Origin of the sequence: Acidovorax sp. NB1, assembly GCF_005405905.1 — a bacterium.
Classification (GTDB): domain Bacteria; phylum Pseudomonadota; class Gammaproteobacteria; order Burkholderiales; family Burkholderiaceae_C; genus Acidovorax.
Map to the genome: position 1 here is coordinate 1 of NZ_BJHU01000021.1, position 57,671 is coordinate 57,671.

49 protein-coding genes and 2 pseudogenes (1 of these 51 running past the window's edge) are annotated in these 57,671 nt (G+C 66.4%); 38 read left to right on the top strand and 13 right to left on the bottom strand.

The window, feature by feature from the left end:
- Positions 1-160: pseudogene (locus tag AvAM_RS08300) on the top strand (IS5/IS1182 family transposase); the annotation flags it as partial.
- A 245-nt stretch (positions 161-405) separates the two neighbouring features.
- On the opposite strand, the gene AvAM_RS08305 reads toward AvAM_RS08300, so the two are convergent.
- Positions 406-2,529: a diguanylate cyclase gene (locus AvAM_RS08305; RefSeq protein WP_137746625.1), complete on the bottom strand. Its 2,124-nt coding sequence runs from the start codon at positions 2,527-2,529 to the stop codon at positions 406-408.
- A gap of 183 nt (positions 2,530-2,712) precedes the next feature.
- Complete coding sequence (locus AvAM_RS08310) at positions 2,713-3,336, bottom strand: Crp/Fnr family transcriptional regulator (RefSeq protein WP_137746626.1); 624 nt, start codon at positions 3,334-3,336, stop codon at positions 2,713-2,715.
- Between the two features lie 310 nt (positions 3,337-3,646).
- Here AvAM_RS08310 and AvAM_RS08315 point away from each other — a divergent pair, with 310 nt between their 5' ends.
- From AvAM_RS08315 to AvAM_RS08325, 3 genes are all read left to right on the top strand, one after another.
- On the top strand, positions 3,647-4,696 hold the full coding sequence (locus AvAM_RS08315; RefSeq protein WP_137746627.1) for a porin: 1,050 nt from the start codon (positions 3,647-3,649) through the stop codon (positions 4,694-4,696).
- 154 nt (positions 4,697-4,850) lie between these two features.
- The gene (locus AvAM_RS08320; RefSeq protein ID WP_249368017.1) at positions 4,851-6,728 is read left to right on the top strand and encodes a phosphodiesterase; all 1,878 of its coding nucleotides are present in this window, start codon (positions 4,851-4,853) and stop codon (positions 6,726-6,728) included.
- An 886-nt stretch (positions 6,729-7,614) separates the two neighbouring features.
- Positions 7,615-7,998: a RidA family protein gene (locus tag AvAM_RS08325; protein ID WP_137746628.1), complete on the top strand. Its 384-nt coding sequence runs from the start codon at positions 7,615-7,617 to the stop codon at positions 7,996-7,998.
- 14 nt (positions 7,999-8,012) lie between these two features.
- Here the strand turns inward: AvAM_RS08325 and AvAM_RS08330 are convergent, their stop codons facing one another.
- Both AvAM_RS08330 and xdhC read right to left on the bottom strand, forming a co-directional pair.
- Positions 8,013-9,275 carry a urate hydroxylase PuuD gene (locus tag AvAM_RS08330; RefSeq protein WP_137746629.1) on the bottom strand — a complete coding sequence of 421 codons (1,263 nt, stop codon included), beginning with the start codon at positions 9,273-9,275 and terminating at the stop codon, positions 8,013-8,015.
- A 253-nt stretch (positions 9,276-9,528) separates the two neighbouring features.
- Complete coding sequence (gene xdhC / locus AvAM_RS08335) at positions 9,529-10,347, bottom strand: xanthine dehydrogenase accessory protein XdhC (RefSeq protein ID WP_171012172.1); 819 nt, start codon at positions 10,345-10,347, stop codon at positions 9,529-9,531.
- 124 nt (positions 10,348-10,471) lie between these two features.
- Here xdhC and AvAM_RS08340 point away from each other — a divergent pair, with 124 nt between their 5' ends.
- Positions 10,472-10,951: a hypothetical protein gene (locus AvAM_RS08340; protein WP_375708148.1), complete on the top strand. Its 480-nt coding sequence runs from the start codon at positions 10,472-10,474 to the stop codon at positions 10,949-10,951.
- Between the two features lie 58 nt (positions 10,952-11,009).
- Here the strand turns inward: AvAM_RS08340 and uraH are convergent, their stop codons facing one another.
- Entirely contained in the window at positions 11,010-11,360 is a 351-nt protein-coding gene (gene uraH, locus AvAM_RS08345) for a hydroxyisourate hydrolase (RefSeq protein WP_015012870.1), read from the bottom strand.
- Positions 11,361-11,468: 108 nt separating this feature from the next.
- On the opposite strand from uraH, the gene AvAM_RS08350 reads away from it, so the two are divergent.
- Genes AvAM_RS08350 through AvAM_RS08365 form a run of 4 tightly spaced genes read left to right on the top strand, consistent with a single transcriptional unit; the run spans position 11,469 to position 16,131 of the window.
- Complete coding sequence (locus AvAM_RS08350; RefSeq protein WP_124509982.1) at positions 11,469-12,137, top strand: GntR family transcriptional regulator; 669 nt, start codon at positions 11,469-11,471, stop codon at positions 12,135-12,137.
- Positions 12,138-12,158: 21 nt separating this feature from the next.
- Positions 12,159-13,118: an allantoinase PuuE gene (gene puuE / locus AvAM_RS08355; protein WP_137746632.1), complete on the top strand. Its 960-nt coding sequence runs from the start codon at positions 12,159-12,161 to the stop codon at positions 13,116-13,118.
- A 2-nt stretch (positions 13,119-13,120) separates the two neighbouring features.
- A complete protein-coding gene (gene uraD, locus AvAM_RS08360; RefSeq protein WP_137746633.1) occupies positions 13,121-14,899 on the top strand; it encodes a 2-oxo-4-hydroxy-4-carboxy-5-ureidoimidazoline decarboxylase in 1,779 nt (592 codons plus the stop codon).
- Complete coding sequence (locus tag AvAM_RS08365) at positions 14,896-16,131, top strand: ArgE/DapE family deacylase (RefSeq protein ID WP_137746634.1); 1,236 nt, start codon at positions 14,896-14,898, stop codon at positions 16,129-16,131. Before uraD ends, AvAM_RS08365 begins: the two co-directional genes overlap by 4 nt.
- Here the strand turns inward: AvAM_RS08365 and AvAM_RS08370 are convergent.
- Complete coding sequence (locus AvAM_RS08370) at positions 16,128-17,627, bottom strand: PLP-dependent aminotransferase family protein (RefSeq protein WP_171012173.1); 1,500 nt, start codon at positions 17,625-17,627, stop codon at positions 16,128-16,130. The two genes, AvAM_RS08365 and AvAM_RS08370, sit on opposite strands and share 4 nt — an antisense overlap.
- Before the next feature lie 141 nt (positions 17,628-17,768).
- Here AvAM_RS08370 and AvAM_RS08375 point away from each other — a divergent pair.
- Together AvAM_RS08375 and ggt are read left to right on the top strand one after the other, a co-directional pair.
- Positions 17,769-18,476, top strand: a pseudogene (locus AvAM_RS08375) (GNAT family N-acetyltransferase); the annotation flags it as partial.
- 230 nt (positions 18,477-18,706) lie between these two features.
- A complete protein-coding gene (gene ggt, locus AvAM_RS08380; protein ID WP_137746637.1) occupies positions 18,707-20,497 on the top strand; it encodes a gamma-glutamyltransferase in 1,791 nt (596 codons plus the stop codon).
- 153 nt (positions 20,498-20,650) lie between these two features.
- Here ggt and AvAM_RS08385 read toward each other — a convergent pair whose 3' ends face one another.
- From AvAM_RS08385 to gcl, 4 genes are all read right to left on the bottom strand, one after another.
- Positions 20,651-20,998 (bottom strand): hypothetical protein, encoded by a 348-nt coding sequence (locus AvAM_RS08385; protein WP_137746638.1) that lies wholly within the window; start codon positions 20,996-20,998, stop codon positions 20,651-20,653.
- Positions 20,999-21,070: 72 nt separating this feature from the next.
- A complete protein-coding gene (glxR, locus tag AvAM_RS08390) occupies positions 21,071-21,985 on the bottom strand; it encodes a 2-hydroxy-3-oxopropionate reductase (protein ID WP_137746639.1) in 915 nt (304 codons plus the stop codon).
- Between the two features lie 40 nt (positions 21,986-22,025).
- Positions 22,026-22,805 carry a hydroxypyruvate isomerase gene (gene hyi, locus AvAM_RS08395; protein WP_137746640.1) on the bottom strand — a complete coding sequence of 260 codons (780 nt, stop codon included), beginning with the start codon at positions 22,803-22,805 and terminating at the stop codon, positions 22,026-22,028.
- Positions 22,806-22,973: 168 nt separating this feature from the next.
- Positions 22,974-24,764 (bottom strand): glyoxylate carboligase, encoded by a 1,791-nt coding sequence (gene gcl / locus AvAM_RS08400; RefSeq protein WP_137746641.1) that lies wholly within the window; start codon positions 24,762-24,764, stop codon positions 22,974-22,976.
- Between the two features lie 160 nt (positions 24,765-24,924).
- Between gcl and AvAM_RS08405 the strand changes: the two genes are divergently transcribed.
- Positions 24,925-25,842: a LysR family transcriptional regulator gene (locus tag AvAM_RS08405; protein ID WP_137746642.1), complete on the top strand. Its 918-nt coding sequence runs from the start codon at positions 24,925-24,927 to the stop codon at positions 25,840-25,842.
- Positions 25,843-25,946: 104 nt separating this feature from the next.
- On the opposite strand, the gene AvAM_RS08410 is transcribed toward AvAM_RS08405, so the two are convergent.
- Positions 25,947-27,287: a glycerate kinase gene (locus AvAM_RS08410; RefSeq protein WP_137746643.1), complete on the bottom strand. Its 1,341-nt coding sequence runs from the start codon at positions 27,285-27,287 to the stop codon at positions 25,947-25,949.
- Positions 27,288-27,503: 216 nt separating this feature from the next.
- Here AvAM_RS08410 and AvAM_RS08415 point away from each other — a divergent pair, with 216 nt between their 5' ends.
- From AvAM_RS08415 to AvAM_RS08440, 6 genes are all read left to right on the top strand, one after another.
- The gene (locus AvAM_RS08415; RefSeq protein WP_137746644.1) at positions 27,504-28,784 is read left to right on the top strand and encodes a C4-dicarboxylate transporter DctA; all 1,281 of its coding nucleotides are present in this window, start codon (positions 27,504-27,506) and stop codon (positions 28,782-28,784) included.
- A 28-nt stretch (positions 28,785-28,812) separates the two neighbouring features.
- Positions 28,813-29,652 carry a transporter substrate-binding domain-containing protein gene (locus AvAM_RS08420; RefSeq protein WP_171012174.1) on the top strand — a complete coding sequence of 280 codons (840 nt, stop codon included), beginning with the start codon at positions 28,813-28,815 and terminating at the stop codon, positions 29,650-29,652.
- Between the two features lie 135 nt (positions 29,653-29,787).
- Positions 29,788-31,632 carry a methyl-accepting chemotaxis protein gene (locus AvAM_RS08425; protein WP_137746646.1) on the top strand — a complete coding sequence of 615 codons (1,845 nt, stop codon included), beginning with the start codon at positions 29,788-29,790 and terminating at the stop codon, positions 31,630-31,632.
- A gap of 28 nt (positions 31,633-31,660) precedes the next feature.
- On the top strand, positions 31,661-32,347 hold the full coding sequence (locus tag AvAM_RS08430) for a GntR family transcriptional regulator (RefSeq protein WP_137746647.1): 687 nt from the start codon (positions 31,661-31,663) through the stop codon (positions 32,345-32,347).
- Between the two features lie 204 nt (positions 32,348-32,551).
- Positions 32,552-34,039 carry a nucleobase:cation symporter-2 family protein gene (locus AvAM_RS08435; protein WP_063462474.1) on the top strand — a complete coding sequence of 496 codons (1,488 nt, stop codon included), beginning with the start codon at positions 32,552-32,554 and terminating at the stop codon, positions 34,037-34,039.
- Positions 34,040-34,218: 179 nt separating this feature from the next.
- A complete protein-coding gene (locus AvAM_RS08440; protein WP_137746648.1) occupies positions 34,219-36,525 on the top strand; it encodes an NADP-dependent malic enzyme in 2,307 nt (768 codons plus the stop codon).
- A gap of 79 nt (positions 36,526-36,604) precedes the next feature.
- On the opposite strand, the gene AvAM_RS08445 is transcribed toward AvAM_RS08440, so the two are convergent.
- Positions 36,605-37,423 (bottom strand): HDOD domain-containing protein, encoded by an 819-nt coding sequence (locus tag AvAM_RS08445; RefSeq protein ID WP_137746649.1) that lies wholly within the window; start codon positions 37,421-37,423, stop codon positions 36,605-36,607.
- 404 nt (positions 37,424-37,827) lie between these two features.
- On the opposite strand from AvAM_RS08445, the gene AvAM_RS08450 reads away from it, so the two are divergent.
- From AvAM_RS08450 to AvAM_RS08520, 15 genes are all read left to right on the top strand, one after another.
- Positions 37,828-38,859, top strand: a complete 1,032-nt coding sequence (locus AvAM_RS08450) for an ABC transporter substrate-binding protein (RefSeq protein ID WP_137747070.1) — start codon at positions 37,828-37,830, stop codon at positions 38,857-38,859.
- Between the two features lie 218 nt (positions 38,860-39,077).
- Positions 39,078-39,902 (top strand): ABC transporter ATP-binding protein, encoded by an 825-nt coding sequence (locus tag AvAM_RS08455; RefSeq protein ID WP_137746650.1) that lies wholly within the window; start codon positions 39,078-39,080, stop codon positions 39,900-39,902.
- A 20-nt stretch (positions 39,903-39,922) separates the two neighbouring features.
- Complete coding sequence (locus AvAM_RS08460; protein ID WP_137746651.1) at positions 39,923-40,690, top strand: ABC transporter permease; 768 nt, start codon at positions 39,923-39,925, stop codon at positions 40,688-40,690.
- Positions 40,683-41,168 carry a nucleoside deaminase gene (locus AvAM_RS08465; RefSeq protein ID WP_283202037.1) on the top strand — a complete coding sequence of 162 codons (486 nt, stop codon included), beginning with the start codon at positions 40,683-40,685 and terminating at the stop codon, positions 41,166-41,168. The genes AvAM_RS08460 and AvAM_RS08465 overlap by 8 nt, the downstream gene beginning before the upstream one ends.
- Positions 41,169-41,301: 133 nt before the next feature.
- The gene (locus AvAM_RS08470; protein WP_137746652.1) at positions 41,302-42,351 is read left to right on the top strand and encodes a patatin-like phospholipase family protein; all 1,050 of its coding nucleotides are present in this window, start codon (positions 41,302-41,304) and stop codon (positions 42,349-42,351) included.
- Between the two features lie 117 nt (positions 42,352-42,468).
- On the top strand, positions 42,469-43,248 hold the full coding sequence (locus AvAM_RS08475) for a FadR/GntR family transcriptional regulator (RefSeq protein ID WP_137746653.1): 780 nt from the start codon (positions 42,469-42,471) through the stop codon (positions 43,246-43,248).
- Between the two features lie 326 nt (positions 43,249-43,574).
- Positions 43,575-44,942 (top strand): GntP family transporter, encoded by a 1,368-nt coding sequence (locus AvAM_RS08480; protein ID WP_137746654.1) that lies wholly within the window; start codon positions 43,575-43,577, stop codon positions 44,940-44,942.
- Positions 44,943-44,978: 36 nt separating this feature from the next.
- Positions 44,979-45,890 (top strand): L-threonate dehydrogenase, encoded by a 912-nt coding sequence (ltnD, locus tag AvAM_RS08485; RefSeq protein WP_137746655.1) that lies wholly within the window; start codon positions 44,979-44,981, stop codon positions 45,888-45,890.
- On the top strand, positions 45,887-47,164 hold the full coding sequence (otnK, locus tag AvAM_RS08490; protein ID WP_137746656.1) for a 3-oxo-tetronate kinase: 1,278 nt from the start codon (positions 45,887-45,889) through the stop codon (positions 47,162-47,164). Before ltnD ends, otnK begins: the two co-directional genes overlap by 4 nt.
- 17 nt (positions 47,165-47,181) lie before the next feature.
- Entirely contained in the window at positions 47,182-47,871 is a 690-nt protein-coding gene (locus AvAM_RS08495) for an aldolase (RefSeq protein WP_137747072.1), read from the top strand.
- Between the two features lie 70 nt (positions 47,872-47,941).
- Positions 47,942-49,009, top strand: coding sequence for an alpha/beta fold hydrolase (locus tag AvAM_RS08500; protein ID WP_137746657.1), 1,068 nt, complete (start codon positions 47,942-47,944; stop codon positions 49,007-49,009).
- 23 nt (positions 49,010-49,032) lie between these two features.
- A complete protein-coding gene (gene otnI / locus AvAM_RS08505; protein WP_137746658.1) occupies positions 49,033-49,830 on the top strand; it encodes a 2-oxo-tetronate isomerase in 798 nt (265 codons plus the stop codon).
- A 363-nt stretch (positions 49,831-50,193) separates the two neighbouring features.
- Positions 50,194-51,222, top strand: coding sequence for an ABC transporter substrate-binding protein (locus AvAM_RS08510; RefSeq protein ID WP_137746659.1), 1,029 nt, complete (start codon positions 50,194-50,196; stop codon positions 51,220-51,222).
- 13 nt (positions 51,223-51,235) lie between these two features.
- A complete protein-coding gene (locus tag AvAM_RS08515; RefSeq protein WP_137746660.1) occupies positions 51,236-52,243 on the top strand; it encodes an isopenicillin N synthase family oxygenase in 1,008 nt (335 codons plus the stop codon).
- The gene (locus AvAM_RS08520; protein WP_137746661.1) at positions 52,240-52,656 is read left to right on the top strand and encodes a VOC family protein; all 417 of its coding nucleotides are present in this window, start codon (positions 52,240-52,242) and stop codon (positions 52,654-52,656) included. The genes AvAM_RS08515 and AvAM_RS08520 overlap by 4 nt, the downstream gene beginning before the upstream one ends.
- Before the next feature lie 94 nt (positions 52,657-52,750).
- Here the strand turns inward: AvAM_RS08520 and AvAM_RS08525 are convergent, their stop codons facing one another.
- Positions 52,751-53,746 (bottom strand): isopenicillin N synthase family oxygenase, encoded by a 996-nt coding sequence (locus AvAM_RS08525; RefSeq protein WP_137746662.1) that lies wholly within the window; start codon positions 53,744-53,746, stop codon positions 52,751-52,753.
- A gap of 445 nt (positions 53,747-54,191) precedes the next feature.
- On the opposite strand from AvAM_RS08525, the gene AvAM_RS08530 reads away from it, so the two are divergent.
- From AvAM_RS08530 to AvAM_RS08550, 5 genes are all read left to right on the top strand, one after another.
- Positions 54,192-54,707, top strand: coding sequence for a nucleoside deaminase (locus AvAM_RS08530; protein WP_369804331.1), 516 nt, complete (start codon positions 54,192-54,194; stop codon positions 54,705-54,707).
- Positions 54,708-54,780: 73 nt separating this feature from the next.
- Positions 54,781-55,437 (top strand): TetR/AcrR family transcriptional regulator, encoded by a 657-nt coding sequence (locus AvAM_RS08535; RefSeq protein WP_137747073.1) that lies wholly within the window; start codon positions 54,781-54,783, stop codon positions 55,435-55,437.
- Positions 55,438-55,627: 190 nt separating this feature from the next.
- Positions 55,628-55,930, top strand: a complete 303-nt coding sequence (locus tag AvAM_RS08540; RefSeq protein WP_137746663.1) for a 2Fe-2S iron-sulfur cluster binding domain-containing protein — start codon at positions 55,628-55,630, stop codon at positions 55,928-55,930.
- 31 nt (positions 55,931-55,961) lie between these two features.
- Positions 55,962-56,549: an NAD(P)H-dependent oxidoreductase gene (locus tag AvAM_RS08545; protein ID WP_056641493.1), complete on the top strand. Its 588-nt coding sequence runs from the start codon at positions 55,962-55,964 to the stop codon at positions 56,547-56,549.
- A gap of 23 nt (positions 56,550-56,572) precedes the next feature.
- A protein-coding gene (locus AvAM_RS08550; protein ID WP_137746664.1) for an amidohydrolase family protein crosses the window boundary here: on the top strand, positions 56,573-57,671 show its 5' portion. 221 nt of this gene lie beyond the right edge of the window; only the first 1,099 of its 1,320 coding nucleotides appear in the window; it begins with the start codon at positions 56,573-56,575; its stop codon lies off the right edge, out of view.

Genomic DNA, 57,671 nt, shown 5'->3' on the forward strand with positions numbered 1-57,671 from the left:
GCCGATGGTCATGCCCAAGAAGCGCTGGGTGGTGGAGCGCACCCATGCCTGGCTGGAGCGCAACCGCAGGCTGGTGATGCACCACGATCGCAAGCCGTTCTATGCACAGGCATGGGTTTGGCTGGCGCAGGCGCGGATGCTACTGGGGCGGTTGAAATAGATTTCTTCTACACCCTCTTGGCGAAGCAAAAGAAAGTGAGTCGCCCGCCGGGGCGACAACCCGGCTCCCGCCCCAAACACAAGCATGGAGCCCAAACCAGCACACCAAGGCTTCGACAAGCTCAGCCCGAACGGTTAGCGAGCCACATGAACTTCGACAGCCCCGCCCCACACCGACAGACGGCAATCACTACAAAAACAATAGCTACCAAGGCATAACCAGCAGGCGCCAGCAGCCAAAATAAATCAAACCGGCCCCAACGCCATCCGCCCCGACGCCGTCACCGTCGCCTGGCTCGCGTGCCGCGTCTCCACCCGGTTGCGCCCCGCCCGCTTGGCGTCATAACAAGCCATGTCCGCCGCATACAGCACCGACGGCACGTCCTGCAAACTCGCGTCCAGCACCACCAGCCCGATGCTCACCCCCAGCGTGAAACTGCGCCCCTGGTACGAAGGCTCCCAGGCGTGCACCGCCACACGCAGCTGCTCGGCCACCGCCTGGCCCCGTGCCAGCGCACAGCCGGGCAACACCACCGCAAATTCATCCCCCCCCAGGCGCGCCGCCCAGCCGATCTGGCGCACCTGCGATGCCAGCAGACGGGCCACGTGGCGCAACACATCGTCGCCCGCGTCATGCCCGGCAATGTCATTGACCACGGTGAAATGGTCCAGATCGAGGAACAGCACCACCCCATCGCCCTGCGGCTCGCTGCCTTCCTCATCCTCCGTGGCACTGCGCTGGCGTGTGGAGCGCTCGGCCATCAGCAGGCCCAGGCGCTCGTCGAAAGCGGCGCGGTTGTAGAGCTGGGTCAGGGCATCGTGCGAGCGCTCCCAGGCGTGCTGCACCTGGGCCTCGCGGGCAGCGGTAATGTCTTCCAGGATCCACACCGTGCCGCCATGCATTTCGTCGGGCCGCACGCTGCGCCCCTGCACACGGGCCCACACGGGCGTGCCGTCCTTGCGCATGAAGCAGATGTCGCCGTCGAACGCGCCATGCGCAGCCATCTCGGAGCGCACGCGCTCGCCCACCTGGGCATAGTCCGCGTCGCTGGCATACACAGTGCGTGCGGGGCGGCCCTGCAGCTCCTGCGCGGTGTAGCCCAGCATCACGCAGGCCTGTCGGCCCACCACATCCAGCATGCCGTGGCGCGAGATGATGATGCCCACCGAGGCGTTGTCCAGCACGGCCTGGAACTGGCCGTCGAGCGTGTCCTTGCGCTGTTGTTGCTGCTGGCCCTGCTGCACCAGGCCCTGGAACACACGCACCAGCTCGCCCACCTCGCCCCCCGCGCGGGGCCAGGCCTGGTCGGCCGGGGGCTGCTGGTGCCGGGTGCTGGTCTTGAGCAGCTGGCGCGCCTTGTAGGTGAGTTGCGCCAGGGGCTGAGCCATCCAGCCCATCAGGGCCACGGCCAGCAGCATGCACAGCAGCATGCTGGCCACGGCCAGCCACCAGGCCTCGCGCTGGGCGCCGCGCAGGGGTGCCAGCAGTGCCTGCGAGGTGCTGACCCGCGCCACGATCCACTGCGGCAGCGGCATGCCCGCCATGCTCACGATGTGGTCAGGCTGCACATGGCTCATGCCCCGCCCCACCACGGGCTGGGCCTGGGTCAGCCAGCGGGTGTAGACAGGCGCCAGCCCGGCTTCGTCGCGCACCTGGCCCAGGATGCGGGAAGAATCGGGGTGCGAAAGGATGGTGCCGTCGCGCGTGAAGACGATGAGCTGCGAGTCTTCGCGCGCGGGCAGCGTCATGGATGGGGGCAGCAGGCTTTGCGATTGCAGGCGCAAGGCCCCGGCCACCACGCCCAGCACGGTGCCGTCTTCGCGGTGCAGCGGCATGGTGAACATCACGCGCGGCTCGCCACTGCGACCGGCGATCAGCTCGGACACCAGCGGCTTGCCATCCACCAGGGTGCGGCGCAGTGCGTCGCGCTCGGCCGAATCCAGGTCGGCGGCTTTTTGCTGCTGCCCGGCGCGCAGGTTCAGGCGCAGCTCGCCGTTGTCGCGGGCCACCTGCATGGTGTCGAAGAACTGCACGGCGGGCAGGCCCTGCTGCAGCAGCCATTCGAGCGACGAGGGGGATTCGAGCATGCCGGGTGTGATGCCTGCGGCCACGGTGCGCAGCACCTTCTGGCTCTGTTCGATCTTGCTGGCCAGCAGGCGGGCCACGACCTCGACCTCATCGGTCTGCTGGCTCACCACCCGGCGCACGGCCTCTTGCCCCGAGGCGCGGGTGACCAGCCACGCGGCCACCGCCCCCGACAGGGCCACAGCCAATGCCGCCACCAGCATGAGCCGCAGCACCAGCGCCCCAGGCACCAGCCAGCCTGGTGCGTCGTCGTCGGGCGCAGCCGAGGGTGCGGGGGCCGTCATGGACACCCCGGCACAGGAGCGTCGCAGGCACGCGGGAGGTTAGGCATGGGGACGGGTCACAGCAGACATGTCCCAACAAATATACGCAGCCCCCGGGGCCGGGGGCTTGGGTGGAACCCTTGGAAAAACGCAAGGAAAAACCCTGAGTCCGAAGCCGCCCCGCCGCGCGAGACCGGCGCACCCTCAGCAACCAGCCATCGACTGCAGCGCCCGGGGTTGGGGCAGGTTCAGCACGTTGCCGGTGCCATGGATGAGCCCCAGCTCCCGCAAATGGCGCAGCACGCGCGAGAAGGTTTCGGGGGCGATGCCCAGTTGCGCAGCGATCAGGCGTTTGCGCTGGTGCAGCGTGACCTGCATGGCGCCCGTGGGGTCGGACTCAGCATGCTTGAGCAGCCACTGTGCGCAACGCGATTCCGCGTCCTGCGCCAGGCGGCTCACCGCCAGCTCGGACTGCTGCCGATAGCCCTGTGCCATGTCCAGCAGCAGACCCCGCGCGCCCGGCTGCATGGCGGCCAGGCTGCAGCGAAACGCTTCAATCGGCAGGCGCCGCACCTGCAGGCGTGTGTCGGCCACCATGTCCACCGGGAAGGGCAGCCCCATCAGGGCGGATGCGGCATCGAGCCAGAACGGCCCTTCCACCGCCCCCAGTTGGTGGCGCAGAAAGCCGTCATCCAGCACGCCGCGCAACACGCGGCCGCTTTCCAGGTGCAGCACGGAGGTGAGGACCTCGTTGCGCCTGCGCAGCACTTCGCCGGGGGCGATCACCTCGGTGTCAGCGGGCAGGGAGAAAAGGGTAGAGGGCAGCATGGAAGCCACTTTGCCGTGCCGCCGCGCCCGGGGCATTGAGCAAGATCAAAGCCCAACCACGTCGCAAGCCCCGCCCTGCAAGGGTTTGCGCAAAAACACAAGAAAGCTGCGCGCGGACCTGATACCGCCCGCGTGCCTGCAACCTGCCCTGCACTGCCATGGGATATGCAGCTGTAAGAACCTGTTTCAGCAGGGGCACGGAAATTGCGAACTCCGGCGTGCAGGCCCGCCCTTGCACCACGGTGCACACCGGGCCGCAAGCACCCCCTCCCAACGCCGGGCGTCCGGCATTTCACCCTCAGGAAAATCCATGAAAAAAAACCTGTCTGCACTGTCTCTATCCCTTTCGCTGGGCAGCGCACTGCTGTTGTGCACCACCGGGGCCCTGGCCCAAAGCTCGGTCCAGTTGATGGGGCTGACTGATGTGTATGTGGGCTCCATGAAAAATGCCGGTGATGCAGGCCGCAGCGCGGTGGTGGGCAGCGGTGGCATGACAACGTCGTGGTTCGGTGTCAAGGGCACGGAGGACCTGGGCGGCGGGCTCAAGGCCCAGTTCGCGCTCACCTCGTTCATCAAGGTGGACAGTGGCGTGCAAGGCCGCTTCGCCAACGACACCTTCTTCTCGCGCGATGCCAACGTGGGCCTGAGCGATAGCTGGGGCACCGTCACGGTGGGCCGGGGCCTGGCGCCCAACTTCCTGCCCTCCATCCTGTCGAACCCGCTGGGCGACTCGTTCACCTTCGCGCCCGTGATCCTGCACATGAACGTGCCGCTGTTCAACGGCACCGGCTGGGGTTCCACCACGCCGTCCGACACGGGCTGGGCCAACGAAATCATCTACAGCACGCCCAACTTTGGCGGGCTCTCGGCCAACCTGCACTACCAGTTCGGCGAGATTGCGGGCGACAGCGGCAAGAAGAACGTGGGCATCAACGCGCTGTACTTCAACGGCCCCATCACGCTCACCGGTTTTTATGAACGCGACCAGATGAGCAACCCCGCCGCGCCCAGCACCTACCTGGGCACCACCAAGACCGACTGGATGCTGGGCGGCGCCTACGACTTCACGGTGGTCAAGGCGTTTGCCAGCTACGGCCAGGCCAAGGCCGACAACACCACCAACAAGGCCAAGACCACGCAGCTCGGCGTGTCGGTGCCCGTGGGTGCCACCGGCAAGGTGCTGGCATCGTGGGCGCAGACCACGCTGAGCGCTACCGACATCTCGCGCAAGACCTTCACCGTGGGCTACGACCATTTCCTGTCCAAGCGCACCGACCTGTACGTGATGGCCATGGCCGACCGCATCACCAACCAGGCCCATGGCAGCAGCGTGGGCGTGGGCATCCGCCACCGTTTCTGAGGCTCTTGAGCGGGCCTTTTGTGAATAAAAAAGGCCCTCTCCGCGCTACAGACATGCCACATCAGCTATCAAAAATATAGCATTCATGATTCTGTAACCAAACTGTCACGGCGGCTGGGTATCTTTGCGTCCTTGCTCAGGGACCCACAACGCGATGCAGAACACCCAATGGAGCCGGCTGGAGGCAATGATGGCGCTGCTGTCGCCCGCTGCACGCCATGGCACCGGCCCGCTGGCCCGGCTCATGCAGGGTGGTGGGCTGCATTGCGTCTTCCAGCCCCTGGCCGATCTGCGCGAGGGCAACATCCATGCCCATGAGGCCCTGATCCGGGGCCCCGAGGGCAGCCCCTTGCACACCCCCGATGTGCTGCTAAGCCTGGCACGGCAGGAGGGCATCCTGCAGGACTTCGAGCTGTTGTGCGTCTTCACCGCACTCGCCCAATGGGGCCAGCACGAGGCCCTGGGCCGCCTGTTCGTCAACATCAGCGCCGACGCGCTGGTGCATGGCGTGGCGCTGGTGGGCCCCGAATTGCTGGGCGAGACGGTGCGCAGCTTTGGCCTGAGCGCCCGCATGCTGGTGCTGGAGATCACCGAGCACGAGCGCGTGAGCGACATGCCCGTGCTGCGCCAGGCCATCAAGGCCGTGCACGCCTGCGGTGCACGGGTGGCGCTGGATGATTTTGGCGATGGCCGCTCCAGCCTGCGGCTGTGGTCCGAGGTCAAGCCCGACTTCGTGAAGATCGACAAATACTTCATCCACGACATCAGCGACCACCCCGAGAACCTGCAGATGCTGCAGGCTATCAAGGGCATTGCCGATGTGTTTGGCACCAAACTGATTGCCGAGGGCATCGAAACACGCGACGACCTGCGCGCGCTGCGCGACCTGGACATCCCCTACGGCCAGGGCTGGCTGCTGGGCCGCCCGGCCCGCGCCCCGCGCCACACGGTGGACGGCCCCGCGCTGGAAGTGATGCAGGACCGCCGCGTGGCCGTGCTGCCACACCTGGGCCAGACCGCACGCCCGGGCATCCTGCGCAGCCTGCTGGTGGTGCAGGCGCCCACGGCATCACCCGCCACCAGCAACGACGCGGTGGCCGTGATCTTTCACCAGCACACCGACCTGCACGCGCTGGCCGTGGTCGATGGCACACGCCCCGTGGCGCTCATCAACCGCCAGCAGTTCATGAACCACTACGCCACGCTGTACTTCCGCGAGGTGCATGGCCGCAAGTCCTGCCTGGCCTTCGCCAACCAGGCGCCGCGCGTGGTGGAGCTGGACTGCGACGTGGACCAGCTGGTGGGCATCCTCACCTCGCAGGACCAGCGCTACCTGAGCGATGGCTACATCGTGACCGACAACGGCCGCTACCTGGGCCTGGGTACAGGCGACCAGCTGGTGCGCGCCGTGACCGAAACCCGCATCGAGGCCGCGCGCCACGCCAACCCGCTCACCTTTCTGCCCGGCAACATTCCCATCAGCCTGCACATGCAGCGCCTGCTGGAGAGCGGCACTGAGTTTGTGGCCTGCTATGCGGACCTGAACAACTTCAAGCCCTTCAACGACCACTACGGCTACTGGCGCGGCGACCAGATGATCCGCCTGGTGGCGCGCCTGGCCACGGCGCACTGCGACGCGCGCCGCGACTTTGTGGGCCATGTGGGCGGGGACGATTTCATGCTGATCTTCCAGAGCAGCAACTGGCTGCAGCGCTGCAAGAACATCGTGGACGAGTTTGCGCGCGAGGCCGTCACGCTGTTTGACGACGGCGCCCGGCTGGCGGGCGGCATCCACGCAGAAGACCGGCATGGCGTGCGGCGGTTCTTCCCGTGCACCACGCTCGCCATCGGTGCCGTGCGCATCACGCCCGGGCGCTTCCGGCACGCCGAAGAGGTGGCCAACCTGGCCGCCGTGGCCAAACACGAGGCCAAACTGGCCGCCACCGGCGTGGTGCTGCACGGCGGCTTCACCGAATCCAGCCTGGGCGCGTTGGCGGCCACGCGGGCGCTGCAGGATGTGCTGGCGGCGTAGTTTCCGTCGGGTGTAGGGACTGGGCGGTTCACGCTGCAGGCCAGTTCGCTTCGGCCCCAAGCGCGACTACGAGCACCACCCATCCCTTCATTGGTTTCGTGCGCGGCTCAAACTGGAGTCTCTGTCACCTCGCCTTTCACTGTGCAGGCTATAGTTTTTAGGCTGAGGCATGCCGGGTTTCGCAGATTTTTTAACCGGGCACCTTCCACAATCTGAAGCGGCAAGCCAGGTTGAAGAGGAATGCGCGTCCAGAAGATCCCGCACTGTCCAGCGTATTTCGCCAGCTTCGCGGCATGCGCCACGTTAGACCTCCATGCGACCCATCCTGAAATTCGTAAAAGCCATCACGCTCGCAAGCCTCCTCGCAATACCCATCGCCTGTACCAGGGTAGAGCCCGCAGGTGAGTTCAGCACAGCCCTCGGAAAGTTGGTTCGATCCGAGAAAGTCCAGGAGGTAGATCTGGCAAACGTACTCCCACTGGACTGGAATGAACTGTTCGTCTTTGGCCCGTACTCACCCCGCGAGAGCAACTGCCAGGCGTTGCAGCTTGGCTGGCTCAAGTGCCGCCTGACACTGCCTGCTGAAGTGAATGAGGGCGAACTCGTCCTGGTCTTCCGAGCAAACTCCCAAGTCGTGCATGTGGAGCGTCATCGGAGGTGGAATGGAGACTTCAGCGCGCAGACCAGTCCGCGACCCCAACCAATACTGCGGTCAGCTGCCAAGTTCTCTGTCAGGCTGGTGTCCAACCGGGCACCAGAGGATGAGCAGTGGTACCAACTTGAGCATCAGGCCCATGACTGAGCACCTGCAGTGACGAGACCTAAGCCTCATGTCAAACGCTAGGCGTCACAAAAGAACCGCGCAACATCTAACTCTGCTCCACCCATGAACGAAGCCGAAATCGCCTCAGGCCTGCCGGTCACACCACACTATCAGTACGCGCAGCGCGTGGGGAGACAGCTCTTTCTTGCGGGCCAGGTGCCGCAGGCCGCCGATGGCTCGATCGTGGCGCCCGGAGAGCCGCGCGCCCAGGCATCGCAGTGCCTCGCGAATCTGAGCAAGGTTCTGGCCGTTCACGGGTTTACCACACCAGACATTCGCCGCCTTGTGGTCTACGTCGTCGGCGAACAGACTGACCTTTCAGCGGCCTGGGGCGCCGTGGCCGAGCACTTTGGCGGGCAAACGCCTCCAGCAACGCTCTTGGGCGTCGCCCGCCTGGGATACCCGGGGCAGGTGGTGGAGATCGACGCCACCGTCGTCAAGGGCTAGGAGTCTGCGCAGCCTCAAGGCCCCGTAGGCGCCCCTGCATCAAACCAGCGCTTGACGAGTGCACGCTCGGCGTCCGTCATGCCCGTGGCGTTGTTCATGGGCATGAGCTTTTGCACCACCACCTGCTGGTAGACGGCCTGGGCATGTTGCTGGACCAGCGCGGGCGAATCCAGCCGCAGGTTCTTCATCTGGACCTGCTCGCCGTGGCACATGTAGCAGCGCTGTTCCAGCACGGCCTGCACCGATTTGAAGTCAATTTGGCTGCCTGCGCCCGCTGCGCTTGCCCCAGCAGCTCCTGAAACAGGAGCAACACCAGATACAGGCGTGGGTGTGGCCACGGCTGCGACAGGGGCCGGGCGCATCCAGGCGATGGCGCCCACAATCACCGCCACGCCCACCAGCGCATAGGGCAGCGGGTTGCCGTTGCGGCCCAGCTTGTAGCCGTGGCGCATCACAAAAAACTGGCGGATGGCCGCGCCCGCAAACATCATCAGGATCAGCACCAGCCAGTTCTGCGGGTGGCTCCAGGTGAAGCTGTAGTGGTTGCTGAGCATCGCAAACAGCACCGGCAGCGTGAAATAGGTGTTGTGCACGCTGCGCTGCTTGCCGCGCTTGCCGTGGATCGGGTCCACGGGCTCACCGGCCTTGATCTGGTGGATCACGGTGCGCTGGCCGGGGATGATCCAGAAGAACACGTTGGCGCTCATGGCCGTGGCGATCATCGCGCCCACCAGCAAGAAGGCCGCGCGGCCCGCAAACCAGTGGCAGGCCAGCCACGAGGCCACGCACACCAGCACAAACACCAGCGCACCCACGATGGCATCGCCGTTTTTCCTCTGGCCGAAGATGCGGCAGATGGCGTCGTATAGCAGCCAGAACACCACAAAGAACGCCAGCGCCACCACGATGGCCGTGGCAGGCGCCCAGTCCATGCGCGACTTGTCGATGAGGTAGGTGCTGGCGCTGTAGAGGTAGGACACCGTGAACAGCGCAAACCCGCTGATCCAGGTGCTGTAGCTTTCCCAGAAGAACCAGTGCAGATGACCCGGCAATTTGGGCGGCGATACGGCGAACTTGACGGGGTGGTAGAAGCCGCCGCCATGCACGGCCCAGAGTTCGCCGCTCACACCCTGTTTCTTGAGGTCATCGTCCTCGGGCGGCGTGAGGCTGCTGTCGAGGAAGACGAAGTAGAACGACGAGCCAATCCAGGCGATGGCGGTGATGACGTGGACCCAGCGCAGCAGCAGGTTGGCCCAGTCGAGAAGGTAGCTTTCCATGGTTCTCGGCCTTGGCGGCGTGGGAAACACGCCGCTTGTACAACCTGCTCACCACTGCGGGCGCTCTGAGCAGAAGAAGGGGGTCGCGCACCTGGGCAGAAAAGCATCTGCTGGGCACCGCTGCGACCGGTGAATCAAAGTGTATGCAGAAATTGTTCCCGCTTCCAGCCCCAGTCTGGTGCCTGCGGGGCGGGAATTACCCGCATTCAAGCTGTTGTGACGACAGGTGCATGAATCGTTCCAGCATCAGTTCTCAAGCTGCCTTCAGGCTGAGCAGCAGCTGCGCCGCCACGGCCACGGCGATCACCTCGGGCTCCTTGCCCCCGATGCCGGGGATGCCGATGGGGCAAGTCACTTGCGCCAGCTCGTCCTGGCTGAAACCCCGGCTGCGCAGGCGGCTGCCGAAAGTGGCCCATTTGGTCTGGCTGCCGATCAGGCCGATGAAGGGCAGGTCCCGCTGCTGCCGCTGGCGGTGCAGGCAGGCGGCCACCACGTCCAGGTCTTCGGCATGGCTGAAGCTCATGATCAGCACGCGGCTGCCCGGCGCCAGGCCCGGCACGGCCCCCTGCACGGGGTCGGAATGCTCGCAGACCGCGCCGTCGGGCGGTGGCTCGGGGAAGATGCCATCGCGGCTGTCGATCCAGGTCAGTGCAAAGGGCAGCGGCGCCAGCACACGGGCCAGCGCATGGCCCACATGGCCGCCGCCAAAGAGCGCCACGGGGTGCAGGTGGGGCGCCAGGCGGGCGGCCAAGCCGGGGGCATCGGCCACCGTGAGCAGGGCAAATCCCAGGTGCACCACCCCGCCACAGCATTGCCCGAGCGCCGGGCCCAGCGCGTACCGCACGGGTGCTGGGTTGGCGGCCGCCGTGCCAACCAGGCGCAGGCGCGCTTCGGCAATCGCCTGCAGCTCCAGGTGGCCCCCGCCAATGGTGCCCACCAGATGGTCGGCAAACACGGCCATCCAGGCCCCGGCCTCGCGGGGCACCGACCCTTGGGTAGACTCTACGGTTACCAGGCATGCTGGCCCGGCGGTCAAACCGTCCAACAGCAAACGCAAATTTGTCACCGCCATTCCTTTGTCGTTAACGCCCCTGGCCGCTGGCACTGCTGGTGGCCCCTGCCACACCCACACCATGCCCGACACGCCCCCCACCCGCTCCCCCGGCCCGCGCAGCCACTGGCTGCTGGCAGGCATCATGGCCCTTGGCGCCGCCCTGGTATCGGCCTGCAAATCGCCGCCAGAACCGGCCCCGCCGCCCGACAGCGTGCCGTCCACCAGCGCGGAGCCTGGCGGCATCAAGGGCCCGGTGCCCGCTGCCGCAGGGTCGGCACGCCCCTCGGCCGCAGCCACACCCCAGGCCTACCGGCAGGATGCAGCCACCCACCTCTATGGCCTGAACCGCGAACGCATCTTCAAGGGCAAACTGCCCGCCCAGTTGTACGCCATTGGCGTGCTGCAGGTGGACATCGACCGCAGCGGCAAGGTCACCCGCATGCACTGGATGCGCGCCCCGCGCCACGCGCCCGAGGTGGTGGCCGAGATCGAACGCACCGTGCGCGCTGCGGCGCCCTTCCCCGTACCCACACGCATGGGCAAGGTCACCTACACCGACACCTGGCTGTGGGACAAGGGCGGGCACTTTCAGCTGGATACCCTCACGGAAGGGCAGTTGTAAGTACATCCCTCCGAGCGGCTTCGCCGCTCGGCGCGGCCGCCCAAAGCAGCCGCGGTGCCTACGAACCTCGGTAGGTCGAATAGCTCCACGGGCTGACCAGCAGCGGCACGTGGTAGTGCTGGTCGGCATGCGCAATGCCGAAGTCTAGGCTCACCTGGTTCAGAAAATTCGGTTCGGGCAACTGCACGCCCCGGGCCTTGAAGTAGCCCGCCACATCAAATCGCAAACGGTAGGTGCCGGTGCGCAGGCTGGCGTTGTCGAACAGCGGCGCATCGGTGCGGCCGTCGTGGTTCAGCACCAGGCGCTTGATGAGGGTGGCGTTGTCGCCGTCGGTGGAGTACAGCGCGACCTCCATGCCGGCGGCAGGGCAGCCGTTCATGGTGTCCAGAACGTGGGTGCTCAATCCCATAGGGAATCTCCTGAAGTGGGGACCACGGCCAATCGGCGAGGATTGCCAAATCGCAGCGTGTAGACCAAAAGTGTATACACTTTTCGCCATCCAACGTATCATGCCACCATGGAATCTTCATCCACCAGTGCGATTGTCGAGGCGCTGACCCGCGCCATCGTGGAGCACCGCCTGCAGCCGGGCACGAAGCTGGCCGAGCAGAAACTGGCCGACCACTTCGGCGTGTCGCGCACGCTGGTGCGCCAGGCCCTGTTCCAGCTCGCGCAGAACCGGCTCGTCACGCTGGAGCCCGCGCGCGGCGCCTTCGTTTCCACCCCCTCGGTCGAAGAAGCCCGCCAGGTGTTCGCCGTGCGCCGCATGCTCGAAACCGAGATGACGCGCGCCTTCGTGCAGACCGTGACGCCCGCCAAGATCAAGGCCCTGCGTGCCCATGTGGCCAGCGAGAAGGCCGCCATGGGCACCGCAGACGCCAGCAGCCGCACCGAGCTGCTGGGTGACTTCCACGTGCGCATGGCCGAACTCATGGGCAACGAGGTGCTGGCACAACTGCTGGGCGACCTGATCTCGCGCTGCGCGCTGATCACGCTGATGTACCAGTCCGCCAGCGCCGCCGAACACTCGCACGAGGAGCACGGCGACATCGTGGCCGCACTGGCCGCGCGTGACGAAGCTCTGGCCGTGTCCCTGATGCAGGCCCACCTGGAGCACGTGGAGGCCAGCCTGACATTCGACCGCAAGCGCCCGGCCAGCGACCTGGCCGCAGCGCTCATGCCGTGACCCCTTGAACCCCTGACGCCCATGATTTACGACTCCACCCAGCATTACCCCCGCGACCTCATCGGCTACGGCAAGAACCCGCCCCACGCGCAGTGGCCGGGCGGCGCGCGCATTGCCGTGCAGTTCGTGCTCAACTACGAAGAAGGCGGCGAGAACGCCGTGCTGCACGGCGACGCGGGCAGCGAGCAGTTCCTGTCCGAAATGTTCAACCCCGCGAGCTACCCCGAGCGGCACATGAGCATGGAAGGCATCTACGAATACGGCTCGCGGGCGGGCGTGTGGCGCATCCTGCGCGAGTTTGAAAAGCGCAAGCTGCCTCTCACCGTGTTCGGTGTGTCGAGCGCGCTGCAGCGCCACCCTGAGCTGACCCAGGCCTTCGTGCAGCTGGGGCACGAGATCGCCTGCCACGGCCTGAAGTGGATCCACTACCAGCACATCCCTGAAGAAGTGGAACGCGCCCACATGGCCGAGGCCATGGAGATCATCGAACGCATGACGGGACACCGCGCCCTGGGCTGGTACACCGGCCGCGACAGCCCCAACACCCGCCGCCTGGTGGCCGACTTCGGCGGCTTCGAGTACGACAGCGACTACTACGGCGACGACCTGCCGTTCTGGATGGAAGTGAAAAAGAGCAACGGCGCCACGGTGCCCCAGCTCATCGTGCCCTACACGCTCGACTGCAACGACATGCGCTTTGCGCTGCCGCAGGGCTACTCGCACGCCGACCCGTTCTACCAGTACATGAAAGACACGTTTGATGCGTTGTACGCCGAGGGCGACCCGGCCGGCGACAACGCACCCAAGATGATGAGCATCGGCATGCACTGCCGCCTGCTGGGCCGCCCCGGCCGCATCACGGCGCTGCAGCGTTTTCTGGACCATATCCAGCAGCACAGCAACGTGTGGGTGTGCCGCCGCATCGACATCGCGCGCCACTGGAAACAGGCGCACCCCTACCCTTCACAGAAAGCAGGCTGAGCATGGCCCTGACCCTGGAACAACTCAACGCCGCCAGCCCTGCCGAGGCCCTGCAGTTGCTGGACGGCCTGTACGAGCACTCGCCCTGGATCGCCGAGCAGGCACTGGCGCAACGCCCCTTCCGATCGCAGGCCCACCTGCAGCACGCGCTGGCGCAGGTCGTGCGCACGGCGGGGCAGGACGCGCAGCTCGCGCTGATCCGCGCCCACCCCGAACTCGCGGGCAAGGCCATGGTGGCGAAGAATCTCACGGCCGAGTCCACCAACGAACAGAGCAAGGCCGGCCTCACGCAGTGCACGCCCGCAGAGTTCGAGCGCATCCAGGCGCTCAACGCTGCCTACAACGAGCGCTTTGGCTTCCCATTCATCCTGGCGGTGCGCGGGCCGCGCGGCACGGGCCTGCCCAAGCAGGAGATCATCGACACCTTTGCCAGGCGCCTGGACAACCACCCCGAGTTCGAGCTGGCCGAGGCCCTGCGCAACATCCACCGCATCGCCGAGATCCGCCTGAACGACAAGTTCGCCGCCGAGCCTGTCCTGGGCAACGATGTGTGGGACTGGCAGGAAAAGCTCGCCGAGCATTCCGACCCCGGCTTTGCCGAAAAGGGCCAGCTCACCGTCACCTACCTCACCGACGCGCACCGCGCCTGCGCCCAGCGCATCAGCCACTGGATGCGCGACTGCGGCTTCGACGAGGTGGAGGTGGACGCCGTGGGCAACGTGGTGGGGCGCTACCACGCCGCTGGCGAAGGCGCCCGCTACCTCATCACCGGGTCGCACTACGACACCGTGCGCAACGGCGGCAAGTACGACGGCCGCCTGGGCATCTTCGTGCCCATGGCCTGCGTGCGCGAGCTGCACCGCGGTGGCAAACGCCTGCCCTTCGGCATCGAGGTGGTGGGTTTTGCTGAAGAGGAAGGTCAGCGCTACAAGGCCACCTTCCTCGGCTCGGGCGCGCTTATCGGTGACTTCAACCCCGCCTGGCTCGACCAGAAGGATGCAGACGGCGTGACCATGCGCGCGGCCATGCAGCACGCAGGTTTGTGCATCGATGACATCGCAAAGCTCAAGCGCGACCCCGCGCAGTACCTGGGCTTCATCGAGGTGCACATCGAGCAGGGCCCCGTGCTCAACGAGCTGGACCTGCCCCTGGGCGTCGTCACCTCCATCAACGGCAGCGTGCGCTTCATCGCCGAGATGATCGGCACCGCCAGCCACGCAGGTACCACCCCCATGGACCGCCGCCGCGACGCAGCCGTGGCCGTGGCGGAGCTGGCGCTTTATGTGGAGCAGCGCGCCGCGCAGGACGGCGACTCGGTGGGCACCATCGGCCAGCTGCAGGTGCCCGCGGGCTCCATCAACGTGGTGCCGGGCCGCTGCCAATTCAGCCTGGACCTGCGCGCACCCACCGATGCCCAGCGCGATGCGCTGGTGAGCGACGTGAAGGAGCAGCTTGCCAAGATCGCCGCCCGCCGCGGCCTGCGCTACACGCTGGAAGAATCCATGCGCGCTGCCGCTGCGCCCAGCGCGCCCGCCTGGCAGCACCACTGGGAGCGCGCCGTCGATGCCCTGGGTGTGCCCGTTTTCCGCATGCCCAGCGGCGCGGGGCATGACGCGATGAAGCTCAATGAAATCATGCCCCAGGCCATGCTCTTCGTGCGCGGCCTGAACTCCGGCATCAGCCACAACCCGCTCGAATCCACCACCAACAACGACATGCAGCTGGCCGTGGACGCCTTCACCCAGGTGCTGCGCCAACTTGCAGAGGAACAACAACCATGACAACCCCCAATAACTACGCCGCACTGGACGCCTGGATTGACCAGCACTTTGACGAGGAAGTGCGCTTTTTGCAGGCCCTGGTGCGCGTGCCCACCGACACGCCCCCCGGCAACAACGCACCCCATGCCGAACGCACGGCCGAGCTGCTCAAGGACTTTGGCTACGAAGCCGAAAAACATGCCGTGCCCGCAGCCGATGTGTTGGCCTACGGCATGGAATCCATCACCAACCTCATCGTGCGCAGGCCCTACGGAAACGGTGGCAAGACCATTGCCCTGAACGCCCACGGCGACGTGGTGCCGCCCGGCGAAGGCTGGACACACGACCCCTACGGCGCCGAGATCGTCGATGGCGCCATGTACGGCCGCGCCACCGCCGTGAGCAAAAGCGACTTTGCAAGCTTTACTTTCGCGGTGCGCGCGCTCGAAGCCGTAGCCAAGCCCTCCAAGGGCGCAGTGGAACTTCACTTCACGTACGACGAAGAGTTTGGCGGCGAACTGGGCCCCGGCTGGCTGCTGAAAAGCGGCCTCACCAAGCCCGACCTGATGATTGCCGCTGGCTTCAGCTACGAAGTGGTCACTGCCCACAACGGCTGCCTGCAGATGGAAGTGACCGTGCATGGCAAGATGGCCCACGCCGCCGTGCCCCACACCGGCGTGGACGCGTTGCAGGGCGCGGTGCACATCCTGAACGCGCTGTATGCGCAGAACGACGAATACAAGAAAGTCACGTCCAAGGTAGCGGGCATCAAGCACCCGTACCTGAACGTGGGCCGCATCGAAGGCGGCACCAACACCAACGTCGTGCCCGGCAAGGTGATGTTCAAGCTCGACCGCCGCATGATCCCCGAAGAGAACCCGGTCGAAGTCGAGGCCGCCATCCGCCGCATCATCGAGCAGGCAGCGGGCGAGCGCGACGGTATCCGCGTGGAGATCAAGCGCCTACTGCTGGCCAACGCCATGACGCCGCTGGCGGGCAACCAGCCGCTGGTTGACGCGATCCAGACACACGCGCAGGCCGTGATCGGTGAGCCCGTGCCCGCCGTGGGCACGCCGCTGTACACCGACGTGCGCCTGTATGTGGAGCGCGGCATCCCGGGCGTGATCTACGGCGCGGGCCCACGCACCGTGCTTGAATCGCATGCCAAGCGCGCCGACGAGCGCCTGCAGCTGGAAGACCTGCGCCGCGCCACCAAGGTCATCGCACGCTCGTTGAGCGACCTATTGGCTTAACTCTTCAGCCGCTGCGCCTGCGCCAGCCGCGCAAGCTGCGCAAGCCGCTGCACCAGGGCTGGGTACTGCGATTCGGACGTGTTGCCGTAGCCCAGCACCAGGCCGTTGTCTTCGGGCTGCGCGCACAGGGCAAACCGCGACAGCGGCGCCGGGGCCATGTCATAGGCGCGCGCCGCCTCGGCAATCGCCTGGTCGGGGTACTCGGGCGGCAGCCGCACCGTGAGGTGCATGCCACTGTCGCCCCCCAGCACTACATGCGGCACGCTCAGGTGCTGCGCCAGTGCCTCGCGCAGCAGCGCCTGCCGGCTGCGGTACAGGCGCCGCATGCGCCCCAGGTGCCGACTGAACTGTCCGCTCTCGATGAACTCTGCCAGCGCCAGCTGCTCGTGGCGGTGCCCGCCGCGCAGGGTCTCCTTGAGCAGGGGGCCTGCCACGGCCGCCAGTGCCTGCGGCAGCACCACAAAGCCGAGCCGCAACGACGGGAACAGCGTCTTGCTGAAAGTGCCCACATACATCACCGGCGCATCGGGCACCAGGCCCTGCATGGCGCCGATCAGCTCGCCCGCGGGGCGGAACTCGCTGTCGTAGTCGTCCTCGATGATCCAGGCGCCGCAGGCCTGGGCCTGCCGGATCAGCCCCAGCCTGCGCGCCACAGGCAACACGGCGCCCGTGGGGTACTGGTGGGACGGCGTGGCGTAGATGAGCCGGGGCGGTGCCGTGGTCCATGCATCGGCAGGCACCACCAGGCCCGCGCCGTCTACCCGCAAGGGCTCCACCCGCAGGTCCCCGCACTGGAAGGCCGTGTGCGCCCCCCGGTAGCCTGGGTCTTCCACCCAGGCGGTATCGCCCGGGTTGGTCGCCAGCCGCACACACAGGTTCAAGGCCTCCTGCGCGCCTTCGGTGATGACCACCTGCTCCGCCTCGCAGCGCACGCCCCGCGCCACCGCAAGGTGCCGCAGGATGGCGCTACGCAAGGCGGCCTCGCCTGCAGGGTGGCCGTAGCCCAGGGCCGACACCCCCGCCGCCTTGAAGGCGCGATCAAAGCAGCTCTTCCACGCACTCACGGGGAAACGCGCCAGCGCAGGCACCCCGGGTTTGAACGCCAGGGTGTCGGCCGCATCGGCAAACCGGCTGACCACCCGTGCACCGCGTTCGGACAGGCGCGGCGGCGCAGCGCGGGCCGCGCCTGCTCGGCCCCGGGCCCGGCTGCGGTCCAGCGCGGCCACCTTGGTGCCTCGGCGGTTCAGTTCGATGTAACCCTCGGCCCCCAATTGCTCGTACACCGCCGTCACGCTGTTGCGCGACACCCCCAGGTCGGCCGCCAGGTCCCGCGATCCGGGCAGGCGGCAGCCAGAGGGGAAGCGCCCGTCCAGGATGGCATCGCGGATGCGCGTGAGGAGTTGGCGCTGCAACGAATCGCCTTGCCGCCCCCGCACCAGCGGGGCATCGAGCAGGACATGGCGGACGGGGTCAATGGCAGAGGGGCGTTGGATCATGGTGGGCCTGTGAGAACCACCCGATCCAGAACCCGGTGGCACCATCAGATTGTGCATTGGTGGATCTTTTTTACAGTCCACCACAACCCTAGAGTCGGGAACTCGACCTCTTCATTTTTGCCCCCCAGGGCCCTGCAACCCATGTCCTCTTTCACGAATGATTTCGCCCAGCCCATCGGCGCCCCCGTGCCCGGCTGGACGCCCCGCCCCCAGCCCACCGGCGTCACCCTGGCAGGCCGCTACTGCCAGCTGGAACCCCTGCAGGCCGACCGCCATGCCGCCGACCTGGACGCCGCCTACCGGCTCGCCCCCGACCCGCGCGCCTGGACCTACATGTTCATCAACCCGTTCAACACCTCTGAGGACTACCTGCACTACGCCCAGAGCGCCGCACTGAGCACCGACCCGCGCCACTTCGCCGTGGTGGACCGCGCCACCGGCAAGGCTGTGGGCACGCTGGCGCTGATGCGCATCGACCCCACGCATGGCGTGATCGAAGTGGGCAACGTTATGTTCTCGCCCCTGCTGCAGCAGACCCCCGCCTCCACCGAGGCGCAGTTCCTCCTCATGGCCTATGTGTTCGACACGTTGGGCTACCGCCGCTACGAATGGAAGTGCGACAGCCTCAACGCCCCCTCGCGGCGCACTGCCGCGCGCCTGGGTTTCCAGTTCGAGGGCATCTTCCGCCAGGCCGTGGTCTACAAGGGCCGCAACCGCGACACCGCCTGGTTTTCGGTCATCGACACCGAATGGCCGCTGCTGCGGCAGGCCTTCGAGGCCTGGCTGTCGGACGGCAACCAGGATGCGCAGGGGCGCCAGCGGCGTTCGCTGGCGCAGGTGCGCGGATCATTGCAGCGCTGAACCTGGCACGGCCGAACGGTGGGCCCGTGGAGTCACCGCTGCTGGCGCTCAGCGTCCGCCAGCAACACAGGCATGACGGGCTTGCATGGACTGCATATCCCATCGGCATAACCACCGCGTGCGCGCCATGGGGGCCCACCCTACACTTGCTGCGGCCCCTCGCGGGCTTCGCATCCCTCTTCCCTTTTCTACAAAGCAAAAACCAAGGAGCAGCTTCCATGAACATCCGACACACGCTGTTGGCCTCCAGCCTGGCGCTGGCACTGGCCAGCCTGACCGCCTGCGGCAGCGCGCCGCAGCAGGTGGCTGCGCCCGCCGCACCGGCACAGGCGCAGCAGACCGCCGCCGCACGCGCTGCCAGCGCGGCCTACGACTTCGACATGGACGTGTTCCACCCCGTGGTGGCACGCAATGGCATGGTCGCCACCGAACAGGAACTGGCCTCGCAGATTGGCCTGGACATCCTGAAAGCCGGTGGCAATGCGGTGGACGCGGCCGTGGGCATCGGCTTTGCGCTGGCCGTGGCCCTGCCCAATGCGGGCAACCTGGGTGGTGGTGGCTTCATGGTGGTGCACGACGCCAAGACCGGCAAGAGCGTGGCGCTCGACTTCCGCGAAGTGGCCCCTTTGAAGGCCACGCGCGACATGTACCTCGATGCCAAAGGCAACGTGGTGGACGGCAAGTCGCTCTACACCCACTACGCCGTGGGTGTGCCCGGCACCGTGGCCGGCATGGAACATGCGCTCAAAAGCTGGGGCACCCTGCCCCTGTCGCGTGTGATCGCTCCCGCCATCGAACTGGCCGACAAGGGCTTCCCGGTGAGCGAGACGCTCGCCAAGATCCTGCAGCAGGAAAAGAAGAACATGGGTAAGTGGCCCGCCACCCAGGCCATCTTCTGGAAGAACGGCGAGCCCCTGAAGGTAGGCGACCCGCTGGTGCAAAAAGACCTGGCCCAGTCCATGCGCCTCATCGCTCAGCAGGGCGCCAAGGCGTTCTACGAAGGCGAGATCGCCCAGAAGATCGCGGCCGAGATGGCCCCGCACGCCGGCGCCATCAGCCTGCAGGACCTGCGCGAATACAAGGTGGCCGAGCGCGTGCCCACGCGCGGCACCTACCGGGGCTACGAGATCGTGACCATGCCGCCCCCCTCCTCGGGCGGCCCGCACCTGGTGCAAATCCTCAACATGCTGGAGCCCCTGCCCCTGGCCCAGTGGGGTCCCAACAGCGCGCAGACCATCCACCACATGGCCGAGAGCAGCAAGCTGGCGTATGCCGACCGCTCCGAATACCTGGGCGACCCGGACTTCGTGAAGATCCCGCTCAAGGGCCTGACCTCCAAGCGCTATGCCGAGTCGCTGGCCAAGGGCATCGACCCCAACCGCGCGCGCCCCGCCAAGGAGATCAAGCCCGGCCAGCCCCAGCCGTATGAAAGCGACCAGACCACCCACTACTCGGTGGTGGACAAGGCGGGCAACGCCGTGGCCGTGACCTACACGCTCAACACCAACTTCGGCAGCGGCATCGTCGCCAAGGGCACAGGCATCCTGCTCAACAACGAGATGGATGACTTCTCGGCCAAGCCCGGCGTGGCCAATGCCTACGGCCTGGTCGGCGGCGACGCCAACGCCGTGGCCGCCAAGAAGCGCCCCCTGTCGTCCATGACGCCCACCCTGGTGCTGAAAGACGGCAAGCCCACCCTGGTGACGGGCAGCCCTGGCGGTGCGCGCATCATCACCACGGTGCTGCAGACGGTGGTCAACACCATCGACTTCGGCATGAACCCCGCCGAAGCCGCTGCCGCACCCCGCGTGCACCACCAGTGGACGCCCGACGAGCTGCGCGTGGAAAAGGGCCTGTCGCCCGACACCATTGCCCTGCTCAAGCAGCGCGGTCACAACATCGCCGTGAAGCCCTCGATGGGCCGCACGCAGACCATCCAGATCCGGGGCGGCGCGCTGTATGGCTACTCGGACCCACGCAACCCGGATGGGAAGACGTTGGGGTATTGATTGCTATTTAATTGATAGCTATTACCGCTTGATGAACGGGCGGTAGCGGCCAATTTGAATCAAAAATCCCGCTCACCGAGAGGTGTGCGGGATTTTTTGCGCCTCTGGCCCTGCCAAGCATCCCCCTTTTGCCCACGCTTGGCGCTGGCAAAGTTACGGGGACACGTAGGGCTTGTACCTTTGCCAGTGCCGCCAATAGCGGAAGTGGAAGAAAACCGCCAGCGCGACCATGGCGGCCATCACCGCGCCCATGAGCATGAAAAACCCGGAACCTGGCTGCACGGCTCCGGATAGCAACTGCTGCAACAGAAAGGCCAGCAGCGCCGCAGCGCAACCCAGCACGCCTTCCGACCAATGGATGTTGGTGGCCAGCGCGCCCTGGCATGCCGGGCACACGGGCACTGCGCGCTGAGGCAATATCTTTCGCTCACCCGGGAGTGGCTTGGATGTCACCAATCGCCACCCAAGGGCGGCTCCGCAGTAGGGGCAGTCATGTTTCATCGGTGGTCTGCAAGCGCTCTGGAACTGCTGCAACTCTAAGCCACCGCGCCCCGGACGCCTGAGGCCCATCGTTCAAGCCGCCACACCCTGCCCAATCTCAAAATTCGCCATCTTCTCCAGCGCCCGCACCATCGCCGAGTGGTCCCAGCCCTGCCCGCCATGAGCCACGCAGGCGTTGAACAGCTCCTGCGCCATGGCAGTGTTGGGCAGCGGCACGCCGAGCGCCCGCGCGCTCGACAGCGCGAGGTTCAAATCCTTCTGGTGCAGTCCGATGCGAAAGCCCGGGTCGAAGGTGCGCTTGATCATGCGCTCGGCGTGCACCTCTAGGATCTTCGACGATGCGAAGCCCCCCAGCAGCGCCTGGCGCACACGGGCCGGGTCGGCGCCCGCGCGGGCAGCAAACAGCAGCGCCTCGGCCACGGCTTCGATGTTCAGGGCGACGATGATCTGGTTGGCCACCTTGGCGGTCTGGCCGTCGCCGTTGCTGCCCACCAGGGTGATGTTCTTGCCCAGGCGCTCGAACAGCGGCTTGATGCGGTCGAACACCGCTTCGGGGCCGCCGACCATGATGGACAGCGTGGCGTTCTTGGCGCCCAGCTCGCCGCCCGAGACGGGCGCATCCAGGTACTGCGCGCCCAGGGCCTCGATGCGGCGCGCGAAGTCCTTGGTGGCAACGGGCGAGATGGAACTCATGTCCACCACCACCTTGCCCGCGCTGCCCTTGAGGCCGTGGGCCACGCCGTCTGCGCCAAACAGCACTTTCTCCACATCCGGCGTGTCGGGCAGCATCAGAAAGACGATGTCGGCCCGCTCGGCCACGCCGCGCGCGGTGGTGCACTGTGTGGCGCTGCTCTCGGCGATCTGCGGCGCCACGCGGCCACGGGTGTGCACGTACAGCTGGTGGCCCGCAGCGATGAGGTGGCCGCACATGGGCGCGCCCATGATGCCCAGGCCGATGAAGCCGAGTTTGAGAGGGGTGTCAGTCATGTTCTTGTTCTCCTGTTTGTGTGTTGTGGTTCATTCGCTTTCAAGCGGTCAAGGCGCTGCGCCATGAGAGGCCGATCTCGGTGGTGCGCGCGGGCCGGTACTCGCAGCCCACCCAGCCGTCGTAGCCGATGCGGTCCAGGTGCGCGAACAGGTAGCGGTAGTTGATCTCGCCGGTGCCCGGTTCGTTGCGGCCGGGGTTGTCGGCCAGCTGCACGTGGCCGATGCGCGGCAGGTGCTTTTGCAGCGTGGCGGCGATTTCGCCTTCGGTGCGCTGCGCGTGGTAGATGTCGTACTGCACGAAGGCGTTGCTGGCATCCACTTCATCCAAGATGTCCAGCGCCTGGTCGGTGCGGGTCAGGTAGAAGCCAGGGATGTCGAACGGGTTGATGGGCTCGATCAGCAGGCGCAGGCCAGCGGCCTTCAGCTCGGTGGCCGCAAAGCGCAGGTTGTCGATGAGGGTGCGGCGCAGCACGTCGGCCGCCACACCGGCAGGCGCCTTGCCCGCCAGGCAGTTGAGCTGGGGCACGTCCAGCGCCTTGGCGTAGGTGATGGCCTGGGCCACACCCGCGCGGAACTCGGCGATGCGATCGGGGTGGCAGGCGATGCCGCGCTCTCCTGCGGCCCAGTCGCCAGCGGGCAGGTTGTGCAGCACGATCTGCAGCCGGTGCCTGTCGATGCGCTCACGAATTTCTTCTGCGGGAAATTCATACGGGAACAGAAATTCCACAGCCTCGAAGCCCGTGCGCGCAGCGCGCTCGAAGCGGTCGAGAAAAGGCACCTCGGTGAACAGCATGCTGAGGTTGGCAGCAAAACGTGGCATAGAAAAACTCTCCGTGACAATGAATCAGAACAATGGGACTGGCGCTGTGGCTCGCGTTCTCCCACCACCGTTCGGGCTGAGCCTGTCGAAGCCAGGGCTTGGGGCAGCCTTCGACAAGCTCAGGCTGAACGGTTTGGGGAATGAATCCGCGCGCCACCAGGCGCTGCATCAATCCAGCATGGCGAGCGCGCTCGGCGCATCTGCTGCCTGCGTGGCCAGCTCTTCAAACTCGACGATGTTGTCGATCTCCGTGCCCATGGCGATGTTGGTCACGCGCTCCAGGATCACCTCGACGACCACAGGGGTGCGGTGCTCCGCCATCCAGGCCTCGGCCTGGGCGATGGCGGGTGCGAACTCTTCAGGGCGGTGCACGCGGATGGCCTTGCAGCCCAGGCCTTCGACCACCTTCACGTGGTCCACGCCATAACCGCGCGCCACCTCGCCCTCGGGCATGTTCACGTTGTCGAACGCGAGCTGCACGCAGTAGTCGATGCTGAAGGTGCGCTGCGCCTGACGGATCAGGCCCAGGTAACTGTTGTTGACCAGCACGTGGATGTACGGCAGCTTGAATTGCGCGCCCACAGCCAGCTCTTCGATCATGAACTGGAAGTCGTAGTCGCCCGACAGCGCCACGATCTTGCGCGCCGGGTCGGCCACGCGCACGCCCAGGGCGGCGGGCACCGTCCAACCCAGCGGGCCGGCCTGGCCGCAGTTGATCCAGTGGCGCGGCTGGTACACGTGCAAGAACTGCGCGCCCGCGATCTGCGACAGGCCGATGGTAGAGACGTAGCACACGTCCTTGCCCAGTGCGCGGTTCATGCACTGGTACACCCGCTGCGGCTTCATGGGTACGCTGTCGAAATGGGTCTTGCGCAGGTAGTCCACGCTGTGTTTGCGGGCCTGGCACTCGGCCGCCCAGGCACTGCGGTCGCGCAACTGGCCTACCGCCTTCCATTCACGCGCCACCTCCACAAATAGCTTGAGCGCCGCACCCGCGTCGGAGACGATGCCGAAGTCCGGCGCAAACACGCGGCCGATCTGCGTGGGCTCGATGTCCACGTGCACGAACTTGCGCCCCTTGGTGTAGACATCGACCGAACCCGTGTGCCGGTTGGCCCAGCGGTTGCCGATGCCCAGCACAAAGTCGCTGGCGAGCATGCTCGCATTGCCATAGCGCTGGCTGGTCTGCAGGCCACACATGCCCGCCATGAGCGGGTGGTCGTCCGGGATACTGCCCCAGCCCATCAGCGTGGGGATTACCGGCACGCCCAGCACCTCGGCCAACTGCACCAGCAGGTCGGAGGCATCGGCGTTGATGATGCCTCCGCCCGCAACGATGAGCGGGCGCTCGGCGGCGTTGAGCATGCTCAGTGCCTTCTCGATCTGCGCGCGCGTGGCGGCGGGCTTGTAGGGCACCAGGGGTTCGTAGGTGTCGGGGTCGAACTCGATCTCGGCGAGCTGCACGTCGATGGGCAGGTCGATCAGCACCGGCCCGGGCCTGCCGGAGCGCATGAGGTGAAAGGCCTGCTGAAACGCCTGCGGCACCTGGGCGGGCTCCAGCACCGTGGTGGCCCACTTGGTCACGCTCTTGGCGATGCTGGCGATGTCCACGGCCTGGAAGTCTTCCTTGTGCAGGCGGGCGCGCGGCGCCTGGCCGGTGATGCACAGGATGGGGATGGAGTCCGCACTGGCCGAGTACAGGCCGGTGATCATGTCGGTGCCGGCGGGGCCGCTGGTGCCGATGCACACGCCGATGTTGCCGGCCACGGCACGGGTGTAGCCCTCGGCCATGTGGCTGGCGCCCTCCACATGGCGCGCCAGGATGTGGCCGATGCCGCCGTGCGCCTTGAGCGCCGCATACAGCGGGTTGATGGCCGCGCCGGGCACGCCGAACGCGACACTCACGCCCTCCTTTTCCATCACTTTTACGGCGGCCTCGATGGCCTTCATTCTTGCCATTGCACATCTCCTGGGTTTGCTATCGGTTGGATGGCCCCACTCTAGGCAAGCCCCCCGTGGTGCGGAAGGTGGCGATGAACCATAAAATTTATTCCACACAGGAATAAGCCACGGTGCGCGCCCACGCCACCATGCCCAAAAGCCCCAGGAGACAACAACGATGGACCGGCTCGATGCCATGCAGATGTTTGTGCGGGTGGTGGAGACAGGCAGCTTCACCAAGGTGGCGCAGGAGTTCACCACCACGCAGCCCACCGTGACCAAACAGATCGCCGCGATGGAGGCGCATCTGAAAGTGCGGCTGCTCAACCGCAACACGCGCGGCGTGAGCCTGACCGAGCCCGGTGCGCTGTACTACGAGAAGTGCAAGGCCATCGTGACCGACGTGGCCGAGGCCGAGAGCGTGGTGCGCGTGCGCCAGACCCAGGTACACGGCCAGCTGCGGGTGGGCAGTTCGGTTGCGTTCGGGCGGCGCGTGGTGGTGCCGCTGGCGCTGGAGTTCATGGCGCAGAACCCACAGGTGCAGCTGGACCTGAGCTTCGAGGACCGCTACACCGACCTGGTGGCCAATGGCATCGACGTGGCGATCCGCCTGGGCAAGCTGGCCGACTCGGCCCTGGGTGCGCGCACACTGGGCATGAACCCCTGGGTGCTGGTGGCCTCACCCACCTACCTGCGCCGCCACGGCACGCCACGCAGGCCGTCGGACCTGAAGGACCACGCCACGCTGATATACAGCAGCGTGCAGGGCAACGACCTGTGGCGGCTGCGCAATGCGAGCGGCGAAGCGGTGTCGGTGCCCGTCACAGGGCGGCTGCGGTCCAACAATCTCTCCGCGCTGCTGGCGGCGGCGCGTGCGCACATGGGCATCGCGGCGCTGCCGCACTATGTGGCGGTGGAGTCGCTGGCCGCCGGGCGCGTGGTGGAGGTGCTCAAGACCTGCCGCCTGCCCGAGCAGGAGATTCATGCGGTGTACCCGTCGCCGCGCCTGGTGCCGCAGAAGGTGCAGGCGTTTGTGGCGTTCCTGCAGGGGCGGTTTGCCAAGGACTGGTGGGAGGAGAAGCGGCCATCGCCCTGAACCGGGCTCCGCCGGGCGTGGCCCGCGCCAGCGGGGCACCGGGTGCTACAGACGAAAATCTTAATAAAAGAAGGGCTTACCGCGCGCCCACCATGGGTTTAAAGCTACAAAATCAGTAGTGCGCGAAAGTCATTCACGTTGGTGTGCGTGGGCCCCGTGATGACCAGGTCGCCCAGTGCATCGAAATAGCCATATGCATCGTTGCGGTCCAGGTGGTCCGCGATGGAAAGCCCCTGCGCGGCAGCACGCGCCAAGGTGTCGGGCGCAACGCAGGCACCCGCGTTGTCTTCCACGCCGTCGATGCCGTCGGTGTCCGCCGCCAGCGCCCACACGCCCGCCTGGCCTTGCAGCGCCTGCGCGAGCCCCATGCAGAACTCGCCCGCGCGGCCGCCCCGGCCCTTGGCGGCGCCCGGGGCGCGCGGGCGGATGGTGACGGTGGTCTCGCCGCCCGAGAGGACCACGCAGGGCCGCGCAAACGGCTGGCCGTGCCGCGCCACGGCCCGCGCCAGCGCAGCGTGCACCTTGCCCACCTCGCGCGACTCGCCCTCGATCTCGTCCGACAGGATGTGGGCCTGGACGCCCGCTGCACGCGCCGCCTCGGCGGCGGCCTCCAGCGACTGCTGGGGCGTGGCCGTCATGTGCACGGCATGGCCTGCGAACACGGCATCGCCGGGCTTGGGGGTTTCCAGATCACCCGCCTGCAGCGCGGCACGCACGCTGGCCGGGATGTCGATGCGGTAGCGCGCCAAGATAGCCAGGGCGTCGGCGCAGGTAGTGGAATCAGGCACCGTGGGGCCGCTGGCAATCACCGACGGGTCGTCACCCGGCACATCGCTGATGGTGAGCGTGACCACGCGCGCAGGGGCGCAGGCCGCCGCCAGCCGCCCGCCCTTGATGCGCGAAAGGTGCTTGCGCACGCAGTTCATTTCGTCGATGGCGGCGCCACTCTCCAGCAAGGCCTTGTTGATGCGCTGCTTGTCCTCCAGCGTAAGCCCATCGGCGGGCAGGGTGAGCAAAGCCGAGCCGCCGCCCGAGATCAGGCACAGCACCAGGTCGTTTTCGGTCAACCCCTGGGTGAGCGCCAGGATGCGCTCTGCGGCCGCCAGCCCCGCCGCATCCGGCACCGGGTGTGCGGCCTCGACCACCTCGATGCGCTGCGGCAGGCCTGCGGGCCGGGGCGGCGTGTGGTGGTAGCGCGTGACGACCAGGCCCGACAGCGGCGCATCGGCCGGCCACAGCGCCTCCACCGCCTGGGCCATGGCACCACCGGCCTTGCCGGCGCCCAGCACCAGGGTGCGGCCGCCGCTCTCGCGGCTGGGTGGGGGGGGCAGAAATGCAGCGGTGTTGTGCAGCGGCAGTGCACGGCGCACAGCCACGCGGTAGAGGTGTTCGAGGAATTCCCCGCTCTGGCGAACGGGGTCGGGCACGGTGTCGGTGATGGTCATGGGGTTGTCTCCGCGGGCGATTGTGGGGCCACGGTCACCCGCACAGCAGTGCGCCAAAGTCAAAACTACTTCAACCCAGGCAGGGGATGGCAACACGCCAGAGCGGTGCACAGCACGGGATAACCCCATGTTCTGGCCTGCAACAGTTGTCTACATTTCTTGTATGCAAGATTGATTGCAGCGCACCTCCATCCTTTTTCTCACCAAAGGGTTCCCATGCTTCGCTTCTTCAACTCCCTCTTCGGCCGGGTGATCCTGGCCTTGATTGCCGGTGTGGCCATCGGGCTGCTCTGGCCTGACACGGCCGTGCAGCTCAAGCCGCTGGGCGACGGCTTCATCAAGCTCATCAAGATGCTGATCCCACTCATCGTGTTCTGCGTGGTGGTGCACGGCATTGCAGGCACGGGTGATTTGCAGCGCGTGGGGCGCGTGGGGGTCAAGTCGCTGATCTACTTTGAGGTGGTCACCTCCATCGCTCTGGTGCTGGGCCTGGCGCTGGCGTTCTGGTTCGAGCCCGGCGTGGGCATGAACGTGGACCCCAAGGCGCTGGACCCCAAGGCCATGGGCGCCTACGCAGAAAACGCCAGCAAGCTCACGGGCGGCGGCTTCAGCGACTTTCTGCTCAAGCTCATCCCCACCACGGCTGTGAGCGCTTTTGCCAACGGCGACGTGCTGCAGGTGCTGCTGTTCTCGATCATCTTCGGCTGCGCGCTGGCGCTGCTGGGCGAGCGCGGGGCACGCGTCACCGGCCTCATTGAAGACCTGTCGCATGTGCTGTTCAAGACCATGGGCCTGATCATCAAGCTGGCCCCACTGGGCGTGCTGGGTGCGATCGCTTTCACGGTGGGCAAGTACGGCATCGGCTCGCTCAAGCAGCTGGGCATGCTGGTGGTGCTGTTCTACGTGGCCGTGTTCCTGTTCGTGGTGGTGGTGCTGGGTCTCATCATGCGGTTCTCGGGCTTCAGCCTGTTCAAGCTGCTGCGCTACCTGCGCGAAGAGCTGGCCGTGGTATTCGCCACCACGTCGTCGGACAGCGTGCTGCCCCAGATCATGGCCAAGCTCAAGAACATGGGCATCCGCGATTCGACCGTGGGCCTGGTGATCCCCACGGGCTACTCGTTCAACCTGGACGCGTTCTCGATCTACATCACGCTGGCGGCCGTGTTCATCGCACAGGCCACCAACACCCCCATCACCATGACCGACCTGCTGACCATCCTGGCGATCTCGCTGGTCACCTCCAAGGGCGCGCACGGCGTGCCGGGCTCGGCCATCGTGGTGCTGGCGGCCACGCTGCACGCCATTCCGGCCATCCCTGCCATCGGGCTGGTGCTGGTGTTGTCGGTGGACTGGTTCATGGGCATCGCCCGCGCCCTGGGCAACCTGATCGGCAACTGCGTGGCCACGGTGGCGATTGCCGCGTGGGAAGGCGACATCGACCGCGAGCGCGCCCATGCCGTGCTGGACGGCCAGGCCGTCGCGCCGCTGCAGAAGTAAATCCCAACGCGCCACGCGAGGCACCCCCATGACCCAGCCATCCCGCTACTCCCATCCGACCCGGCGCAGCGCCATCGCAGGCGCGGCGGGCCTGTGCACGCTGGGCTGGGGCATCGCCGCCGCGCAGGGCAAGGGCGACGCACCGGACCAGCTCGAACGCATCCTCAAGAGCCGCGTGCTGCGCGTGGCCGCGCCGCAGGAGTTTCCCCCTTTCGGCTTCACGAAGAACGGCGTGCTGGACGGCTTTGACATCGCGGTGGCGCGCATGCTAGCCGGCGACCTGCGCGTGTCGCTCAAGACCCTGCCCGTGGCCAGCGGCGAGCGACTGGCGGCGCTGCGCGAAGACCGGGTGGACCTGGTCATCGCCAGCCTGGGCAAGACCGCCGAGCGCGAGCGCGAGATCGACTTTTCCACTGCCTACGCGCCCACCTACATGGGCGTCTTTGGCGACTCCGGCGCGGGACTGGCCGACCTGGCCGCGCTCAAGGGCCGCCGCGTGGGCGTGGTGCGCGGCAGCCTCGAAGAGGCCGAACTCAAGGCCCAGGCAGCGCATGCGACGGCCGTGGCGTTCGACAGCTCGGCGCCCCTGCTCGATGCCTACGTGCGCCGCACCATCGATGCGTTCGCTGCGGGCAACGTGGTGGCCGAATCCATCCCCGACACCGCCCTGCGCGAGCGCGTGCGCCGGGTGGCGGTGCTGCGGCAAAGCCCCTGCTACATCGGCGTGCGCAAGGGTGAACCGCGCCTGCTGGCGCGGGTAGACGCGTTCCTGGCCCAGGCCCGGTCGTCCCAGGCGCTCATGGTCAACGCGATGCACTGGTTCAAGCACAGCCTGTCACCGGACATGTTCAAGGACGGCAAAGGCTGAGCCCGCGCGCAGCAGCATCCGCTACCCCACCACCTGGCCGCATTACTTTCCGCACAACACACAGTGCACAGGTCCGAAGCTACCCACAGCCACCCCCACCGCTCCGCCCCTCTCCCCGGCCAAGGCAGCAATCCCATGATCACCTCGCTTCGCACCCGCATCCTGCTCATCACCACTGCAGCCGTCACCGTGGCCCTGGCACTCACGGGCGCGGCCACCTACACCATCGTGCGGTCCGCCACGCTGCAGACCATCGAAGAAAACCTGGCGGCCATCGCCTCGGGCAACACACTGGCCATCGAGAAATGGGTGGCTGCCAAAGCCACGGCCGTGACGGCGACGGCGGCAGTGGTCGAGCCCGGCGACCCCAAGGGCCTGGTGCTGCACATGAACCAGGCCGGCGGCTTCCCGGTGACCACGGGCGGCTGGCAGGACAAGAGCTGGGTGTCGAGCAGCGCCAGCACGCCGCCCACCTACGACCCCACGGCCCGCCCCTGGTACAAGACCGCGCTGCAGGCCGGCAAGCTGGTGGTGACCAAGCCCTATGGCGACGCCTCCACCGGCGAGCCCTTCGTCTCGTTCGCCGCGCCCATCCTGCGCGGCGGCACGGCGCAGGGCGCTGTCAGCGGCGCGGTGCCGCTCAAGGGCGTGCAGGAAGTGGTGGCTGCGGTGCACCCCACGCCCAGCAGCCTGGGCTTCGTGATCGACAAGGACGGGCTGGTGCTGGCCCACCCCGACGCGAAGCGCATGCTCAAACCCGTCGCGGAAGTCTCTGCCGCGCTCACGCCCGCCGTGGTGTCGTCGCTGCAAAGCGCCAGCCATTCGCTGGAGGCAGACCTCAACGGCACCCCCAAGCTGCTGCGCGCGCTGCCCGTGCAGGGCACCGACTGGCTGCTGGTGGTGGCGCTGGACAAAACCGAGGCCACAGCGGGCTTGGGCCAGGTGGTACGCACATCGGCCATCGCCATCGTGCTGCTGGTGCTAGCGGCAGCCGGCGTCACGGCCCTGCTCACCGCGCAGTCGTTCCGCCGCCTGTCGCAGGTGCGGGACGCGATGGATGAAGTCGGCTCCGGCAGCGGCGACCTCACGCACCGCCTGCCCGTACAGGGGCGCGACGAGGTGGCGCAGATTGCGGCGTCGTTCAACAGCTTTGTCGAGAAGATCGGCACGGTACTGCAAGACGTGCGCCAGGGCGTCGAATCGATGAAGACGGCCACCGACGAGATCAAGGCTGGCAACCAGGACCTGTCCAACCGCACCGAAGGCTCGGCCAGCGCGCTGCAGGAAACCTCGGCCTCGTTGTCGCAGCTGACCGTCACCGTCAAGCAGTCGGCAGAAGCCGCCGCGCAGGCCACGCGCCTGGCCAACTCGGCCAGCGCCACGGCCACGCGGGGTGGCGAGGTGGCGGCTGGCGCAGTGACCACGATGGACGAGATCTCGGCCGCCTCGGCCAGGATCGGCGAGATCATCGGCGTGATCGACTCCATCGCGTTCCAGACCAACATCCTCGCGCTGAACGCGGCGGTGGAGGCGGCCCGAGCTGGCGAGAACGGCCGAGGCTTTGCCGTGGTAGCCAGCGAGGTGCGCAGCCTGGCCCACCGCAGCGCCACAGCCGCCAAGGAGATCAAGGCGCTGATTGACGCCTCCAGCGCGAGCGTGGCCACGGGCACGCAGCGTGTTCAGGCTGCAGGCAAGACCATGGGCGAGATCGTCCAGGACATCCAGCACGTGGCGAAGATCATCGGCGAGATCAACGGATCGATGACCGAGCAGAGCGCCGGCATTGGCCAGATCAACCAGGCCGTGGCCGAGATGGACCGCGCGACACAGCAAAATGCTGCCCTGGTGGAAGAATCCACCGCCGCGTCTTCCGTGCTGAACGAACAGGCCCACCACCTTGCGCGCACGGTGGCAGGCTTCAAGCTCGACGGCGAGCCCGCCACACCCTCCTCCAACCCGCGCCTGGCGCTGCCGCGCTGACGCCACTGCCCACGCCCACAGCCCTCCCATGAGCATCAGCCCCAACCAGATCGCCCAGCAGGTGGTGGAATCCATCCTGGCCCAGAAGCTCGCCCCCGGCGAGCGCCTGGGCGAGCAGGAGCTGGCCGATCTTTTCGGCGTGAGCCGCACCCTGGTGCGCGAAGCGCTGATGCAGTTGCAGGCGCGCGGTTTTGTCGAGGTGCGCCCGCGCCGGGGCTGGTATGTGGTGGAGCCGTCGGTGGACGACGCCCGCGATGCGTTTTCGGCCCGGCGCATCATTGAATCGGGCATCCTGGCCGATGCGGGGCGCCCGCTGCAGGCGGTCATTCCCCGCTTGCGCGCCCACATTGCCGACGAGCAGCGCGCCATCGAGGGTGCGGACGCGGCCACACGCGCCTTCCTGCTGGCCGACTTTCATGTGTGTCTGGCCGAGGTCATGGGCCACCGCAGCCTGAGCGACATCCTGCGCGACCTCACGGCGCGCACCACCCTCGCTGCATCGCTTTACCAGTCACGCCACGAGGCCAGCCAGTCGTGCGCGGAGCACGAGTCCATTGTCGAGGCCCTGGAGGCGGGCAACGCGGCCCTGGCGCGCGAACGTCTGCTGGCCCACATTGGCCATGTGGAAGCAGCACTCAACCCCGGCCAGCCGCTGGTGCGCGACCGCCTGCGCGAATCGCTGGCCCCTTTGGCGGGGCCACGCGGCGTGCCCTGACCTGCCCGCAACTCCGGCGTCGGCCACAGGCCCTCTCTATCCCTTCCACCGCCCGGCGCGCTGGAGGGCGTTGCCGCTGGACCTAGGGTTTACCGGGATAAGCCGTTTCGCATATTTTGTATACGATTTTTGTATGGACTGCTGTGCACCACATTGCACACAGATCGCCACCCATCCCTCAGGCCCCGTACAAAAGGAATTCCCATGACCCCGCCCGTGCATCCCGTGGACGAACACCTGCCCTTGGGGCGCCTCACGGCGCTGGGCCTGCAGCATGTGCTGGTGATGTATGCCGGCGCGGTGGCCGTGCCGCTCATCGTCGGCCGCGCGCTCAACCTCACGCCCGACCAGGTGGCCAAGCTGATCTCGGCCGACCTGTTCGTCTGCGGGCTCGTCACGCTGATCCAGGCGCTGGGCGCCTCGCAGTGGTTCGGCATCCGGCTGCCGGTGATGATGGGCGTGACCTTTGCCTCGGTGGCGCCCATGGTGTCCATGGCGCAGAGCACAGGGGGCACCGCCGGGGCCGGGCTGATTTTTGGTTCGGTGATCGGCGCAGGGGTGATCTCGATCCTGATCGCGCCGCTGGTCAGCCGCATGCTGCGGTTCTTTCCACCGGTGGTCACCGGCACCATCATTGCGGTCATCGGCATCAGCCTGATGCGCGTGGGCATCAACTGGATCTTTGGCAACCCCGTGGGGCCGACCGCGCCCAATGTGGTGAATCCCGAGCACATCAAGTGGCTCAGCGAGATGCAGTCTGTTGCCGGTGCGCCCGGCTCGTCACTGCCGCCCGTGCCCAAGGGTTTTGCAGTGGTGCCCACGGTGCCCAACCCCAAATACGCCGACCTCACGGGTGTGGGCATCTCGGCCGTGGTGCTGGTGTCCATCCTGCTGATTGCCAAGTTTGCCAAGGGCTTCATTGCCAACATCTCGGTGCTGCTGGGCATCGTCATTGGCGCCGTGATTGCCGTGGCCATGGGCCTGATGTCGTTCGAGAAAGTGGCCAAGGCGCAGTGGTTTGACCTGGTGCTGCCGTTCGAGATTGCTGGGCCGGTGTTCGACCCCATATTGATCCTGACCATGACACTGGTGATGATCGTGGTGATGATCGAATCCACCGGCATGTTCCTGGCGCTGGGCGAGATGACCGACCGCAAGATCGAGCAGGCCGACCTCACGCGCGGCCTGCGCACCGACGGCCTGGGCACGTTGCTGGGCGGCATCTTCAACACCTTCCCCTACACCAGCTTCTCGCAGAACGTGGGCCTGGTGGCCGTCACGGGCGTCAAGAGCCGCTTTGTGTGTGTGGCCGGTGGCGTGATCCTGATCGTGCTGGGCGTGCTGCCCAAGATGGCCGCGCTGGTCGAATCGCTGCCCACCATGGTGCTGGGCGGCGCGGGGCTGGTGATGTTCGGCATGGTGGCGGCCACGGGCATCCGCATTCTGGGCGGGGTGGACTTCAAGCACAACCGCTTCAACGCGATGATCGTGGCCGTGTCGATTGGCGTGGGCATGATCCCGCTGATTGCACCGAGCTTTCGCCAGTGGATGCCGCATGCGATCCACCCCCTCATCGAATCCGGTATCCTGCTGGCCTCGATCACGGCTGTGGCCCTGAACGTTTTCTTCAATGGCGCCAGCCGCGACACCTCCGCCGCTGTGAACGCCGCACGCCAGGCCGACGCCCACTAGCATCCCGCCTGCCCGCTGCCGAAGAACCCCGCCCCGCCCCCCGGGGCCCTGCCCTCTTGCTGGCCTTGCCGCAAGGGGGTTTTGGCTTCATGCCGCATCCGCATAAACCGGCATGCGCACCCACCCCACCATCGGGTACGCTTGTTTTGCATTCCGCCGAGGACTTCCAGGATTTCCGTATGACCCAGAAACTTTCCGCCGCCGAAGAATCGCTGCGCGACGCTGCGCGCGAATACCACCGCAACCCCGGCCGGGGCAAGATTGCGGTGACCCCCACCAAACCTTTGTCCAATCAGCGCGATCTGTCGCTGGCCTACTCGCCAGGCGTGGCCTACCCCTGCCTCGACATCCAGGCCGATCCGTCCAAGGCGTTCGACTACACCTCGCGCGGCAACCTGGTGGGCGTGATCACCAACGGCACGGCCGTGCTGGGCCTGGGCGACATCGGCCCGCTGGCGGGCAAGCCGGTGATGGAAGGCAAGGGCTGCCTGTTCAAGAAGTTTGCGGGTGTCGATGTGTTCGACATCGAACTGGCCGAGCGCGACCCCGACAAGCTGGTCGAGATCATCGCGGCCATGGAGCCCACGCTGGGCGGCATCAACCTGGAAGACATCAAGGCCCCCGAGTGCTTCTACATCGAGCGCGAACTCAGCAAGCGCATGAACATCCCGGTGTTCCACGATGACCAGCACGGCACGGCCATCATCAGCAGCGCGGCGCTGCTCAACGGCCTGGAACTGGTGGGCAAGCAGATCGACCAGGTCAAGATTGCTGTCTCGGGCGCGGGCGCGGCCGCCATTGCCTGCCTGAACGTGATGGTGGGCCTGGGCGTGAAGGTCGAGAACATCTTTGTGTGCGACTCCAAGGGCGTGATCTACGAAGGCCGCCCCGGTGGCTACGACGAATCGAAAGCGGCCTACGCGCAAAAGACCGCCGCCCGCACGCTGGCCGATGCGGTCAACGGCGCCGACGTGTTCCTGGGTTGCTCGGCCCCCGGCGTGCTCACGGCCGAGATGGTCAAGACCATGGGCCCCAAGCCCATCATCCTGGCTCTGGCCAACCCCGAGCCTGAAATCCGCCCCGAGCTGGCCAAGGCCATCCGCCCCGACTGCATCATCGCCACCGGCCGCTCGGACTACCCGAACCAGGTCAACAACGTGCTGTGCTTCCCGTACATCTTCCGTGGCGCCCTGGACTGCGGCGCCACCAAGATCACCGAGGCCATGAAGCTGGCCTGCGTGCGCCAGATTGCCGACCTGGCCAAGGCCGACATCAGCGAAGAAGTGGCCAGCGCCTATGCGGGCAAAGAGCTGACCTTCGGCCCCGACTACCTGATCCCCACGCCGTTTGATTCGCGCCTGATCCTCAAGATCGCCCCCGCCGTGGCCAAGGCTGCCGCCGAATCGGGCGTGGCCACGCGCCCCATCGAAGACATGGAGGCCTACAAGGAAACGCTGTCGCGCTTCGTCTACCAGACCGGCATGCTGATGCGCCCCGTGATCAACGCGGCCAAGGCCCTGCCCGAAGCGAAAAAGCGCGTGGCCTACGCCGACGGCGAAGACGAGCGCGCCCTGCGCGCCGCGCAAATGGCCATCGACGACAAGATTGCCCAGCCCATCCTCATCGGCCGCCCCGCCGTGATCGCAGCCCGCATCGAAAAAGCCGGCCTGCGCATGCAGTTGGGCAAGGATGTGGAGGTGTGCAACCCCGAGGACGACCCACGCTTCCGCCAGTACTGGGAGCACTACCACCAGCTCATGAAGCGCAATGGCGCCACGCCCGAAGTGGCCAAGGCGGCCGTGCGCCGCTCCAACACCATCATCGCCTCGCTGATGGTCACGCTGGGCGACGCCGACGCCATGATCTGCGGCCTGGTCGGCACGTACGAGACGCACCTGGAGCGCATCCATAGCATCATCGGCCGCCAGGAAGGCGCACGCGACTACGCGGCCCTCAACGCACTGATGACCAACCGGGGCACCCTGTTCATCGCCGACACCTATGTGAACGAAGACCCCACGGCCCAGCAGCTGGCCGACATCGCCTGGATGTCAGTGCAGGAAGTGCAGCGTTTTGGCATCCCGCCCAAGGTCGCCTTCCTGTCGCACTCCAGCTATGGCTCGTCCAAGCGCGCCTCGGCCCGCAAGATGCGCGAGGCGCGCGACCTGTTTGTGGCTGCCCACCCCGAGATCGAGTGCGATGGCGAGCTGCACGGCGACGCCGCGCTGGAGCCGAACATCCGCAACGCCTACATGGCGGATTCCACGCTCACCGATTCGGCCAACCTGCTGATCTGCCCGAACCTGGATGCCGCCAACATCCTGTACAACGTGCTCAAGACCACCACCAGCGGCGGTGTGACCGTGGGCCCCATCCTCATGGGCGGCGCCGCCACAGCCTACATCCTGACGCCTGCCGCCACGGTGCGCCGGGTGTTCAACATGACGGCCCTGGCCGTGGCCAGCGCTGCGGCACGCGCGGCCTGACGGATATAGCTGATAGCGCTGATCGCGCTACGCCAAAAAGAAAGGCCCCTCGGGGCCTTTCTTTTTGTGTGAGACAACTTCAACGAACAGAGACATCCACATAGTCCGCCACCGGCGGCAGGTGCTCGGCCAGCCAGTGGGAATCGAGCTGCAGCGCCTTCTTGATCTCGGCGGGCAGGCTGGCAATGGTGTCGGCGGGCGACATGGGCTCTTCCAGCCCGATCTCGGCCAGCAGGGTGGCCACATGCAGGATGCCGCCCAGGCGGCAGAACGGTGTGGCGGCCACGGGGTCTTCGGCGGTCTCCAGCGCGCGGGTGATGGTGTCAGGGAAGCGCCAGCGCCGCGCCAGCTCGGCCGTCACCTGGGCTTCGGTAAAGCCCAACAGCGTGCGTTCGCGCTCCCAGCGGCCACCCGCATGGTGGGGCAGCTGTTCGATGGCCGGAATCTGCTCGGGCGCCTTCTGGGCAATGATCAGCTCACCCAGCCGCACCAGAAAGCCCGCCAGCCACGACTCCTGCACATTGGAGCCCAGCGTGCGGGCCAGCCACTGCGAATAGCCCGCAATGGCCATGCTCTCCTTCCAAAAGGCATCCGCATCCACCCCGGGCGCATCCTTGAACACGCCCGACATGCAGGACGCCAGCGCCAGTGTGCGCACCTGGTTGAGCCCCACCATGGTGATGGCATCGTCCAGCGACGCCACCTGCCTGGGCAGGCCAAACCGTGCGCTGTTGGCCAGGCGGATCAGCTTGGCCGTGAGGGCCGGGTCCTTGGAGATCGCCCCCCGCACCTTCTCAAAAGGGATGTCATCGTCCTTCATCGTGGCGATCAGCTCGCGCGCCACGTCGGGGATGGTGGGTAGTTGCACGTTCTCGAAAAAAGCCTGGATGTCTGCCATGAGAAGCCCTCCCAAGTGTTGGTGTGGATATGGAGATCGGGAACCACAAAGTGGATGCAGGGCTTTTGTTGTACCACCGGCGGGCGGGCACGGCCTGCGCGTTTGCCCCAATGTGCGCCCCCGCCGCGCGCCTCGGCACCGATTTAGCGGACCCCATGGGCGCGAAGCTTGTTGCCTCCAGCCTCGGACCGCCAAAACCCCTTTGCACCATTTCGGGAAAGCCTGTAGAACCGCGTGCACCAAACTGGCGAACAATAGCTCGCACCCCCTCCCCGCCCCGGTGAAACCAGGCATCGTTTTTGCTGACTGGCCCACCATGGCACGGTGGCGAACCCTGGGGCCGCCCCAGTGCCCCGTTGTGCTACCGCCTTCTCCCGCCGTCTTCTGACAGGAACCTCTTCATGATGAACAAACGCACCCTCCTGCAAGCCGCTCTCCTGCTCGCTACCGCCAGCACCTTCAGCACCGCCCACGCACAGGCCACCACGCCCATCAAGTTCCAGCTCGACTGGCGCTTCGAGGGCCCTGCCGCCCTGTTCCTGCAGCCTGTGGCCAAGGGCTACTTCAAGGCTGCGGGCCTGGACGTGGCGGTAGATGCTGGCAACGGCTCGGGCGGCGCGGTGCAGCGCGTGGCCTCGGGCACCTACGACATGGGCTTTGCCGACCTGGCCGCCGTGATGGAATTCCACGCCAACAACCCCGACGCGCAGAACAAGCCCGTGGCGGTGATGATGGTCTACAACAACACGCCCGCATCGGTCATGGCGCTCAAGAAGAGCGGCATCACCAAGCCCGCCGACCTGGCCGGCAAGAAGCTGGGCGCCCCCGTGTTTGACGCAGGCCGCCGCGCGTTCCCCATCTTCCAGAAGGCCAACGGCATTGGCGCCGTGACCTGGACCGCCATGGACCCCCCGCTGCGCGAAACCATGCTGGTGCGCGGCGACGTGGACGCCATCACCGGCTTCACCTTCACCTCGCTGCTCAACCTGGAAGCGCGCGGTGCCAAGGCCGCCGACGTGGTGGTGCTGCCCTATGCCGACTTTGGCGTGAAGCTGTATGGCAACGTGATCATCGCCAGCCCCAAGCTCATCAAGGAGAACCCGGCCGCCATCAAGGCCTTCCTCTCGGCCTTTGCCAAGGGCGCCAAGGAAGTGATCGCCAACCCCGCCGCCGCCATCGAACATGTGAAGGCACGCGACGGCATCGTGAACGTGCCGCTCGAAACCCGCCGCCTGCAGCTGGCCATCGACACCGTGATCAACAGCCCCGACGCCCGCGCCGAAGGCTTCGGCAAGGCCGTGCCCGGCCGCCTGTCGCTGATGGCATCGCAAGTGTCCGACGCATTCAACACCAAGACCCGCGTGAACGCGGACGACGTGTGGAACCCCAGCTTCCTGCCCAGCACTGCGGAACTCAACATCCTGCCGAAAAAATGAAGCACCCCCTGAGTCGCTTCGCGCCTTCCCCCTCTCTCAACTCGCTGCGCGAGTCGGGAGGGGGACGCCCCCCGTGCGGCGGGGCGGCCCTTGCACGGGGGCGCTGGCTTAGGCCGCGCCAGTTGCGTGCGGTGTTGGGTGGCGCGCAGCCCTGTGGATAACTCAAATGCACGGGCCGCACTGCGGCCCTATGCGTAAACTCTCTTAACGGACCTCTGATGCAGGCTGCCGATTCCTATTTTGTGGACTTCCGCGATGTCTGGCTCGCCTACAACGACGAGCTGCGCGCCAAGAACCAGTTTGCGGTGGAGGCCATCGACCTGCAGGTGCGGCGCGGCGAGTTCATCGCCATCGTCGGCCCCTCGGGCTGCGGCAAGTCCACCTTCATGAAGCTGGCCACGGGGCTGAAGATGCCCTCGATGGGCAAGATCCTCATCGACGGGCAGCCGGTGACGGGGCCGCTGAAGGTATCGGGCATGGCCTTCCAGGCGCCCTCGTTGCTGCCCTGGCGCACCACGGTGGACAACGTGCTGCTGCCGCTCGAAATCGTCGAGCCCTACCGCAGCAACTTCAAGCAAAAGCGCAAGGAATACGAAGAACGCGCCCGCAGGCTGCTGCAAAAGGTGGGGCTGGCGGGCTACGAAGACAAGTTCCCCTGGCAGCTGTCGGGTGGCATGCAGCAGCGCGCCAGCATCTGCCGCGCGCTGATCCACGAGCCCAAGATGCTGCTGCTGGACGAGCCGTTTGGCGCGCTCGACGCCTTCACCCGCGAAGAGCTGTGGTGCATCCTGCGCGACCTGTGGACCGAACAGCAGTTCAACGTGATCCTCGTCACGCACGACCTGCGCGAGTCGGTTTTCCTGGCCGACACGGTGTACGTGATGAGCAAGAGCCCCGGCCGGTTTGTGGTGAAGAAGGAGATCGAGCTGCCCCGCCCGCGCGACCTGGAGATCACCTACACCAAGGAGTTCACCGACATCGTGCACGAGCTGCGCGGCCACATCGGCGCCCTGCGCAAAGCGGGCGCGCCCATTCAGCAATAAGAAGAAAGCGCCTCATCCCCATGCACAAGAAAACCGTGGAGCGCTGGTCCCCCTGGATCCTGCTCGTCGCCATCATCCTTCTGTGGCAGATCATCTGCTCAGCCTTCAGCATCCCTGAATACCTCTTCCCCAGCCCCTGGGCTATCGGCGTGCAGCTGGTGGAGTTCAGCGGCGTCATCGCAGGCCACGCCTGGCGCACCTTCTGGGTCACCATGGCGGGCTTCGGCATCGCCATCGTGGTGGGCGTGCTGCTGGGTTTTGTGATCGGCAGCTCGCGCATCGCCTATGCCGCCGTGTACCCGCTGATGACAGCCTTCAATGCGCTGCCCAAGGCCGCCTTCGTGCCCATCCTGGTGGTGTGGTTCGGCATCGGCGTGGGCCCGGCCATCCTCACGGCGTTCCTCATCAGCTTCTTCCCCATCATGGTCAACATCGCCACCGGCTTGGCCACACTGGAGCCCGAGCTGGAAGACGTGCTGCGCGTGCTGGGCGCCAAGCGCTGGGACGTGCTGACCAAGGTGGGCCTGCCCCGCTCCATGCCGTACTTCTACGGCTCGCTCAAGGTGGCCATCACGCTGGCCTTTGTGGGCACCACGGTGTCCGAAATGACCGCTGCGAACGAAGGCATCGGCTACCTGCTGATCAGCGCAGGCTCGTCCATGCAGATGGGCTTGGCGTTTGCAGGCCTGATGGTCGTGGGCGCCATGGCCATGGTGATGTACGAGCTGTTCAGCTGGGTGGAAAAGCGCACTACCGGCTGGGCGCACCGGGGTTCTCAAGGTGAATAACCCGACGGCGTTGAGCGAAGCCCAGGCAGCCACGCTGCTGCGCCGCGCCAACGCCGTGGCCCAGCGCGCCAAGGACATGGGCCGCCACCCCTTCGGCGCGCTGCTCGTTGCGCCCGATGGCGAAACGGTGCTGGCCGAGCAGGGCAACATCGACACCGTGAACCATGCCGAGAGCACGCTGGCCCGCACAGCGGCGGCCAACTATCCCAGCGCCTACCTGGCCCAGTGCACCCTGGTCACCACTTTTGAACCCTGCGCCATGTGCGCTGGCACCATCTATTGGGCGGGCATCGGCCGCGTGTTGTATGGCGCCGAAGAAACCGCCCTGCTCGCCCTGACGGGCGACCACCCCGAGAACCCCACGCTGGCCCTGCCCTGCCGCACGGTGTTTGCGGGCGGCCAGCGCCCCACCGAGGTGCTGGGCCCGGTGCCTGCGGTGCAGGACGAGATCGCGGCTCTGCACCGCGATTTTTGGTAATAAACAGCCTCGCCGCCCGCCCACAATGCGCATATAGCTCCTCTTTTAGGAGCAATCAGCCCCACAACCCAGGCCGCAGGCACCCTGCCGCTATACTGCCCGCCCCGTTTGGACGACAGCAGGATCACCCGGCATGCGCTTGACCATTCTTTTGCGCCTTCTGGCCCTTGGGGCCGCAGCAGGTCTGGCCGCATGTGGCGGCACAGCCCCGACCCAGACAGGGGCGGGCAGCGACGCCACGCCCCTTTCCACCCTCACCGCGCCCGGCACAAGCCCCATCCGCATCGGCATCGCCCTGGGCGGCGGTGCGGCCAAAGGCTTTGCGCACATTGGCGTGATCAAGATGCTGGAGGCCAACGGCCTGGCGCCCGCCGTGGTCTCGGGCACCAGCGCAGGCAGCGTGGTCGGCGCGCTGTACGCCAGCGGCATGAACGCCTTCGAGATGCAGGAAAAAGCCGTGGCGCTGGACGAAGCCAAGATCCGCGACCTGCAGTTGTCGTCCGGCGGGCTGGTGCTAGGCCAAAAGCTTGAAGACTATGTGAACGAGCAAGTACGCCGCAAGCCGCTGGAGCAGATGGCCAAGCCCTTTGTGGTCGTCGCCACGCGGCTGGAAGACGGCGAGCGCACGGTGTTTGCACGCGGCAACACCGGCCAAGCCGTGCGCGCATCAAGCAGCGTGCCAGGCGTGTTCCAGCCCGTCACCATCGGCAAGTACCACTTTGTGGATGGCGGCATCGTGAGCCCCGTGCCGGTGGATGCAGCGCGCCAGCTGGGTGCCGACATCGTGATCGCCGTGGACATCTCCAACAAGGCCCGGGGCCAGACGCCCGGCAACATGCTGGGCGCGCTCAACCAGTCGATTGCCATCATGGGCCAGAAGCTGGGCCAGGCCGAGCTGGCGCGGGCCGACGTGATCATCCGTCCCCAGGTGCTGGACATCGGCGCCGCCGACTTCAGCCAGCGCGCCAATGCCATCGTGGAAGGCGAAAAGGCCGCGCTGGCCGTGATGCCGCAGATCCGCGAGCGTGTGGCCCAGCTGCAGGCAGAACGCAGCAAGGCGGCAGCGCAGGCCCAGCAGAAAGCGGCCGAGGCGCAGTACCAGGCCTGCCTGGACAACCGCAGCCGACTGCAGAAGCTGGCGGGCCTGGCCAAGCTGGACGACTCCTGCCCAGCCCTCAAGTAGAGCAGCCAACAAACCCTTCCGGCACAGAGCCCTTCGGGTAAAGTCCATTGCGCCCAACGCCTGCCCGCACCACCCGGCACCACGTTCACGCCCCACACTGCCCGCCCCACCCATTCCATGTCTTCGCCGTTCTCCGCCGTCAAACCCAACGCCAAGCTCTCCGACCAGGTGGCCAGCGCGCTGGAGGCCGAGATTCGCGCGGGCCGTATCCAGGCGTCCGAGAAGCTGCCCACCGAGGCGGTGCTGGCGCAGCAGTTCCAGGTCAGCCGCACGGTGGTGCGCGAGGCCATTTCGCGCCTCAAGTCGCTGGGGCTGGTGGACTCACGGCAGGGCAGCGGCGTGTATGTGCTGGCACCGGGCATCGAGCCGCTGCAGTTCGATGTACCCCTTGCGGCATCGCGCGAAGCGGTGATGCAGATTGTGGAAGTGCGCCGTGCGCTCGAAGCCGAGGTTGCCGAGCTGGCAGCCCTGCGCCGCACCGATGACGACATTGCCGCCATCCGCGCCGCCATGCAGCACATTGCCGACGCCGTGCGCGCAGGCCGCGATGGAGTGGAGGAAGACGTTCTGTTCCACCGTGCCATTGCCCAGGCTGCGGGCAACCCGTTCATGATCAGCACGCTGGACTACCTGGCCCAGTTTCTCAAAGGCGCCACGCGTGTGACTCGCGCCAACGAGGCGCGGCGCACCGACTTTGCCGATGCGGTGACCCACGAGCACACCCACATCGTGCGCGCCATCGAGGCGGGCGACCCAGTGGCTGCACGGGCGGCTGCAGCGCAGCACATGAAAAACGCACTGGCCCGCATCGAGCAGGCCGACCTCACGTTCTGGGCGCAAGATGGCGCGCGGCTGGCGCAGCCGTTGGTGGCTGCATCGACCCCCCTGGTGTTCTGAGTCGGGCGCGGGCCCGACTCCTGCAGCGCACTGGCGCTGCACAGGGGGATCTGGGGTGCCCCATGCCGGTTACTATCAAATTAATAGCTTACATCGCTTACCAGTCGCGCGCAGAGGGCCCAAAAACCTTCAAATAGCGCCGCACAATCCACCCCCATAGCCCATGTATGCGGGTTAACCCGGGCCAAAGCGGTGCACGATAATTTGTATGATAACCATATAAACACACCAACCAAGGTGCAACCAAGCACCAAAACAGGGCTACTCCAGGGCCTCTTTTTTGGTTGCCTGGGCCCGCCGCCTTCCATCCCGGAGATACCCGCTTCATGTCCACCCTCGCACTTCTCGGCATCGGCGCCGGCAGCATTGGCCTGCTCCTGTTGCTCATCATCCGCTGGCAGGTCCACGCTTTCGTGGCGATGATGCTGGTGAGCTTTCTGGTGGCTTTTGCCACCGGCATGCCCATTGGCGACATCATCAGCACGCTGATTGCGGGCATGGGCGGCACGCTGGGGTCGGTGGCCATCCTGGTGGCGCTGGGCTCCATGCTGGGGCGGATGATCGAGGTCTCCGGCGGCGCGGCCAGCCTGGCCAACCGCTTTACGCAGCTTTTGGGGCCCACACGGGTGCCCATGGCCCTGACGGCCGCCGCGCTGGTGCTGGCCATCCCGGTGTTCTTTGATGTGGGCTTCATCATCCTGGTGCCCATCGTCTACGGCTTTTGCAAGGCGGCGGGGGTCAACCCCATCAAGTTCGGCCTGCCCGTGGCGGGCATCATGCTGGCCGCGCACGTGGTGGTGCCACCACACCCCGGCATCGTCGGCGGGGCGGCCATCGTCAAGGGCGACATTGGCTGGATCACCATCATTGGCCTGGCCATCTGCATCCCGCTGGCGGCGCTGTCTCAGGTCGTGGCGGGCTGGCTCAATCGCAAGGGCTACCCCATGCTGCCCACGACGGCCGAGCAGTTTGCGGCCTTTGGCAACAGCGAAGACAGCAAGACCAGCAAAGCAAGCGCTGCTCCAAGCGTCGGCACCATCATGGCGCTGATCCTCATCCCCCTCGCCCTCATCATGGCGGGCACCACCGGCGCCACGCTGCTGCCCAAGGGCGACAACCTGCGCAACGTGCTGGGCTTCATCGGCTCGCCCATCTTTGCGCTGATGGTGGCCGTGGGCCTGGCGATGTTCCTGCTGGGCCGCAACCAGGGCTGGAACCGCGAGCGCACCAACGCCATCATGGAATCCGCCCTGCCCCCGGCCGCCACCGTGATCCTGGTGACGGGCGCTGGCGGCGTGTTTGCCAAGGTGCTCACGGCCAGCGGCATTGGCGCTGCGCTGTCGCAAAGCCTCACCGCCACGCACCTGCCGCTCATCCTGCTGGCGTTCATCATTTCTTTGGCCCTGCGCGCCGCCCAGGGCTCGGCCACCGTGGCCATCATCACCACCTGCGGCCTGCTGGCCGATGCGATGGCGGGTGGCGGGTATTCCCCCTTGCAAGTGGCGCTGCTCACGGTTGCCATTGGCTTTGGCAGCCTGGGCCTGTCGCACGTCAACGATTCGGGCTTCTGGATCGTGACCCGCTACCTGGGCCTGAGCGTGGGCGATGGCCTGCGCACTTGGACGGTGCTGACTACCGTGCTGGGCCTGGCGGGCTTTGCACTCACGGCTTTACTTTGGGTGCTGGTGGCCTGAGCGCCCTCTTTTGAATTTCATTGAAGGACTGACAACATGACAAAACCCACCGTCGGCATCATCGGCCTGGGCGCCATGGGCGCTGGCATTGCCAAGACCCTGCGCAACAACGGTTTCACCATCCACGTGTGCGACGTGCGCCCCGGCGTGGCCGATGCCTTTGTGGCAGACGGTGGCACAGCCCACGCCACCACGGCTGCATTGGCGGCGGTGAGTGATGTGGTGGTGTCGGTGGTGGTCAACGCGGCGCAGACCGAGAGCGTGCTGTTTGGCGACGACGGCAAGGGCGGCGCAGCCAGCACCATGCGCCCCGGCAGCACCTTTGTGATGTGCTCCACGGTGGACCCCAACTGGTCGGTGGCGATGGAAGCGCGCCTGAACGCACTGGGCCTGCACTATGTGGACGCGCCCATCTCCGGCGGCGCCGCCAAGGCCGCATCGGGCCAGATGACGATGATGACCTCGGCCAAGCCTGAGGCCTATGCCGCTGCGGGCGCCGTGCTCGACGGCATGGCTGGCAAGGTGTACCGCCTGGGTGACAAGGCGGGCGCGGGCAGCAAGGTCAAGATCATCAACCAGCTGCTGGCCGGTGTGCACATTGCCGTGGCCGCCGAAGCCATGGCCCTGGGCCTGCGCGAAGGCGTGGAAGCCAGCGCCTTGTATGAAGTGATCACGAACAGCGCGGGCAACAGCTGGATGTTTGAAAACCGCATGGCCCATGTGCTGGCGGGCGATTACACGCCGCTGTCGGCCGTCGATATCTTCGTGAAGGATCTGGGCCTGGTGCTGGACACCGCGCGCGCCAGCAAATTCCCCCTGCCCCTGGCGGCCACCGCGCACCAGATGTTCATGCAGGCATCGACCGCAGGCTTTGCCAAGGAAGATGACAGTGCCGTGATCAAGATCTTCCCCGGCATCACTCTGCCCGAAGGGAAGGACAAGGCATGACGCGCGCACGTGCCCTGCTGGGCTGCATTGCCGACGACTTCACCGGCGCGACCGACCTGGCCAACAACCTGGTGCGTGCAGGCATGCGCGTGGTGCAAGCCATGGGCGTACCCACGGCGCCGTTGGATACCGAGGCAGACGCCATCGTGGTCGCACTCAAATCGCGCACCATTCCGAAAGACGAAGCGATTGCCCAGTCTCTCGCGGCGCTGCAATGGCTGAAAGCGCAGGGTGCCGAGCAGATCTACTTCAAATACTGCTCCACCTTTGACAGCACGGCCGAAGGCAACATCGGCCCCGTGACCGATGCGCTGATGCAGGCCCTGGGCACCGACTTCACCATTGCCACGCCCGCCTTCCCCGACAACAAGCGCACCGTGTTCAAGGGCTACCTGTTTGTGGGCGATATGCTGCTGAACGAGAGCGGCATGCAGAACCACCCGCTCACGCCCATGACCGACCCCAACCTGGTGCGCGTGCTGCAGGCACAAACACCCAGCCGTGTGGGCCTGATCGACCACAGCGTGGTCGCACAGGGCGAGGCCGCCATCCGCGCGCGCATCGACCAACTCAAGGCCGAAGGCGTGCGCATGGCCGTGGTGGATGCAGTGTCCAACGCCGACCTGCTGCGCCTGGGCCCCGCGCTCAAGGGCATGCCGCTGGTGACCGCAGGCTCAGGCGTGGCCATTGGCCTGCCGGGCAACTTTGGCGTGGCGCCCAGCAACGAGGCCGCCCGCCTGCCTGCTGCGCAAGGCCTGCAGGCCATCGTGTCGGGCAGCTGCTCGGTAGCCACCAACCAGCAGGTCATGGATTTCATCAAGGCAGGCCAACCCGCTCTGGCCATCGACCCGCTGCGCATCGCCGCAGGCGTGGACGTGGCCGCCGAAGCGTTGGCATGGGCTGAAGGCCACGTCGGCCAAGGCCCTGTGTTGGTGTATTCCACCGCCGAACCCTCGGCTGTGCGCGCCATTCAAGGCAAGCTGGGTTCCGAGAAGGCCGGGGCCATGGTGGAAGACACCATTGCCGCCATTGCACGCGGCCTGGTGCAGCGCGGTGTGCGCCAGCTCATCGTGGCGGGTGGCGAAACCTCGGGTGCCTGCGTGCAGGCCCTGGGCATCACGCAAATGCGCATTGGCGCGCAGATTGACCCCGGCGTGCCGTGGTGCCATGCCGTGGCCCCCGACGCCAAGGACGGGCTGCACATCACGCTCAAGTCGGGCAATTTTGGCAGTACCGACTTTTTCACCAAGGCTTTTGCACAATTGTTGGCATGACCGCTACCCCCGCCTTCATGGACGAGAGTCAGGCCCGCGACGAGATCTGCCGCGTGGGCCGCAGCCTGTTTGAGCGGGGCTATGTGCACGCCACCGCAGGCAACATCAGCGTGCGCCTGGCAGACGGCTACCTCATCACCCCCACCGATGCCTGCCTGGGCACACTGCAGCCCGAGCGGCTGGCGCGTCTGGACGCCCAAGGCCAGCAGGTGGCGGGCGACCGGGCCAGCAAAACCATTGCGCTGCACCGGCAGATTTACGAGGCTTCGGCATCGACAGCGGCCCCAGCGCGCTGCGTGATCCACACGCACAGCACGCACCTGGTGGCGTGCTCGCTGCAAGCAGACACTGCTGCAGATGGCCAGCTGGCGCCCGATGCGCAATTGCTGCCGCCCATCACGCCCTACTTCGTCATGAAGGTGGGCCGTGTGCCGCACATCCCCTACCACCGCCCTGGTGACGCCACAGCGGCCGCGCTGGTGGCGCAAACCATCACCCGCTATGCCACACAGGGCATCCCTGTGCGCGCGGTGATGCTGGCGCGGCTTGGGCCCAATGTGTGGCACGACACGCCTGCAGCCGCCATGGCCGTGCTGGAGGAACTGGAAGAAACCGCCCGCCTGTGGATGCTGTGCCAGCCCCGCCCCACGCCGCTGACCGAGCCCCAGATCGAGGAGCTGCGCCAGAGTTTTGGTACCCACTGGTAACTGGTAACTGGTAACCGGCTGGCTGCGCACAAGGCGCGGGGACGAAAGAACACACACAAGGAGACAAGCCATGACCCTTTCTTTCTGGCGCAAAGCCTTTGCCCCCATGCTGCTGGGCGTGCTGGCCGCAGGCGGCGCATCGGCTGCGGACTACCCCGCCCCCAAGTATGGGGAATGGGTCGTCAAGGACTTCCGCTTCCACACCGGCCAGACCTTGCCCGAACTCAAGCTGGCCTACTCCACGGTGGGCGAGCCCACCGGAGAGCCCGTGCTGGTGCTGCATGGCACCAATGGCTCGGCAGAGAGCATGCTCACGCCCGGCTTTGCAGGCACGCTGTTTGGCCCCGGCCAGCCGCTGGATGCGCGCAAGCACTTCATCATCCTGCCGGACGCTATCGGCACCGGCCGCTCCAGCAAGCCGTCGGACGGCCTGCGCACCGCCTTTCCGGCCTACAACTACGACGACATGGTGCAGGCCCAGTACCGCCTGCTGACCGAACACCTGGGCGTGCGCCATGTGCGCGCCATCATCGGCAACTCCATGGGCGGCATGCACACCTGGGTGTGGGCCCAGCGCTACCCCAACTTCATGGACGTTACCGTGCCCATGGCCTCGCTGCCCGCTGCCATGTCGGGCCGCAACTGGATGATGCGCCGCCTTTTGGTCGAAGCCATCCGCAACGACCCCGAATGGCAAGGCGGCAACTACACCCGCCAGCCCCGCAGCCTGCAGTTTGCGTCGGTGTTCTTTGGCACGGGCACCAACGGCGGCAATCAAGGCTTGCAAAAGCTGGCCCCCAACCGCGCTGCGGCCGATGCGCTGGTGGAGCAGCGGCTCAAAGCCCCTTTCCGTGGCGATGCCAACGACCACATCTACCAGTGGGAAGCCTCGCGCGACTACGACCCCGAGCCCGGGCTGGAACGCATCACCGCGCGCGTGCTGGCCATCAACTCGGCAGACGATGAGCGCAACCCGCCCGAACTGGGCGTACTGGACAAAGCCATCGCCCGTATCCCGCACGCACAGGCCTACGTGATCCCTGCCAGCGCCGACACCCTCGGCCACAGCACGGTGGGCCTGGCGCGCTTTTACCAAGACCGGCTGGCACAGGTGCTCACCAGCGCACCACGCCGCTGATCTTCTCTTTTCAGGAACATTTCATGCCCCGCTTTGCCGCCAACCTGTCCATGCTCTACAACGACGTGGACTTTCTCGACCGCTTTGCCGCCGCTGCCCGCGATGGTTTCAAGGCGGTGGAGTACCTCTTCCCTTACGCCTACCCTGCGCAAGAACTGGCCACGCGGCTGCAAGCCAACGGGTTGCAGCAGGTGCTGTTCAACGCGCCACCCGGCAACTGGGACGCAGGCGAACGCGGGCTGGCCTGCCTGCCCGGGCGCGAGGCCGAGTTCCGCGAAGGCATTGCCAAGGCGGTTGAATACGCCCAGGCGCTGCAATGCCCCCGTATCCACGTGATGGCCGGGCTGGTGCCCCAGGGTGCAGACGCGGCCACCGTGCGCGCCACCTACATCGCCAACGTGCGCTACGCCGCCGAGCAGGCTGCGCCGCACGGCATCCAGATCCTGCTGGAGCCCATCAACGGCCGCGACATGCCTGGCTTCTTCCTCAGCCGCCAGGACCAGGCCCACGCGCTGATCGCCGAGATCGGCGCCGCCAACGTCAAGGTGCAGATGGACCTGTACCACTGCCAGATCGTGGAAGGCGACCTGGCGATGAAGGTGCGCCAGTACTTGCCCACCGGCAACGTCGGCCACTTCCAGATTGCCGGTGTGCCCGAGCGCCACGAGCCCGATGTGGGCGAGATCAACTACATCTACCTGTTCAAGCTGCTGGACAGCCTGGGCTACGACGGCTGGATTGGCTGCGAATACCGCCCTGCGCGTGGCGCTGCCGCCCACGCCACCAGCGACGGGCTGGGCTGGCTCAAGCCCTGCCTGTAAAAACCTACCCCGCACCACAGTTGCCGCTGCACGCCTGACGCTGGTGCAGCGCGCACCATGGCGCGGCACAAGGGGGCGTCCGGACACGGGCTCTCCCTGGGTTGGCATGGCACAGATCCTGCAAATACGCCGGCACCAAGAGTAGAAGCGTTCAGCGGCCACCGCCCGGAAATTGCTCTTGAAGCATGCAATGGACTGACGCCACCACGGGCGCGCAGGACTGTGCGTCTTCAGGAGGCCGCTGCCCCCACCGTGCAGCCCCAGCGCCCTGCCGGTTGATTGCATGCACCCCGTTCGGAGGGGTGTGAAGCCTGGCTTTTCACTCCCCCGTGGTTATCCGCCAACGACCAGGAGTGCTCCGCCATGCAACGCCGTTCCCTCATCCGCGCCACTGGCGCCGCCGCCCTGCTGTCTGCCACACCGTTTGTGCGCGCCCAGGGCAATCTGCAAAAGTTCAAGTTCAACCTGGGCTGGAAGGTCGAGGCCTCGGGCGCTGGCTTTTTGCTGGCGCAGCAGCGGGGCTACTACAAGGATGCGGGCCTGGACGTCACCATCGACACCGGCAATGGGTCCGCCTCGGCCATCAGCCTCGTGGCGGGGGGGGCGTATGACGTGGCGTCGGCCGACCTCTCGACCATGATCGAGTTCAACACCGCCAACCCGCAGTCCAAACTGGCGGCGGTCGCCATCCAGTACGATCTGAACCCCAACTCGGTCATGGTGCGCAAGGATGGCGCCATCAAGAAACCCACCGACCTGGCGGGCAAGACCATCCTGGGCCAGCCCTTCAACGCCTCGCGCAAGCTCTTTCCTGCCTTTGCCAAGGCACAGGGCTTTGATGGCAGCGGCGTGAAATGGGAGAACGTGGCCCCCGACATCGGCGACACGCGTTTCGTGAAAGGTGACTTTGACGCAGCAGCGTACTTCTTCTTCACCGGTCTGCTCAACCTGAAGGCGCGGGGCCTGACGCCGGATAAGATCACGGTGTTCCGCTTTTCGGACTACGGTCTCAAGTCCTACGGCAACGGGCTGATCGCCAACCCCAAGAGCATGCAGGACAACCCGGACGCCATGAAGGCCTTCGTCAAGGCCACCACACGCGGCTGGGTCGATGCGATTGCCGACCCGCGCGCCGGCGCTGCCGCCATCAAGGCCCGCGAGCCCCTGGCCCATGAAGAGATCGAGTTCGAGCGCCTGCAGCTCATCGTGGACGGCACCATGAAGACCGCCGAGACACGCGCCAATGGCTGGGGTGCTGCCACGCCTGCGCGCCTGCAGGCCACCATCGATGAGACCGTGGCAGCCTTCGGCCTCAAGAGCAGTCTGGCGGTGGCCGACATCTGGACCGACCGCTTCCTGCCCGCAGCCGCCGACCGCAAGCTCAAGGCCTGACCAGGGGAAAGCCATGGGCATCCCCCTCATCGACCTCAGCGGCGCCCTGCAGCCGGGCGCACCGCGCAGCCCTGCCGTGATGGCTGTGGCCGCCCAACTGCGCCAAGCCTGCATGGGCGCAGGGTTCTTCTACGTGCGCCACCACGGCGTGCCGCAGGACGTCATTGCGCGCCAGTTTGCCTTGGCGCAGCAGTTCTTCGACCTGCCGCTGGCATCCAAGGAAGCGATTTCGCTGCACCACTCACCCGCCATGCGGGGCTACGAAAGCCTGGGCGGGCAGACCCTGGATGCCAGCGCTCGGCCAGACCTCAAGGAGAGCTTCTACTGCGGGCTGGACTACGCGGCAGACCATCCGTACGTGCAGCGCGGCTACCACTCCTACGGCAGCAATCAGTGGGCGGAGGGGTTGCCTGAGCTGGCCGCCCAGAGCCGCAGCTACATCGCCGCCATGCGGCAACTGGCCCTGCGGCTGATGCAGCTGCTGGCACTCTCGCTCGACCTGCCCGAGGACTACTTCGACCACACGCACCAGAGCCCCATGCTCACGCTGCGGCTGCTGCGCTACCCGCCGCATCCAGAGAGCGCCGATGCACTCACCTTTGGCGCGGGCGAGCACACGGACTGGGGTGCCATCACCCTGCTGGCCCAGGACCACCATGGCGGGCTGGAGGTGAAACTACCCACCGGCGAATGGGTGGCTGCCACACCCATCGAGGGCGCGCTGGTCGTGAACCTGGGCGACATGATTCCGCGCTGGACCAACGGGCTGTACCGGTCCAACCCGCACCGCGTGCGCAACGTGCACAGCGGGGGCGCACCGCGCCACTCCATTCCCTTCTTCTACACGCCCGACTACGAGGCCCAGGTGGTCCCCGTCCCCACCTGTGTGCCTGCCGGTGAGTCGCCGCGCTTTGCACCCTGCACCGTGGGCGAGCACTTGCAGGCCATGTACCGCAAGACCTACGGCCTGGGTCAGACCGCTACATCCACCACCCCATCCAGCGCGGCGGTGATGGCATGAGGCTCTGGTTCAACCTGCTGTGCCAGGACATCGAGGCACAGCTGCAGTTCTATCAAGCCCTGCTGCAGTTGCCCGAGGCGCCGGCGACGCGCTCGGCCATCTACCGGGCGGTGGAGACCGAGCATTTCCAGCTCGGCTTCAACGCCCCCGAGGCCTATGCCCTGCTGGGCCTGGCCGACCGGCAATCCGGTGCCACCTTGCCGTCACCGCGCAGCGTGACAGGCTACGCCACCTTCATGCTGGACACACCGGACGCCGTGGACGCTACCAGCGAGAACGCAAAAGCCCTGGGCGGGCAGATCATCAAGCCACCCTACGCCACCTACTACGGCCAATGGCAGGCGGTGCTGGCGGACCCGGAGGACAACGTGTTCCGGATAAGCGCCGTGGGTGTACCCCGTCACGTCGGTTGAGTCAGCCCCTGCCCGGCCGCGCCATCGACGGCAGCCGCCCACCCAGGCATCGGCGGGGCGGACAAGCGCCCACCCCTGCCTCCCAAGTCACGCGTCAATAAGCCTTGAAGTTGGCCGCCACCCGCTGGTTCAGGTAGTCGCCCGCGGCAATCGCCGGGTACTTCTTGCCGGGCCCTTCGATGATGGCGTCGCGGTTGGCCTGGGCAAAGAAGGCGATGCTGTAGCGCGGCCCCATGTACTCGCCGGGCAGAGGGTTCTTCACACGGTGGAAGTTGCTGGGCAGCTGGTCGTCGCTCCAGCGCATCAGCATGTCCCCGATGTTGCAGGTGATGGCCTGCTCGTCGGGCTCCACCGAGGTCCAGGCCTGGGTGTCCATCTCCTTGCCCGGGCACACCTGCAGGCCGCCCTGGCCCTGGCGCTGAAAGAGCAGGGTCAGGCAATCAAAGTCGGTATGCGCCCCGGCGCGCCACAGGCCCAGGCTGGCTTGTTGCTCGGGCGGGGTCGCAAAGTAGTGCAACAGGCGCAAGGTGCTTTGGTAGCTGGCCTGCGCAGGGTCGTGCGCTCGGGCAAAGAAGGCCTCGTCAAACCCCAGCTTCCACGCAAAGCACGACAGCACCTGCATGGCCACCTGCCAGCACTGGCCTTCGAAGGCGAGCATGGTGGACTGAAAGCCCGCCAGCTCCTCGTCGGTGGGCCACAGGCCGGCCATGTGTGGGCGGGTGATCTGGTACGACTCCTTCTGGTCCGGCGTGCCGGTGGAGGGCCGCACCTGCGCGCGGCTCTCCCAGCCCACGTTGAGCGCTTTCTTGAGCGGGTACTGCGCCTTCACGGCATCGGGCAGCGCAAAGAAGCGCTCGGTCATCGCAAAGGCGTTGTGCACCTCGGCCAGGTCAATGCCGTGGTTCACGATCTGGAAAAAGCCGACATCCACGGCGGCGTCCCACAGCTGGTCGGCAATCTCGGTCTTGCGCTGGGCAAAGTGGCTGAGGTCGATGCGGCGGATCTCGCGGCTTGCGGTTTCCGAGCCCATCGCGCCCATGCGCGTTTCTTTTTGCAGCTCGGCGAGGTCGTAGGTGGCGGTGGTGGTCATGCAGTTCTCCTGAAGACAAGTGGAAGGAAGAAAGGCCCTCCCGCTGGGTGCTTCAAGAGTGGGTGACACCGCCTGCGGCGGCCGTCCTTTCAACCCTTGAAGCCACGATGTGCCAACGCACACCGCTGTGCGCACAGCGGGCTTCAAGAGCAATTTCCGACTGGCATCTCCCCGCGCAGGATGGCACAGGGACAACGCAGTGAACGCTTCTACTCTTGTCAATAGCGATGCAAGAAGAATGCCCACGCGCCTTGCATGTGTGCCAGCGCAAAGTCAGAGCGCTTGTGCACAGCGCGTCCAAAGCCATGCATACATGTCACTGATTGTGATTGGCATGCCAAATGCATAGCGCCCTGCACCACAACGGCGGGCGTGCAGACAGTCCGGCGTTGCACAACGACAGTAATCCACCCACCATCGACGGAGACACACCATGCACGCGCTCATGTCTGCACCCCCGGCCAGCTTTGACGACCCCACCCCCATCAACGACACCGACGGCACCTACCTGCGCCAGGCCATCGCGTGGTCGTGCACCGCCCGCGCGCGCGGCAACCGCCCGTTTGGTGCGGTGGTCATCAGCGCCGAAGGGCACTTGCTGGCCGAGGCCTACTGCAACACCACCGAGACAGGCGACTGCACCGGCCACGCCGAGACCAATGCCGTGCGCCAGCTCAGCCCCCGCGTGGGCCGCGATGCCCTGGCCAAGGCCACGCTGTATTCGTCGGCCGAGCCCTGCGTGATGTGTGCGGGCGCCATCTTCTGGTCGGGCATTGGGCGCGTGGTGTTCGGCATTGATGCCGAACGCCTGCGCGTGTTCCGGGGCGAACGTGCCGAACAGCGCGACGCCGAGCTGTCGTGCCGCGACGTGTTTGCCGCCTCGCCCCACGCCATCGAATGCATCGGCCCGGCGCTGGTCGAAGAAGCCAGCGCGCCCCATATCGGGTTCTGGAAAGTCTGACCCACTCCTGCGCGGGCAGAATCTGCGGCGCACACTCTGCCATCGCCCGTCCCCCATGCCTCGCACCAAAGCCATGACCGAATCCGAAGCCGAAGCCGCCTCCGGCGCGCTGCTCAGCCGCGCCAAACAGGGGCGCGAACGCATCTTGGGCGCCATCCGCGAGGCAGCCATTGCCGAGTTCAGTCGCCATGGTTTCAAGGGGGCATCCACCAAAGCCATTGCCGAGCGCGCCGGCCTGACCAAGCCCCAGCTGCACTACTACATCAGCAGCAAGGAAGAGCTGTACGAAGAGTTGCTGTACTCGGTGCTCAACGGCTGGTCGGGCGCCTTCATTTTTGACAGCAACAGCGACGATCCCAAGAAGGTATTGAGCAGCTATGTGCGCAAGAAGCTCGACTACGCACTGGACAACCCGGGCCTGTCGCGCATCTTCACCACAGAGGTGCTGGGCGGTGGGCGCAACCTGGGCAAGTACTGGCCGGTGGCCGTCAAGTCCACCCAGCAGAAGGTGGACCTCATCCACCGCTGGATCGCCGAAGGTCGCATGCGCGCCGTCAACCCCACACTGCTGCTCATGCAGATCTGGGGCATGACGCAGCACTACGCCGACTACGGCGTGCAGGTACACATCATGCTGGGCCTGGCGCCCGATGAACCCATCGACCGCGAGCCCATCGCGCGCGAACTCACCAGCTTTGTGCTGCTGGGCTGCGGCCTCGCACCAGACTAAAGCCCCATGCCCATTTCTGGGCATGGTCTGCGCGCCAGAGGGCCTGCGGGGCGTGATGCTCACCAGCAAGCGGCGTAAATCCGTCGCGATAAGGCCGCGTTGATCCACCACAAAGACGTTTGAGCGGTTTTTGTGGCTGGCACAGCCTTTGCAATAGTTTGACCAATCGATCAAATCACATGGTCAAACAATGCAGACAACCCCTGACACCGCCAGCGCCACCCGCACAGAACACGCATTCGAGCTGATCCTGCAGCGCAGCCAGATGCGCTTGCCTGTGGGCCCCGGCGAGAGCATGGCCGACGTGCTGCAGCTCGCTGGCGTGCCGCTGGAAACCCTGTGCGAGCAGGGCGTGTGCGGCACCTGCGTGACCCGCTGGCTGGACGGCGAACCTGACCACCGCGACAGCTGCCTGAGCGCCGCAGAGCAAGCCACCCACGTCGCCGTGTGCTGCGCACGCAGCCACAGCACCACGCTCACCCTGGACATCTAGGTCCATCCCACGCACCCGAAGGACACCCGCCATGCGCATCCTCGTGATCTATTGCCACCCCGTAGAGACCAGCTACAACGCCGCACTGCACACCGAGGTGGTGCAGCAGCTGCGCGGCGCGGGCCACGAGGTGGACGACTGCGACCTGTACGCCGAGGGCTTCAACCCCGTGATGACCCGCGAGGAGCGCCTGGGCTACCACGAGGTACCCAGCAACCAGTTGCCCGTGCAGGGCTATGTGGACCGGTTGCTCTGGGCCGAGGCGGTGGTGTTCTGCTTTCCCACCTGGTGTTTTGGCATGCCGGCGATGCTCAAGGGATTTTTCGACCGCGTGCTCATGCCCGGCGTGGCCTTTGACATCAGCGACCCGCACAACGTCAAACCCTCGCTCACGCACATCCAGCGCATCTCGGCCGTGGTCACCTACGGCCGCCCACGCTGGACGGCGCTGTTCATGGGCGACCCGCCACGCAAGTCGATCACCCGCTACATGCGCCTGCTCACGGGCGGCAAGGCGCGGGTGGACTACCACGCCTACTACCACATGAACGTGGCCACACCACCCCGGCTCGCGGCATTCAAGGCCCGCGTGGGCCAGGCCATGGCGCGCTTTGCATAAGAAAGCGTTCTAAGGACCACGGCATGCACGCATCCAACACCCCCGACCACATCCTGCGCGCCCGGTTGCCGCGCTGGCTGCTGCCCGCTACATGGCCGCAGCAGGGCCACCAGCCCGCACTGGCCGACCTGCACCTGGCACAGGGCCGCATCGTGCAGGTGCTGCCCCATGGCACCCAGCCAGCTCCCCACGGCACGGTGTGGGACGTGGCAGGCGCGCTGGTGCTGCCCGGCCTGGTGGATGCACACACCCACCTGGACAAGGCCTTCACCCTGCCCCGCATGGGCGTTGTCAAGCCCGGCCTGCTGGGCGCCATCGAGGCCATGATGGTGGACCGCCAGGGCTGGACCGAAGCCGACATCCACGCTCGCGCCAGCCGTGCTCTGCAATGGGCCTACGACGCCGGCACCGTGCACCTGCGCACCCACTGCGATTGGTGGGAGCCCGACGCGCAGCCACTGGCGTGGGGCGTACAGCGAGCACTGGCCCACGACTGGGCCGACCGCATCACGCTGGAGCGCGTGAGTCTGATCCCCCTGCACCTGTACGCAGACCGCAGCGCCGCCATGCGGCTGGCGGCCACCGTGGCTGCGAGCGGCCCCGGCGCATTGCTGGGCGGCTTTGTGCACTCCACCAACTGGGACCCACAAGCGCTGCGCCACCTGTTGGAAGCCGCACAACACCACGGGCTGAACGTGGACCTGCATGTGGACGAAGAACTGCACCCCGGCGCCCAGGGCTTGGCGACCACGGCCGCACTGCTCAAGGAGCTGGGTTTCGAAGGCCATGTGGTCTGCGGCCACGCCTGCGCCCTGGCCGCACAGGACGAGGCCACGGCCCTCGCCACGCTCGACGCGGTGGCGCAAAGCCCCATCACCCTGGTCACGCTGCCCATCACCAACTTGCTGCTGCAAGACGCCACCACCGGCCGCACACCGCGCCAGCGTGGCCTGACGCTGGTGAAGGAGGCGCGCGCACGCGGCATCCCGGTGCTGGTCGCCAGCGACAACGTGCAGGACCCGTTCTGCCCCGTGGGCAGCTTCGACCCGCTGGAGGCCCTGGCCACAGGCGTGCTAGCGGCGCAGCTGGAGGCACCTTTCGACCAGTGGAGCGAGTCGCTGT

Coding starts and splice junctions, on each gene's coding strand:
- AvAM_RS08440 (WP_137746648.1), top strand. CDS start 34,219: ATGACCCAGAAACTTTCCGCCGCCGAAGAATCGCTGCGCGACGCTGCG.
- AvAM_RS08445 (WP_137746649.1), bottom strand. CDS start 37,423: ATGGCAGACATCCAGGCTTTTTTCGAGAACGTGCAACTACCCACCATC.
- uraH (WP_015012870.1), bottom strand. CDS start 11,360: ATGGGATTGAGCACCCACGTTCTGGACACCATGAACGGCTGCCCTGCC.
- AvAM_RS08515 (WP_137746660.1), top strand. CDS start 51,236: ATGGGCATCCCCCTCATCGACCTCAGCGGCGCCCTGCAGCCGGGCGCA.
- AvAM_RS08305 (WP_137746625.1), bottom strand. CDS start 2,529: ATGACGGCCCCCGCACCCTCGGCTGCGCCCGACGACGACGCACCAGGC.
- AvAM_RS08385 (WP_137746638.1), bottom strand. CDS start 20,998: ATGAAACATGACTGCCCCTACTGCGGAGCCGCCCTTGGGTGGCGATTG.
- AvAM_RS08450 (WP_137747070.1), top strand. CDS start 37,828: ATGAACAAACGCACCCTCCTGCAAGCCGCTCTCCTGCTCGCTACCGCC.
- AvAM_RS08315 (WP_137746627.1), top strand. CDS start 3,647: ATGAAAAAAAACCTGTCTGCACTGTCTCTATCCCTTTCGCTGGGCAGC.
- AvAM_RS08535 (WP_137747073.1), top strand. CDS start 54,781: ATGACCGAATCCGAAGCCGAAGCCGCCTCCGGCGCGCTGCTCAGCCGC.
- AvAM_RS08365 (WP_137746634.1), top strand. CDS start 14,896: ATGACAACCCCCAATAACTACGCCGCACTGGACGCCTGGATTGACCAG.
- AvAM_RS08530 (WP_369804331.1), top strand. CDS start 54,192: ATGTCTGCACCCCCGGCCAGCTTTGACGACCCCACCCCCATCAACGAC.
- AvAM_RS08415 (WP_137746644.1), top strand. CDS start 27,504: ATGCTTCGCTTCTTCAACTCCCTCTTCGGCCGGGTGATCCTGGCCTTG.
- AvAM_RS08470 (WP_137746652.1), top strand. CDS start 41,302: ATGCGCTTGACCATTCTTTTGCGCCTTCTGGCCCTTGGGGCCGCAGCA.
- AvAM_RS08525 (WP_137746662.1), bottom strand. CDS start 53,746: ATGACCACCACCGCCACCTACGACCTCGCCGAGCTGCAAAAAGAAACG.
- AvAM_RS08350 (WP_124509982.1), top strand. CDS start 11,469: ATGGAATCTTCATCCACCAGTGCGATTGTCGAGGCGCTGACCCGCGCC.
- hyi (WP_137746640.1), bottom strand. CDS start 22,805: ATGCCACGTTTTGCTGCCAACCTCAGCATGCTGTTCACCGAGGTGCCT.
- AvAM_RS08430 (WP_137746647.1), top strand. CDS start 31,661: ATGAGCATCAGCCCCAACCAGATCGCCCAGCAGGTGGTGGAATCCATC.
- AvAM_RS08480 (WP_137746654.1), top strand. CDS start 43,575: ATGTCCACCCTCGCACTTCTCGGCATCGGCGCCGGCAGCATTGGCCTG.
- AvAM_RS08495 (WP_137747072.1), top strand. CDS start 47,182: ATGGACGAGAGTCAGGCCCGCGACGAGATCTGCCGCGTGGGCCGCAGC.
- gcl (WP_137746641.1), bottom strand. CDS start 24,764: ATGGCAAGAATGAAGGCCATCGAGGCCGCCGTAAAAGTGATGGAAAAG.
- AvAM_RS08520 (WP_137746661.1), top strand. CDS start 52,240: ATGAGGCTCTGGTTCAACCTGCTGTGCCAGGACATCGAGGCACAGCTG.
- AvAM_RS08320 (WP_249368017.1), top strand. CDS start 4,851: ATGCAGAACACCCAATGGAGCCGGCTGGAGGCAATGATGGCGCTGCTG.
- AvAM_RS08460 (WP_137746651.1), top strand. CDS start 39,923: ATGCACAAGAAAACCGTGGAGCGCTGGTCCCCCTGGATCCTGCTCGTC.
- otnK (WP_137746656.1), top strand. CDS start 45,887: ATGACGCGCGCACGTGCCCTGCTGGGCTGCATTGCCGACGACTTCACC.
- ltnD (WP_137746655.1), top strand. CDS start 44,979: ATGACAAAACCCACCGTCGGCATCATCGGCCTGGGCGCCATGGGCGCT.
- ggt (WP_137746637.1), top strand. CDS start 18,707: ATGAACATCCGACACACGCTGTTGGCCTCCAGCCTGGCGCTGGCACTG.
- glxR (WP_137746639.1), bottom strand. CDS start 21,985: ATGACTGACACCCCTCTCAAACTCGGCTTCATCGGCCTGGGCATCATG.
- AvAM_RS08545 (WP_056641493.1), top strand. CDS start 55,962: ATGCGCATCCTCGTGATCTATTGCCACCCCGTAGAGACCAGCTACAAC.
- AvAM_RS08475 (WP_137746653.1), top strand. CDS start 42,469: ATGTCTTCGCCGTTCTCCGCCGTCAAACCCAACGCCAAGCTCTCCGAC.
- otnI (WP_137746658.1), top strand. CDS start 49,033: ATGCCCCGCTTTGCCGCCAACCTGTCCATGCTCTACAACGACGTGGAC.
- AvAM_RS08310 (WP_137746626.1), bottom strand. CDS start 3,336: ATGCTGCCCTCTACCCTTTTCTCCCTGCCCGCTGACACCGAGGTGATC.
- AvAM_RS08405 (WP_137746642.1), top strand. CDS start 24,925: ATGGACCGGCTCGATGCCATGCAGATGTTTGTGCGGGTGGTGGAGACA.
- AvAM_RS08340 (WP_375708148.1), top strand. CDS start 10,472: ATGGCCCTTGGCGCCGCCCTGGTATCGGCCTGCAAATCGCCGCCAGAA.
- AvAM_RS08330 (WP_137746629.1), bottom strand. CDS start 9,275: ATGGAAAGCTACCTTCTCGACTGGGCCAACCTGCTGCTGCGCTGGGTC.
- xdhC (WP_171012172.1), bottom strand. CDS start 10,347: ATGGCGGTGACAAATTTGCGTTTGCTGTTGGACGGTTTGACCGCCGGG.
- AvAM_RS08410 (WP_137746643.1), bottom strand. CDS start 27,287: ATGACCATCACCGACACCGTGCCCGACCCCGTTCGCCAGAGCGGGGAA.
- AvAM_RS08435 (WP_063462474.1), top strand. CDS start 32,552: ATGACCCCGCCCGTGCATCCCGTGGACGAACACCTGCCCTTGGGGCGC.
- AvAM_RS08540 (WP_137746663.1), top strand. CDS start 55,628: ATGCAGACAACCCCTGACACCGCCAGCGCCACCCGCACAGAACACGCA.
- AvAM_RS08425 (WP_137746646.1), top strand. CDS start 29,788: ATGATCACCTCGCTTCGCACCCGCATCCTGCTCATCACCACTGCAGCC.
- AvAM_RS08325 (WP_137746628.1), top strand. CDS start 7,615: ATGAACGAAGCCGAAATCGCCTCAGGCCTGCCGGTCACACCACACTAT.
- puuE (WP_137746632.1), top strand. CDS start 12,159: ATGATTTACGACTCCACCCAGCATTACCCCCGCGACCTCATCGGCTAC.
- AvAM_RS08455 (WP_137746650.1), top strand. CDS start 39,078: ATGCAGGCTGCCGATTCCTATTTTGTGGACTTCCGCGATGTCTGGCTC.
- AvAM_RS08500 (WP_137746657.1), top strand. CDS start 47,942: ATGACCCTTTCTTTCTGGCGCAAAGCCTTTGCCCCCATGCTGCTGGGC.
- uraD (WP_137746633.1), top strand. CDS start 13,121: ATGGCCCTGACCCTGGAACAACTCAACGCCGCCAGCCCTGCCGAGGCC.
- AvAM_RS08370 (WP_171012173.1), bottom strand. CDS start 17,627: ATGATCCAACGCCCCTCTGCCATTGACCCCGTCCGCCATGTCCTGCTC.
- AvAM_RS08510 (WP_137746659.1), top strand. CDS start 50,194: ATGCAACGCCGTTCCCTCATCCGCGCCACTGGCGCCGCCGCCCTGCTG.
- AvAM_RS08420 (WP_171012174.1), top strand. CDS start 28,813: ATGACCCAGCCATCCCGCTACTCCCATCCGACCCGGCGCAGCGCCATC.